At 70.8% G+C, this 57,671-nt stretch carries 23 protein-coding genes and 1 pseudogene (2 of these 24 cut by a window edge); 10 read left to right on the top strand and 14 right to left on the bottom strand.

The window, feature by feature from the left end; genetic code table 11:
• Window positions 1-1,891: the 3' portion of a hypothetical protein gene (locus NR810_RS39690; protein WP_257460253.1), read on the top strand. Its footprint begins 995 nt before the window's first position; the window shows 1,891 of its 2,886 coding nt (coding positions 996-2,886); the start codon falls outside the window, past its left edge; it ends in the stop codon at window positions 1,889-1,891.
• 3 nt (window positions 1,892-1,894) lie between these two features.
• Here the strand turns inward: NR810_RS39690 and NR810_RS39685 are convergent, their stop codons facing one another.
• Window positions 1,895-2,227: a hypothetical protein gene (locus NR810_RS39685; RefSeq protein ID WP_257460251.1), complete on the bottom strand. Its 333-nt coding sequence runs from the start codon at window positions 2,225-2,227 to the stop codon at window positions 1,895-1,897.
• Window positions 2,228-2,470: 243 nt separating this feature from the next.
• Between NR810_RS39685 and NR810_RS39680 the strand changes: the two genes are divergently transcribed.
• Both NR810_RS39680 and NR810_RS39675 read left to right on the top strand, forming a co-directional pair.
• The gene (locus NR810_RS39680; RefSeq protein WP_257460250.1) at window positions 2,471-2,749 is read left to right on the top strand and encodes a hypothetical protein; all 279 of its coding nucleotides are present in this window, start codon (window positions 2,471-2,473) and stop codon (window positions 2,747-2,749) included.
• 10 nt (window positions 2,750-2,759) lie between these two features.
• Window positions 2,760-2,837 (top strand): annotated as a pseudogene (locus NR810_RS39675) (DUF5953 family protein); the annotation flags it as partial.
• On the opposite strand, the gene NR810_RS39670 reads toward NR810_RS39675, so the two are convergent.
• A complete protein-coding gene (locus NR810_RS39670; protein WP_257460249.1) occupies window positions 2,826-3,791 on the bottom strand; it encodes an MBL fold metallo-hydrolase in 966 nt (321 codons plus the stop codon). The pseudogene NR810_RS39675 and the gene NR810_RS39670 sit on opposite strands and share 12 nt — an antisense overlap.
• A 70-nt stretch (window positions 3,792-3,861) precedes the next feature.
• Here NR810_RS39670 and NR810_RS39665 point away from each other — a divergent pair, with 70 nt between their 5' ends.
• The 4 genes from NR810_RS39665 (at window position 3,862) to NR810_RS39650 (ending at window position 8,546) form a co-directional block, all read left to right on the top strand.
• Window positions 3,862-4,794, top strand: coding sequence for a LysR family transcriptional regulator (locus NR810_RS39665; RefSeq protein WP_257460247.1), 933 nt, complete (start codon window positions 3,862-3,864; stop codon window positions 4,792-4,794).
• 156 nt (window positions 4,795-4,950) lie between these two features.
• The gene (locus NR810_RS39660; protein ID WP_257460246.1) at window positions 4,951-6,768 is read left to right on the top strand and encodes a carbohydrate-binding protein; all 1,818 of its coding nucleotides are present in this window, start codon (window positions 4,951-4,953) and stop codon (window positions 6,766-6,768) included.
• An 11-nt stretch (window positions 6,769-6,779) separates the two neighbouring features.
• Window positions 6,780-7,961, top strand: coding sequence for a lactonase family protein (locus tag NR810_RS39655; protein WP_257460245.1), 1,182 nt, complete (start codon window positions 6,780-6,782; stop codon window positions 7,959-7,961).
• Window positions 7,962-8,069: 108 nt separating this feature from the next.
• Window positions 8,070-8,546: an FBP domain-containing protein gene (locus NR810_RS39650; RefSeq protein ID WP_257460244.1), complete on the top strand. Its 477-nt coding sequence runs from the start codon at window positions 8,070-8,072 to the stop codon at window positions 8,544-8,546.
• Between the two features lie 20 nt (window positions 8,547-8,566).
• Here the strand turns inward: NR810_RS39650 and NR810_RS39645 are convergent, their stop codons facing one another.
• The 5 genes from NR810_RS39645 to NR810_RS39625 form a co-directional block, all read right to left on the bottom strand.
• Window positions 8,567-10,168: a serine/threonine-protein kinase gene (locus NR810_RS39645; protein WP_257460242.1), complete on the bottom strand. Its 1,602-nt coding sequence runs from the start codon at window positions 10,166-10,168 to the stop codon at window positions 8,567-8,569.
• Window positions 10,169-10,348: 180 nt separating this feature from the next.
• Window positions 10,349-10,939: a hypothetical protein gene (locus tag NR810_RS39640; protein WP_257460241.1), complete on the bottom strand. Its 591-nt coding sequence runs from the start codon at window positions 10,937-10,939 to the stop codon at window positions 10,349-10,351.
• Window positions 10,940-11,070: 131 nt separating this feature from the next.
• On the bottom strand, window positions 11,071-12,042 hold the full coding sequence (locus NR810_RS39635) for a tetratricopeptide repeat protein (RefSeq protein WP_257460240.1): 972 nt from the start codon (window positions 12,040-12,042) through the stop codon (window positions 11,071-11,073).
• A 179-nt stretch (window positions 12,043-12,221) separates the two neighbouring features.
• Window positions 12,222-12,911, bottom strand: coding sequence for a hypothetical protein (locus tag NR810_RS39630; protein WP_257460239.1), 690 nt, complete (start codon window positions 12,909-12,911; stop codon window positions 12,222-12,224).
• A gap of 3 nt (window positions 12,912-12,914) precedes the next feature.
• Window positions 12,915-13,073 carry a hypothetical protein gene (locus tag NR810_RS39625; RefSeq protein WP_257460237.1) on the bottom strand — a complete coding sequence of 53 codons (159 nt, stop codon included), beginning with the start codon at window positions 13,071-13,073 and terminating at the stop codon, window positions 12,915-12,917.
• Between the two features lie 101 nt (window positions 13,074-13,174).
• On the opposite strand from NR810_RS39625, the gene pip reads away from it, so the two are divergent.
• The gene (gene pip / locus NR810_RS39620; RefSeq protein WP_257460236.1) at window positions 13,175-14,134 is read left to right on the top strand and encodes a prolyl aminopeptidase; all 960 of its coding nucleotides are present in this window, start codon (window positions 13,175-13,177) and stop codon (window positions 14,132-14,134) included.
• 12 nt (window positions 14,135-14,146) lie between these two features.
• Here the strand turns inward: pip and mutL are convergent, their stop codons facing one another.
• Window positions 14,147-16,039 carry a DNA mismatch repair endonuclease MutL gene (gene mutL, locus NR810_RS39615; RefSeq protein ID WP_257460235.1) on the bottom strand — a complete coding sequence of 631 codons (1,893 nt, stop codon included), beginning with the start codon at window positions 16,037-16,039 and terminating at the stop codon, window positions 14,147-14,149.
• A gap of 101 nt (window positions 16,040-16,140) precedes the next feature.
• Between mutL and NR810_RS39610 the strand changes: the two genes are divergently transcribed.
• Together NR810_RS39610 and NR810_RS39605 are read left to right on the top strand one after the other, a co-directional pair.
• Window positions 16,141-17,103 carry an NAD-dependent epimerase/dehydratase family protein gene (locus tag NR810_RS39610; protein WP_257460234.1) on the top strand — a complete coding sequence of 321 codons (963 nt, stop codon included), beginning with the start codon at window positions 16,141-16,143 and terminating at the stop codon, window positions 17,101-17,103.
• Window positions 17,104-17,105: 2 nt separating this feature from the next.
• Window positions 17,106-18,908, top strand: coding sequence for a lysophospholipid acyltransferase family protein (locus tag NR810_RS39605; protein ID WP_257460233.1), 1,803 nt, complete (start codon window positions 17,106-17,108; stop codon window positions 18,906-18,908).
• Between the two features lie 68 nt (window positions 18,909-18,976).
• On the opposite strand, the gene NR810_RS39600 is transcribed toward NR810_RS39605, so the two are convergent.
• The 6 genes in view from NR810_RS39600 to NR810_RS39575 are tightly spaced (at most 16 nt apart) and all read right to left on the bottom strand, a layout consistent with a single transcriptional unit that may run on beyond the window.
• A complete protein-coding gene (locus tag NR810_RS39600; RefSeq protein ID WP_257460231.1) occupies window positions 18,977-23,524 on the bottom strand; it encodes a non-ribosomal peptide synthetase in 4,548 nt (1,515 codons plus the stop codon).
• Window positions 23,521-29,976 (bottom strand): type I polyketide synthase, encoded by a 6,456-nt coding sequence (locus NR810_RS39595; RefSeq protein WP_257460230.1) that lies wholly within the window; start codon window positions 29,974-29,976, stop codon window positions 23,521-23,523. The genes NR810_RS39600 and NR810_RS39595 overlap by 4 nt, the downstream gene beginning before the upstream one ends.
• Complete coding sequence (locus NR810_RS39590) at window positions 29,973-45,554, bottom strand: type I polyketide synthase (protein WP_257460229.1); 15,582 nt, start codon at window positions 45,552-45,554, stop codon at window positions 29,973-29,975. The genes NR810_RS39595 and NR810_RS39590 overlap by 4 nt, the downstream gene beginning before the upstream one ends.
• 1 nt (window position 45,555) lies before the next feature.
• Window positions 45,556-51,135, bottom strand: coding sequence for a type I polyketide synthase (locus NR810_RS39585; RefSeq protein ID WP_257460227.1), 5,580 nt, complete (start codon window positions 51,133-51,135; stop codon window positions 45,556-45,558).
• A 16-nt stretch (window positions 51,136-51,151) separates the two neighbouring features.
• Window positions 51,152-56,737, bottom strand: a complete 5,586-nt coding sequence (locus tag NR810_RS39580) for a type I polyketide synthase (protein ID WP_257460225.1) — start codon at window positions 56,735-56,737, stop codon at window positions 51,152-51,154.
• Window positions 56,734-57,671, bottom strand: the end of a protein-coding gene (locus NR810_RS39575) for a type I polyketide synthase (protein WP_257460223.1). The gene runs 6,052 nt beyond the window's last position; the window shows 938 of its 6,990 coding nt (coding positions 6,053-6,990); the start codon falls outside the window, past its right edge; the stop codon is at window positions 56,734-56,736. The genes NR810_RS39580 and NR810_RS39575 overlap by 4 nt, the downstream gene beginning before the upstream one ends.

The raw sequence follows: 57,671 nt of genomic DNA, 5'->3' as shown, positions 1-57,671 counted from the left end.
GGCCGCCGGGAACCGGGCCACGAACTATGGCCTCGCGAACGTGATGACCGGAGGCGCGCCGGAGGCCAGCCGGGAGATGCACGAGGCCTTCCGCGCGGGAGACATCTCCCTGGAGGACTTCGAGCAGGGCGTGCACCAGGTCCAGGTGCGCGGAGCCATCGTCGGGACGCTCAACGTGGCGCTGCTGGTGGCTGGCGGCTTCCTCTCGGGGCCCCTGATGGGCGCGGCCCCCACGCTGCTGAGGCAGGCGCTCGTCCTGGGCGGCCTCGGCGCGTTCAGCACGGCGGCGATGATGACGGCCGAGTCCGCCTACACCGCCTACACGCCCCTGTCCGGTGCCTACGCACAAGCGCTCTGGCGGCAACACCAGTACACCCCGGGGCAGATCGCGCGGGCCTCGGCCCTGTCCTTCGGGCTGGGCGCCGCGATGCCGCTGGCGGGGCGGCTGGTGGGCCGGCTGCTCTCGCGCGTGGACGTCCGGGCGCTGCAGACGATGGCGCGGGCGAGCGCGTCCGGGCAGGCGCTCCAACCCGTGCCGGGCCTGTCCGTGCAACAGGTGTCCCCGGGCGTGCTGCAGGTGTCCATCGCCGGAGAGGCGGGCCACATCCACGTCACCGCGGAAGGCTTCACCGTCTTCGGCCCTGCCGGCCAACACGGCACCCTCACGCCCCTGGGGAATGGGACGTGGCGGAGCGTGAGGCCCGAGTTGCTCGCGCAGCACCCCACACTGGCACCGTTCCGCGGCGGTCCCCTCCTCTCTTCCGGAGGAACGCCGCTGGGCGTGGTGACGACGGAGGATGCGTGGCTGGTGCTCTCCCAGCAACACGGTGTGGCGGGGAGGTGGGGCCGCTACGCGCTACCCGCGCAGGCCGCGTCGATCGAGGAGCTGCTCGCGGCGGGGGGGAGCCGCGTTCTCGGGCCCGCGCCGGGCACGCCGCTCGCACTGCCGCCTGGGGCACAGCCACCGGCCGCCCTGCCTTCAGGCGCCGCACCGTGGTTGCTGCCCTCGCCACCCGGGCCCCTCCCTCCACTGCTGCCCCCGTTCCCCATCTCGCCCCAGACGGAGCGGCTGCGTGCCATCGCCCAGGCGCTCACGCGCAGCCACGAGGACATCATGGACATGATCCGGATGGCTCCGAGCAGCCGCGAGGAAGAGCGCTACGCCACGCTGTTGCAGCTCCGCAACGTACACAACGCCCCCTACCCGCCAGAGTTCGCGGGCTACATGCTGGAATCCACCGTCGCCGAGAACCAGGCGGCCATTGCCACGGCGAGGGAGCAGCTCCGGGCGCTGTCTCCAGACGTGGTCGTGGGCATCGAGCGCGGCGGCGCCTTCCTCGCCGAGGCCACGACCTTCGGCGACGAGCTGCTGCGTCCCCGCCTGCGTGCCCTGCCGAGCGTGAAGGCTCCCAAGACGGCCAAGACGAAATACGACACCGCGGCGATGCGGCAGTCCTTCGAGGCCCTCATCCAGGGTGGGGCGCGTCACATCGTCGTGGTGGACGCGTACATGGGCGGGCGTACGGCCGGCGAGCTGCGTGACACCATCTACAAGCCGTTGGTGCAGCGCTACCCGGACGTACGCATCGACACCCTGTGGTTGCGAGAGGAATTCGGTTTCGAGCGATTGGGTGGCATGGGCGTGACGGTGAGACCGCCGCGCCAGATCCCCCCGGGCTCTCCGCTGGCACCACGCCTCCAGACGCTCACGGTGCCGGTGTCCTTCGTGCTCGGCGATGACATGAACATGGTGGTGGACCGCTCTCCGGCCTCGCGCGAGCCGCTGCGCATCTTCAATGACCGCGGCGAGGTGATCCAGACCATCCACCCGCGCGAGGGCGAGACGACACGAGACGCGCTGATCCGGCTGCTGAACGGGCTCGGGCCGTGAGCCTCAACGCGGCGTGTAGTCCACCATCAGCCGCAGCTCGAAGCGGGCCTCCCAGGGCTCCAGCATCCGGCGATCGAAGGTGTCCGCATCGAAGGTGATGTTGACGTAGATGCAGGGGAAGACACCACCGGTGTTCTCCCGGATGGCGTCTTCCTCGAGATCCTCGTCGATGACGTCCTCGGGCGATTCGAGGCTGCGGGCGAAGTAGCCCTTGATGCGCTTCTCCGCGACCCACTGGCGTGGCAGCTCCTGCAACCGCCCGAGCACCTCGAGGGACTGATAGGCGCTCTCCGAACCTTGGGTGGTGACGTACTCTCTGCAGGCCAGAACGGCCATGGTGGCTCCCCGCCTTCCACGTGGAAACGGAGAGAAGGTACGCCTTCGGCGCGCCGGCCGCGAGATCCTCTCGCATGCCGGGTGGGAAAGCCCGGCAGGCCCCTGCGACGTGCGATACACGCGTGGGTCGAAGCGCATTCTGCCGTTGCTGATGGTGGGTGTTCTGACCAGCGGAGCCACTCCTCGGAAGCCTGCTCCCGCGGTTGATTCATGGGCGGTCATCTCCGCATGTGGGGACTCACGATGACGTCGCTGAGCGTGACGGCCTCCAGGGGGACCCTCTGGACGTGCCGGGGGCCCACCTGCGGCGAGGAGTCCGTGGAGATGGATGCGCCCGACGGAAAGCCTCGCCTCGACCTCACGCCCAAGGCCCTGCACACGAAAGCGAACGACGGGAAGCTCACCAGCGAGCACCCCGCCTTTCATGGGAGCCTCTTCATCGGGCGCATCACGGCCTCGCCTCCGGCGGGCACCCGGGATGACCCGGATGCTCCGGCCAGGGGGAGCGCTGGAGCCCGATAGCCGCAGGGACGACAACCCCGCCCACCTGGACGCGCTTCTGCGCGCCTACGAGCGTCTCCCGGAGATCGGCGGGCGCTCAGTCCCTCGAGGCCCGCGGCTGTGCGCCAATGCACGGCGGCACCCCACCGTCGTCCGCTCCAAAGAGCTCCACGAAGGCCCGGCGATCGTGCGCGGGCAGGATGATCAGCTCCGGGTCCTGCGCGTGGAGTTGCACCAGCTTCGCCACCTCCGCCTGGGTGCGCGCGGAGTCTTCGTCGGTGAACCGCCGCATCAGCCACGATTTCCCCACGTTCCGATCGATGGATTCCCGCAGGTTGATGAGATCACCCACGTGCACGAAGCGCTGGCCCGGTGACACGTTCACGAACGTCGCCACGCTGCCCGGTGTGTGCCCGAAGGTCGGCACCACCACCACGGTGCCATCACCGAAGACGTCGAAGCGGGCCTCGTAGTTCGCGTACGGCTCCGCCGCGAAGGGAATGGGCACCATGCGGCCCTTCAAGGCCCGGGCATGCGCGGGGAGCACCACCCCACGCGGATGCTCCAGCTCCGCTTCGATGAGTTGCTTCTCCTCGGCGGCCAGCCACACCGGCACGTCCGGCAACGACGCCGCCCCGCCGGCATGATCGGCGTGCACGTGGGAGAGCAGCAGCGCCGTCGGCCGGGTCACCCCGAGCGCGGTGAGAGCCTCCTTCAAGTTCCGCCGTGGGACGTTGCGACCCGCGGTCTGCGAGAAGGTGAAGCGGCTCCAGGCGCCCAGCTCCCGCTGCTCCTCCTGCGCGTGGGGGGAGATGCCGGTGTCGAGCACGAGGTCGCCCTTCGGGTGGCGGATGACGAGCGCCGCGGAGGTGACCTCCCAGGTGGCGGCCACGGTGGAGCCGCCCGCGCCGTATCCCCCCGGCACCGTCACGCCTCCCGTGTCGACCCAGCACACCTGGATTGGCGCACCCGGGGCCGGCGGGGGCACGAAGGCGTGCGGCACCGCCGGGGGCAACGATGCGCACGCGGTGGACAGCAACGACAACACGATGAGCTTCCGCATGGGGTACCTCTCCTGAAGGTTCGACCGCAAGATGCCCGCCCGCCGCCCCATTTGCCTCCTGGATGTGGAAATGAGCGATATTCACGGTGTGAATCTCGCCACCTTCGACATGAACCTGCTCCGCGTGCTCGACGCGCTCTTCATCGAACAAAGCGTGGGGGGCGCGGCGGCGCGCTTGCGGCTCTCGCAGCCGGCCACCAGCAACGCGCTGGCGCGACTGCGCGACGCACTCGGAGACCCGCTCTTCGTGCGAGGCCGTCAGGGCATGGTGCCTACCGCCCGGGCCCGGGCCCTGCGCGGGCCGCTCACGCTCGCGCTGCGGCAGCTCCAGGAGGCCCTGGTGCCTCCCGAGGACTTCGTGCCCGAGACCGCGCGCCGCACCTTCGTGCTGGCCTCGAGCGACCACGCCCAGCTCCTCGTGCTCCCTCAGCTCGCGGCACGGCTCGCGCACTACCCCGGCGTGAAATTGCGCGTGGTGCCACTCCCGCGTGACTTCCCCACCCCAGAGCTGGAGTCCGGCGAGCTCGACCTGGTCCTCGGTGTCTTCGACCTCGCCCCGGGGGACCGCACGCCGCGAGGACTGCGGCGGCAGGTGCTGGTTCACGAGCGCTTCATGCTCGTTGGCCGCAAGCACCATCCCGCCCTGCGCGAGCCGCGGCGCCTGGATCTGTCGCTGCCACAGATGCATGTCTCCCCGCGCGGCGGCACCGAGGGGAGCTTCGAGCGCAAGACGAAGATCCGCCGCAACGTGGTGCTCTTCACCCCCCACTACCTCGTGGCGCCCTGGGTGCTGGCGAGCACCGACCTCATCGCCGCGCTGCCGGAGCGGGTGGCACGCCGCTTCGCCGAGGCCTTCCCGCTCACCGTGGTGCCGGTGGAGCTCCCTCACGAGCCGCTGCGCGTTCAGCAGCTCTGGCACCCGCATCGGCAACAGGATCCCGCGCACCGCTGGCTCCGTGAGCAGGTGCTCGCCGCCGCGCGCGCATCACCCGCCGGGTATTAGCGCAGCCTGAACTCGGCGGCCCCGCCCACATGGACGCGTTCCCGCGGGGCGCTCAGCCCTCGAGACTGACTCTGAACGCCCCCTTTCGTTCCGCCCTCGAATCGGGTACATCTTTCCCTGGAATTCGAGCAAATATCAAAATACAGGAATTCTCACATGTCGAGGCAGCTGCGTGATGGGTGCCGGGCCTTCGTCCTGGCCGTGTGTGTCAGCATTCCCGGGGTCGCGAGCGCGGAGCAGTTGCCCTACGGAGCCAATGCCTTTCCTGGCGTCATCAGGGCGTATGACTTCGACCAGGGGGGCGAAGGGATCGCCTACCACGACCTGGACGCGGTCAATACCTATCAGTATTACCGGCCTGGAGAGGCCGTGGACATCGGCGTTCGGGGCTCTGGGGACTACGAGGTCCGGGGCGCGCCGGGCGAGTGGCTCGAGTACACGATCGATGTGCCCACGGGTGGCCGCTACGAAGTCTCCCTCACCTACTCCCAGCCGAGCGGGAGCGCGCAGATCTCCCTCGGCCTCGATGGCGCGGCTCCCCTCCCCATCACGCTGCCGGCCACGGGCGGGCATGGCACCTTCCAGTCCTACAAGGTGACCACGCCCCTCGAGGTCACCCCGGGCCGTCACGTCCTGCGGTTCACGTTCGCCGGCGGGGACGTCTACCTGCGGCGGCTGTCCTCGGCCCTGCTTCCGGGGCGCTCCTTCTACTTGAGCCGCTCCGGAGCGGGGGTGAAGGACGGGTCCAGCTGGAGCCAGGCCTTCTCCGCGACGCAGCTCTCGACGGCGTTGAACCAGACGCTCGCGGCGGGAGACACGCTCTACGTCGCGGGCGGTCTCTACGAGAGCTCGACGCCGTATTCCTTCTCCCTCACCACGAGCGGAACGGAGGCGCTGCCCAAGAAGGTGGTGGGCGTGGACCTGGGCTCGGGCCTACCGGTCTTCAAGGGCCTGTGGACGCCCACGGATCCGGGCAGCAGCAACAAGAGCTACGCGTTCATCCGCTTCACGAACGCGCACCATTGGGACATCCAGGGGTTGCGCGCCGAGGGCTACTACCACGGCGTGCGGGCCGACGGCTCCTCCCACCTCCAGCTCGGTCAGCTGCACTTCACCCGCGTCCGGGAGGGCTTCGCGTTGAGCAACGTGTCCCAGGCGAAGCTGTTCCAGTCGGACGTGTCGCGCTACACCAAGCGGGGCATCCGCCTGACCGAGACCGTGTCGGAGCTGCTCGTGGAGGACTTCATCGCGGATGCCACGACAGGCGATTCCTCCTGGCCGACCGAGGCCTATCCCTTCGGTGTCTCCGTGGAGAACCCCGCCGACGCCGCCACGCCGGGCTCGCACGACCTGGTGTTCAACCGCGTCATCATGAAGAACAACACGTTCACTTCCACCTCCGGCTACCAGAACGGTGATGGCTTCTCCCTGGAGCGCACCGCCTCCAAGGTGTCCTTCTTGAATTCGGCGGCGTTCGACAACACGGATGGTGGTTGGGACGACAAGTCCCAGGCGGCCTACTACGAGAACTGCGTGGCGCTGCGCAACAAGCGCAACTTCCGTCTCTGGAACGACAACGCGCAGCCCACCGTCCTCAACAACGTGCTGGGCGCGTATGCCCAGAAGCGTGACACGTACAGCACCGCCGGCCTGTGGTCCCAGGGTTACGTGGAGGTCTACGACTCCACCTTCTTCGCCAACGAGGGCAGTGAGATCGTCCTCGAGAACAACACCACGCCCGCGGCTCGCGTGAAGCTCGTCCATTCCATCCTCTCGGACGCGGGGCCGTGCGGCGCCGTGGCCTCCAAGGAGGGCGGCACCACGCTGGAGCTGGTCGACAGCGTGGCCTGTGACGGCGCGGCGGGGACTCCGGTTCCCCTCCGTGCTCCGAGCGCGGGTTGGACGGGACAGCCCGCGGATGCCTTCAACCCCGTGAACACAACAGTCACCCAGGGTTACCGGTCCACTCCATGAACGAAAAAAACATGAAGCGCCGCGATTTCATCTACCTCTCCGCTCTGGGCACGATAGGACTGAGCCTGGCCTGCCGTGACGAGGAGACCCCAGTGGAACCCACTTCGACGCCCAAGGAACTCTGGATCTACGTCGGTACCTACACCTCGGGAGACGCTGGCAGCGAGGGCATCTACCTTTGCCGGTTGGACATGGCGACGGGCACTCTCGAGCGGGTGGGTGTCACCCGGGGCGTGCCCGAGCCGTCCTTCCTCGCCCTGGATCCGAAAGGCCGATACCTCTATGCCGTCAATGAATTGACGATATTCGACGGCAAACAGAGTGGCGCGGTGAGTGCCTTCGCCGTCGCTCCCCGGAGCCGTGAGCTGACCTTCATCAACTGGCAGCCCTCTCGGGGCGGTGCCCCCTGCTACCTGGAAGTGGATGCGACGGGCGCCTTCGTGCTGGTGGCCAACTACGTCGGCGGAAACGTCGCCGTCCTTCCCATCCAGGAGGGCGGCGGACTGGGCGCCGCCGTCGAGTTGAAGCAGCACCGGGGCTCGGGGCCCAAGCCCCAGCAGGACGGCCCGCACGCCCACCAGGCCCGGTTGGATGCCGCCAACCGGCACGTCCTGGTCTCCGACCTGGGGACGGACAAGATCATGACCTACCGGTTCGACGACAAGCTGGGCACGCTCACGCCCGGCGAGCCGTCCTCGGTCTCCAGCGCACCGGGAGCGGGACCGCGCCATCTGGACTTCCACCCCAATGGACGCCTCGCCTTCAGCATCAACGAGCTGGACTCCACCCTCACGGTCTTCTCCTATGACGGGACGCGAGGTGCGCTGACGGCGTTGCAGACCGTCTCCACCCTGCCCGATGGGCTCACCACGCCGAGCTACTGCGCGGACATCCACGTCAGCCCCGACGGCCGGTTCCTGTATGGCTCCAACCGCGGCCATGACAGCATCGCCGTGTTCGCCATCGACCCGGCCGGGACACTGACCTTCGTGGAGCACGTGACCACGAACATCCACTGGCCGCGCAACTTCGCCATCGATCCGACCGGTACGTACCTGCTGGTGGCCAATCAGAAGGGAAACTCCATCACCACCTTCCGGAGGAACGCACAGACCGGAAGGCTGACGCCCGTCGGCCAGCCCCTGGAGATCCCCGCCCCGACGTGCCTGCTGGTGGTTCCGCCCTCGGTCTGAGCCTCCACCCTGTTCCCGGCGTGAGCCACCAGGCGAGCATGGCCGTCAGAGGGTACGGCTCTGCTTCGTCATGGGCGTTCCAACCCGTGATACCTGGAGCAGATCCACATGTTCCGCATCGAGACCGAGAAAGAGCTTCTGAACGCATTCCGCTCGCGCGATCGCAAGCACGTCGAGCTGCCCAAGGGTACCCGCCTGCCCCTCTTCGTCCGCGACTACCTCGCGTGGGTGGATCCCTACGGCGTCCGCGTCTTCCTCGTGTTCACCGCTCCGGGCAGCAAGCGGCCCACCGGCATCACCTTCCGCCGCGATCAGCAGGGTGACAAGGCCCTGGCGCTCCGGGTGTGTGACTGGTGCCGCTCCTCGGGCTCGGCCGACCAGATCGGGCTGCTCACCACGGATGTCGACGCGAAGCGCCGGGTGGGCGTGAACCTCTGCCTGGATCTCCGCTGCAACGAGAAGTTGGAGGCGACGACGAACATGGCCGGTGGGAGTGTCCTCGATGAAAACAAGCAGCTCATCGAACGCATGGCCCGCTTCGCGAGCGAGGCGTTGGGCATGGAGCTCGGCTCGGAAGCGTCCTGACGCCAGAGCTCCAGCCCGCCTCACTCCTCACGGCCGCCCTGTCCCACACGCAGTGCCGGCGGCTCCACCGGGCCCTTGTTCCCCACGCGCAGGACGGCCGTGGACTCCTCGTCGCACCTGGCCTGCGGGGGGCTCGCGGTCTCGGGCACCTCGTTGGGCGGGGCCGCCGGCTCCGCCTTGAGCACCAGCGTCTCCTGGATCAGCCGGGCCAGGGCTTGTTGTCCGTGCGGATAGGGGGCGTGAGCTCCCGTCAGCCCGCAGAGCCGCTCGCGCAGCCGCTGCCCTCTCGGGGTGCGATCCTCGCTCCTCCACTGGAGCAACTCCATGATGGCGGCGTCCAGCTCCGGAGGCACGTCCGGGCGGAAGGCCGAGGGCGGCAGGAGCGACGGAGGCGGGGTGGGTTTCACCCGTTCGGAGATGTCGACTCCCTTGAAGAGGGAATGTCCCGTGAGCGCCTCGTGCAGCGTGACGCCGAGCGCGAAGAGATCCGCGCGCCCGTCGAAGGACTCGCCCCGGACCTGCTCCGGCGCCAGGTAGCCCAGCTTGCCGCGCACCCGGTTGGCCTGGGTGATGCCGACATGGGTGGCCGCCCGCGCCACCCCGAAGTCCCCCAGCTTCACCTCACCAATGCGTGACAGGAGGATGTTGGGCGGATTGACGTCCCGGTGGACCAGCCGCAGCAGCACGCCATTGCTCGAGGTGCGCCGGTGCACGTAGTCGAGCGCCTCGCCCAGCTCGGCCCCGATGTACGCCACCACCGCCGGCGGCAGCGGCCCATGGAGCTTGAGCAGCTCGCGCAGGGACATGCCCTCGATGTGCTCCATGGCCATGAAGTAGGTGTCCGCGAAGCGGCCCACGTCCAGCACCTGGATGATGTTGGGGTGGTTGAGCAGCGAGCCCAGCTCCGCCTCCCGGCGGAAGAGCGTGACGAAGTCCTCGTCCTCCGCGTAGGCCGGGAGGATGCGCTTGACGGCCACGACCTTCTCGAAGCCGCCCTCCGGGCTGTAGGTGGCGCGGAACACCTCGGCCATGCCTCCCACGCCCAGCCGCTCGTGGAGGAAGTACTTGCCCAGCAGATCCTTGGCGCGGATGGCGTGCAGGGCCTCCTCGGCCTTGCGCGTGAGGTGGCCGGCCACCAGCGCCGCCATGCCGCCCGTGATGACGTAGTAGACGGCGCGCTGCACCATGAGGGGCGGAGAGAACATCACCGGCACGGGCGGCGGCAGCCGGGGCAGGGCCACGAAGAAGTAGAGCAGCAGCATCTCGGCGGCCACGATGCAGCCCGCGAAGAGCGCCAGGCGCTTGGAGCGCAGCGCCGCGAGCACGATGAGCGTGCTCCAGAGGACGGCCGCGGGATTGGACAGCGCCTGCTCCGCATCCGCGAAGATGATGTCATAGGCGAAGAGCCACACGCCGGCGCCGGTCTCCAGGCAGACGTTGATCCAGCTGATGGCCGGGTGGAACCACCCCCGCCGCACCACCCGCGACAGCCCCCCGAAGTACACGCCGTAGAGCGCGCAGCTCCCGATGATGGCGAAGGCCCGGGGCCACCCCAGCTGCGGGCCCAGGCCCACCGCACACAAGAGGAAGAAGAAGGCCACCCCACTGTTGAACCAGGTCACGGAGGCTTCCCGGGCGGCAGCGTCCGCCCGGAGGTGCTCGGCGAGAAGCTGGGTGCCAACCGGAGCCAGGGTGTCTGAACGAGGGGGCTGGGGCATACGCCCCCCCATTCTCCGGGAGCCGGGACGGCAAGGCGAGTCCGCGACACACCCTCCCGGCGACATCCCCCCTGATGGGTGACGCTACTCCCAGGAGACGTCGTACACGAAGCGGGTGGCCCGCGGGCCGGGATCGCGCAACTCCACCCTCCCCTTGCGCTCGCAGCGGCGCAGGAACATCTCGAAAGCGCCCGCGAGCGCCTGGGCGAAGGTCCCCTCGAGCAGCAACAGGGGGGGGACGTCCTCCAGCCTCATCTCCACCCTGCCCCCCTCCGTCGACTCCCGGTGGGGCTGGTACACGAGCCGCCCGCTGTCGCGGAACGCCTGCTCCCACGCGTAGGTGGACCACTTGAGCAGCGCCTGGGGCGTCAGGCCGAAGAGCCGCACCGCGCCATCGAAGAAGGTCTGCAGCAGCGGGTAGGACGCCATGCGCTCCGACTGCTCGGAGAGGAATTGACGGAAGCCCGGAGTGCCCAGCGCCGCATGGAGCGCCTCGGTGAGCTTCATGCTCTCCTCCATCGGCACCCACCCCATCCGGGGGGTGGATTCAATGAGCGCGAGCGTCTGCTCGGGGACCCGTGGCAACACCCGGCGCTGTTTGTCGGCCGGCAGCGCCCGGGCCCCTTCGAGGATCATCCTGCAGACGAAGCCGCGGATGGCGGGCTGGAGGGACATGCCCCCTCATTGTGACACACCCTTCGCCCATTGTGATTTTCCGGAAAAGAAAAGGGCCCGGGTGTGAACCCGGGCCCTCGAAGGGGACAACCCTCACCCCGGCCCTCTCCCAGAGGGAGAGGGAGGAAGGCTCACTGCGCGGGCTGGGCCACCGGCTGCGCCGCGGGGGCAGCGGGCTGCGCCGCCGGAGCCGGAGCCGCCGCCGTGCCACCCGACATCGCCCGCCGCACCGTCGCGATACGGCCACGGAACTGCGGGATGAACTCGCTGGCCGGATGCTGCACCACGCCGTCATTGGCCATCTGCAGCGCCTTGTCCAGCTGGTTCGTCTCCTGGAAGGACTGCGCCAGCAGCAGCATCGCGTAGTCGCGGTTCTTCGCCTTCCGGTCGCCCTCGATGAAGCGCGTCAGCAGCGGCACCGCCTGGTCGTGCTTCTTCTCCATGTTGTAGGCCACGCCCAGGAAGAACGACGCGTCCATGAGCTGCTCCGCCGGAGGATTCATCGCCACGAAGCGCGACATCTCCTCGATGGTCGCCTTCATGTCGTTGCGGCGGAAGGCCGTCTTGCCCCGCTCGAACGCCGCGTCACCAATCTCACGCCGCAGCTGCGTCGCCTTGTCGTTGAGGGCATGGCGCTCCAACTGCGTCAGCTTCGAGGTGTCGAGCTTCACCAGCTCGTCCACGCCCTTGAGCCGCTCGTCACCCGGCAGGTTCGTCATCAGCCGGTACACCTCGGCCGCCGCGCGCTGGGACACCTGCACCGCCGCCACCTCCGTGCGCTGCTTGTCCAGCTGCGACGTCAGCTCGGCCACCGTCTTCTCCAGCCGCTCGCGCTCGGCGCTCGCCGTCGAGGTCTTCGCCGAGCTCACCATCACCGCGCCCGCCACGCACAATGCCGCGAAGATCGCGTACGCCACACCCGAGGAGATCCACTGCCGCTTCTGGAGATCCTCGTGACGCTTGCCAATGGCCTTCACCTCGGCGTGAAGGTTCTTGAGCAAGCTGTCCGTCTTGATCACGAGGTTGCGGGCCTCGATGACCTCCTTGCGGATCTCACTCAGTTCCTTGTTGCTTTGCTCCGGCTTCGTCTCAGCAGCAGCCATGGACATCTTCCTGTTGGGCCCGGAAATGATCTCGGCCTCTTCGCGCATCGTAGGGGCTCCCTCGGGCGGGTCTTTGATTTTTCACACCCGTCGTGTGTCGGCCCCAGGAACAGGCCCCTCACCCCGAGGAATTTCCGGTTCATCCCTCGAAGGCAGGGGGCCAGACAAGCGCCACCCTGCTAGGGAGGCGAGGTGAATGGACGATCCGGCTCCGGGGCGAACATGTACGTCACCCCCAGCGCGAACCAATTGCCGCCCGCGTTGTAGGAGGCCAGGTTCTTGAAGGCCTCCCGGGTGTTGAAGGCGCTCTGGCCGCGGGCGAAGGCCAGGCGGTACTCGGCGGTGAGTCCCCAGCGCGGGGAGAAGCGGAAGGTGGCTCCCACGGTGCCCACCCAGGCTTGCGTGAGCACTTCCTTGCGCCCCACATCCTCGGCGAACGAGTAGGCGAGCGTGGGACCGCTCTGGATGCCGATGAAGGGCACCACGCCCTCGGGCGTCAGGAAGTCCAGCAGCGTCTGCAAGCGCACCCCCACCAGCGCGCCGTAGGTGACGTTGGTGATGGTGGGGGCCCCCGTCAGCCGCAGCTGCTCGCCGGTGGCGAAGAGATCGATCCCCAGCTCGATGAACTCCGAGGCCGCGTAGGCGAAGGAGCCCGCCAGGAAGGGTCCACCCGGCGAGGAGCGGGCGGGGTTCTCGAGCCCCCGGTAGTCGGGCAGCGCGTAGAAGCTGTCGTAGAAGGTGTCGTTGGAGGTCAGCCGCCAGCCGGCCTGGACGGAGATGCGGCCCACCCCATCGAGCTGCGCGAGCTCCTCCTGGGCGGAGGCGCTCGTGGCGGCGAGGAGGACGGTGAGGAGGGTGAGACGGCGCATCGGTCAGGAGTCCTTGTTCAGGCGCAGCGCGACCTCGAGGAACGTGGTGCGGCGGCGGGACAGCGTGGCGAGCAGGCACCGCACCACGCACAAGGCCCCGAACTCCCGGCGGACCACGCCCAGGTTGGCCACCACGTCCCGCAGGGTGATCACGCCGCGCATGCGTTCTTCCTCGCGTCAGGGTGCTACAGGCAGGTCGCGCACCGTAGCAGCGTCGGTTGGAGGGTCAAATTTTCCGGCGGGCCCTGCTAGAAACGGCGCCCATGTCCCTCGTCACACCGCGCACCCTCTACCCTCCCCTCGAGCCCTACAACACCGGCCGTCTGCGCGTCTCCGCGCTGCACGAGGTGTACTTCGAGGAGTCCGGCAACCCGAAGGGCAAGCCGGTCGTCTTCGTCCACGGCGGCCCTGGCGGCGGTACGGATCCCAAGCAGCGGCGCTTCTTCGACCCGGCGGCCTACCGCATCGTCCTGTTCGATCAGCGCGGCTGTGGCAAGAGCACCCCGCACGCCTGCGTGGAGGAGAACACCCTCTGGCACCTGGTGGAGGACATGGAGACGCTGCGCAGCCACCTGGGCATCGAGCGGTGGCAGGTCTTCGGCGGCTCGTGGGGCAGCACGCTCGCGCTCGCCTACGCGCAGAAGCACCCGGAGCGCGTCACGGAGCTGGTGCTGCGCGGCATCTTCCTGCTGCGCAAGCAGGAGATTCACTGGTTCTACCAGCACGGCGCGCACGCCCTCTTCCCGGACGCCTGGGAGGACTACCTGGCCCCCATCCCTCCCGAGGAGCGGGGCGACCTGCTCCAGGCCTATCACCGCAGGCTGATGAGCGAGGACGTGAAGGTGCGGCAGGAGGCGGCGCGGGCCTGGAGCGTCTGGGAGGCCCGCACGAGCTACCTCCTCCCCAACGCGGCCACCGTCGCGCTCTTCGGCGAGGACGCGTACTCGCTCGCCTTCGCGCGCATCGAGTCCCACTACTTCGTCAACGGCGCCTTCCTGCGGAGCGAGACCCAGCTCCTGGACGACGTGCCGCGCATCCGCCACATCCCCGGGGTCATCGTGCAGGGCCGCTATGACATCCCCTGCCCCGTGCAGAGCGCCTGGGCCCTGCACAAGGCGTGGCCCGAGGCGGAGCTGAAGATCATCCCGGACGCGGGGCACTCCGCCTACGAGCCCGGCATCACCGCCGCGCTCGTGGAGGCCACGGACCGCTTCCGCCCCTGAAGCCCGAGGCCGTCAGGGTCTCGGGCCGGGCGGCCGCAACGCGCGACGCTCCAGCTCCAGCAGCGGCACCTCGAGCACCACCACGGTGCCGTGGATGCACGAGGGGTGGAAGTCCGCCGCGTCCAGCTCGCCGAGCAGCGCCCGGAGCTTGCCGTCGCTGAGCTGGCCCTCGGCGTGGCGCGCGGCATGGCAGGCAAGCACCCGGAGGGACTCGGCGAGGGCCACCGCGTCCAGCGCCGAGCCGGGCGGAGGCAGCGCGCGGGCCAGGGCCTCCAGCAGCGCCCGGGCGTCCGCGCCCACCAGCGAGGGCGGCAGCGCCTTGACCGCGAGCGTGGTGCCCCCGAAGGGCTCCACCTCCAGCCCCAACCGGGCGAGCGCCTCACGGCCCTCCACCAGTGACCGGGCCACCGGGACGGGCAGCTCCACCGTGGCGCCGAAGAGCGTGGGCACGGGGGGCTTCTCGTCCTCCAGGGCCTTCTGGAAGGTCATCAGCCGCACCCGCTCCAGGGCGGCGTGCGCGTCCAGCACCACCAGGGTGCCACCGGGCCCCTCGCAGACGTGGAAGCGCTCCCCCAGCACGCCCATGGGCCGCAGCGCGCCGAAGTAGCCCGGCGGCGGGGCCTCGTTGAGCTGGGGCTGGGCCTGGCCGAAGGCCGGCGTGCGTCCCGGTGGCAGCGGCGAGGCGGGCGCGAAGGTGGAGCCGAAGCCGGGCCCTGTCGACGAGGGCCCGGGGGCGAAGGGGAACTCCGCCGCGGGCCCGGGTCCGGGGGCGTCCTGGGTGCCGGGCAGCGGCAGCGGCGCACCCCACGTGGCCTCCTGCGCGCGGGTGAGGAAGCGCTCCACGGCCATGGCGTAGTGGGCGGCCTGCCGGGGAGGCTCGGGGGCGAGCCCATCCCCCTTGTTGCCCAGCCAGGGCGCGGCCCGGAGCGCGCGGACGATGGCGGCGTTCACCGCGTCGCCCACGCCCCGGGCATCGGCGAAGCGCACCTCCAGCTTCTGCGGGTGCACGTTCACGTCCACCGCCCGGGGCTCCATGTCGATGAACAGCACCACCACCGGCTGGCGCCCGGCGGCGAGGAACTCCTGGAAGGCGCGCTGGATGGCGCTGTTGAGGCCCCGGTCCCGGATGTAGCGGCGGTTGACGAAGGTGTAGATGCCGCGCGCGTTGGGCAGCGTGTACTCGGGCGAGGCGATGTGTCCGGTGACGGTCACGCCCAGCCGCCGCTCCTCCACGGGCACCAGGTGCGGGTGCACCCCCGGCCCCAGCGCCGCGGCGATGCGCTCGCGCGGATCTCCCGGGCTCGCCGGGCTGGTGAAGAGCTGCTGGCCCCCGTGCTCCACGAAGAAGGACACGTCCGGGTGCGCGAGCGCCAGCCGGATGACGGCCTCCTCCGCGTGCTGCAGCTCCGTGGACTCCCGGCGCATGAACTTGCGCCGCGCCGGCGTGTTGTAGAAGAGGTCCTCCACGGAGATGACCGTGCCCACCCGCGGCGGCGCCTCCTCCACCAGCGGCTCACTGCCCCCCTCCACCACCACCCGCGTGCCCACCTGGGCGTCGGGCTCGGCGGTGTGCAGCGTGAAGCGCGACACGGACGCGATGGCCGGCAGCGCCTCGCCCCGGAAGCCCTTGGTGTTGATGGTGAACAGATCGTCCAGCTGGCGCAGCTTGCTGGTGGCGTGGCGCGCCAGACACATCCGCGCGTCCTCCGGCCCCATGCCGTGCCCGTCATCCGAGATGGTGATGCGCCCGAGTCCCCCTCGCTCGAGGGCCACTCGCACGGTGTGGGAACCAGCGTCGATGGAATTCTCCACCAATTCCTTCACGACGGAGGCGGGGCGCTCGACCACCTCACCGGCGGCGATCTTGTTGATGAGGGTGTCGCTGAGAAGGGCGATACGTGCCATGAGAAGTCACATCATGCGGAGGACCCGCGAAGTTGGCCAGGAATCCTGACGCATCGCGGCTGACAACCGTGGGGGAACTGAGCTATCACGCCCTCTCCTTTATGGAAGCGACACAGGCGAGCAAGGGGGGGCTGCGCATCGCGGTGACGGGCGCGGCCGGTGACCTGGGCCGGCTGCTGCTACCGCTGCTGGAGCGCGACCCCGACGTGGAGAGCATCCTGGTCCTCGACGTGGCCAAGCCCGCCGGAGACAAGGTGGACTTCCATCGCGTGGACCTCACGCGGCACGACGCGGAGAGCGAGCTGTCCGACGCCCTCGCGGAGCTGCCCGTGGACATCTTCTACCACCTGGCCTTCCTGTACGGGCCGGTGCGGGACGGCTCGCTGGCGCACGAGCTGGAGGTCATCGGCACCATGAGCGTGCTGAGCGCGGTGGGGCGGGCCCGGGTGCCACGGCTGATCGTCCCCTCGATGACGGCGCTCTACGGGGCGCGAGGCCAGCACCCAGCCCTGCTGAGCGAGGACACTCCGCTCATGGGGTGCCCCGGCAGCCGTTTCGTCACCGACAAGGTCGAGGTGGAGAAGCAGGTGAGCGCCTTCCGCGAGCGCCACCCGGAGACGCGGGTGATCGTCCTGCGCTTCGCGCCGCTGTTCGGACCGAACATGAACAACCCGGCGACGCGGATGCTGTCGCACCGGGTGGTGCCCACGCTGCTCGGGTACGATCCGCTCTGGCAGGCGCTGCACGAGGAGGACGCGGCCCGTGCGCTGTACCAGGCCCTCAGCGCCAACGCGGAGGGCGAATTCAACATCGTGGGCCGGGGAGTGCTGCCGCTGTCGGCGCTCATCCGGGAGGCGGGCGGGCAACCGCTTCCCCTGCCGGGACCCTTCTACCGGGCGGCCCTGAAGACGATGACCTCGCTGGGGGGACCGGGGTTCCCCACGGCGCTGCTCGACTACATGCACTACGGCTGGGTCGCCGACGGCGAGCGGGCGGAAGAAGAGCTCGGCTTCATCCCCATGTTCCACGCCCGGGACGCCGTGGCGGCGATGCGGAGGAGTTGATCATGGCCAGCAAGGGAGTGCTCGGGAACGACCCGTTCCAGAGGGGCGCCGCACAGCGGCCCGCGGAGCCGAAGAAGGCCCAGGCCGAGCCGCCAGCCACGAAGAAGTCCGCGCCGCCGGCCAAGGCCGCGAAGAAGGCCCCCGCGCCAAAGGAGAAGCCCGCCGCCCGGGCCGCCGCGCCCAAGCCGGCCGCGCCGAAGTCGGCGCCCAAGCCCGCGGCGAACGCCACGCCCAGGCCAGCGGAGCAGAAGGCGGCGACGCCCAGGAGCACCACGCACAAGCCGGCGGAGCCGAAATCAGCACCCGCGTCCGCGACGGGGGCTCGCGCGAAGAAGGCCACGCCGTCCAGGGAGAAGGCCGCCCCCGAGGCCGTGCCACCCCAGGCGGAGGTGCGCACACCGCCCAAGGCGGTCAGCGCCGCCGCGGCCGAAATGGCGCTCCCGGTCGAGCCGCCGGTGCCTCCAACCCCCGAGCCAGTACGGGCGGAGGCTCGTGAGGAGGAACGGCCCACCGTCGAGGAGCCAGCGGCCGCGCGCGAGCCCGAGGCCCCCGCCGTGCCGTCCGGGTCCGAGGAATCGGAGGAGGACGAGGAGTTGCTGGAGCGAGCGGCGGAGGCACTCACGGCCGCGGAGACACTCCGGGAGTTGGAGGACGCCATCGGGGAGGCGCTGTCCACCGCCGCGGTCACCGTGCCCGGATTCGAAGACGCGGCGACGAGACCGGTGGCGGAAGTGGTGGCGGTGGAGGTGATCGACGGGAGCCGGGACGAGTACGCGCCGAGCAGCGAGGCGGAAGCCGAGGTGGAGGCCCGGATCGAGGTGGAGGTGGAGGCCGCGCTGGCCCCTGCCCTGCCCGTGGCGAGAAGCCACACGGAGGTCTTCTTCACGGACGAGTCCCCGGGAGCCGAGCCGCGCCGGTTCGGAGAGCGGTTCGCGGGGCTGATGTCGCTGGCGAAGGACGTGGCGTTCCAGGCAGTGGCGAGCGAGCGGTTCAGCAAGACGGTGAGCTCGGCGCAGGGGCTGCTGGGAGCGGCGCTGACGGGGATTGGGTTGGGGATGGGGGGCGGAACGGCCATCGACGAGTACGGGAAGGACGCGGCGCTCGGCAACGTGCTGCAGCCGGTGCTGGACTTCCTGTACGAGCGCTACTGGCGGGTGTCGGTGCAGGGGGCGAGCCACGTGCCGGCGGGGCCGGTGCTGCTGGTGGCCAACCACTCGGGGGCGCTGCCCTTCGACGGGCCGATGCTGCAACAGTCCCTGTCGCGGGAGCGGCCCGACCTGCAGGAGGCGCGCTGGCTGGCGGAGGACCAGGTCTTCCACGCGCCGATGCTGGGCACGCTGATGAACCGGCTGGGCGCGGTGCGGGCCTGCCCGGAGAACGCGCTGAGGCTGCTGGACGAATTGCGCCCGGTCATCGTCTTCCCCGAGGGCATCCAGGGGTTGGGCAAGCCGTTCGCGCAGCGCTACCAGCTCAAGCGTTTCGGCCGGGGTGGCTTCGTGAAGCTGGCGCTGCGCACGGGAGCGCCCATCGTACCGGTGGCCATCGTGGGGGCGGAGGAGACGGCACCGCTGTTCGGGAAGCTTCCGGCCAGCTTCCTGGGGCTTCCCTACCTGCCCCTGACGCCGCCGCCGCTGCCGGCCCGGTGGACCATCCGCTTCGGCGAGCCCATCGGCATGGGAGAGCTGCCACCGGAGGCCGCCGACGACATGTCCCAGGTGCAGCGGCTCACCGAGCGCACCCGCGAGTCCATCCAGGGCATGCTCCAGGCCCTGCTCAAGGAGCGCCGCTCGGTCTTCTCGGGCTGAGCGATCCCACGAAGCAGCTGAGCGGCGCCGGGACCGTCGAACCCGGCGCTCGCTCTTTGTCCCGAGAGTCACCTCGTCTCGGGTGCCTCGAGGAAGCCGCGGCGCACGAGAGACGCGAGGTAGGTCGAGATCAAGGTGGTGTCCACCTGCGGGCAGGACGTCCCTGTTCCTCTCAAGGCCTGCCGCGTGTGGTCACAACCGCAGACCACCATCCGTGGCCCTCCGACACTCCGGTCCTCGGGCGGGACCTGCTGAAGGAACATGAGCAGATCTCCCAGCTCGTTGTCGGACGCGGCCGCCGAGGCGAGCCCGGCGAGCCATTGGTCATAGGGGAGGACACGCAACCCGTAGCCAAAGGCCCGCATGAGGTTCCACATCTCGTCGGCGCGCACGAGGTGCGGATTCACGAGGTGATAGGTCTGACCGATCGACTCCGGCCGCAGGGAGAGCTCGACGATGGCGCTGCTGACGTAATCGACAGGCGTCAGGTCGAGCAAGGCATCGACGCTTGGAGCCATCCCCATCCGGACGCACCCCTTGAGGGTACGGCACACCAGATCGTCCGTGTTCCAGGCACCCGTCTGACTGTCGCCGGTGACCCTCCCCGGCCGGAGGATGGTGACCGGGAGCCCACGCCGAGAGGCCTCCCTCACGAGCTTCTCGGCAACCCACTTGCTCTGTGCATAGCCTCCCACCAGGCTCGCGGGCCCATCCAGAGGCTCATCCTCCCGGATCGGATCCTTGCGTCCCAGGGGCAACACCGAGACCGTCGAGACGTAGTGCAGCGGCTTGATGCGGGTCCGCGTCGCGAGCCGGAGGATCTCCCGCGTGCCGAGCACGTTGGCCGCCCGGAGTGACTCGTAGGGATAGATGAAATTGACGAGCGCACCATTGTGGTAGACCGCGTCAATCTCTTCCGAGAGCCGCTGGAACTCCGTCTCCGAGAGCCCCAGCAGGGGCTGGCTGATATCCCCTCGGACGGGGACGATGCGGGACGCCAGGGCCTCGCTCCACAGCGAATAGCTCTCCAGGTTCTTGCGAATCCGGTGCATCCCCTCCTGCTCCGTCGCGGCGCGCACCAGGCAGTAGATGCGTGCCTCCGTCTTGCGGCAGAGCTGCTCCAGAAGGAAGGCACCCAGGAAACCAGTGGCGCCCGTCAGAAGGAGGGTGCGCGCGGCCCCCACGACCGGCGGCGGCACCCCGCGCGGATCGATCCCTGCCTCGAGCACGGCATCCGCCTCCAGCTCCGCCAGCACATCGTGGACTGGCAGCGAGCCCGTCCTCGCGGCCTCGATGACCCGCGCCATCTCCTCCAGGGTCGGCGCCCGCAGCAGGGCGCGCAGTGGGATGTCCGCGCCGGACGCCGAGCGTGCGAGGACGAGCACCCGGTAGAGCAGGAGCGAGTGACCACCGAGCTCGAAGAAGTTGTCGTGGACGCCGACCCGCTCCACACCCAGGACCTGGCGCCAGATGGCGGCCAGCGCCTCTTCTCCGGGGGTCCGCGGTGCGACGTGCTCTTTCGCCGACCCCGAGCGCATGCGATCCGGCACCGGAAGCGCGGCGCGATCCACCTTGCCATTCGGAGTGAGTGGCATGGCGTCGAGGTTCACGAACGAAAAGGGGACCATGTACTCGGGCAGCCTGGACTTCAGGTAGTCACGCAGCTCTCCCGGAGCGGGCGCCTTCTCGCCACGCGAGACCACGTAGGCGACGAGCTGCTTGTCCTCCCCCACCTCCCCCCGCACCACCACCACGGCCTCGCGGACCCCTGGGTGCTCCATCAGCACCGCGCCGATCTCCCCGAGCTCGATGCGGAAGCCACGCAGCTTCACCTGATGATCCATCCGGCCCAGGTACTCGAGCTGCCCGTCCGGGAGCCACCGTGCCAGGTCACCCGTCCTGTACATGCGGGCCTCGGTGCCCCCACCAAAAGGAGAGTGGACGAACCGCTCCGCCGTGAGCTCCGGCCGGCCCAGGTATCCGCGCGCGACTCCGCTGCCTCCGATGTAGACCTCGCCCGGCACGCCGATGGGCATGGGCTCCCTGTCCGGATCCAACACGTACACCTGGGTGTTCCCGATGGGGCGCCCGATGGTCGGCGTCTGCCCGCGGTCCACACGAGTAAACGTCGAGTAGGTCGTGGTCTCGCTCGGACCATAGAGGTTGAACACCTCTCGCACATGGTCGAGCTGATGGATCTGATCGACCAGCGCACCCGCGAGTGCTTCACCCGCCAGGTTGACGATGGACACCGAGGGGGGCACGGCACGCGCTCGCAGGAGCGCGCCCATGGCCGATGGCACGGTGTTGATGAGCGTCACTTCCCGGGCCGCGGGCAGCTCTGGCAACTCCAGGGCGTTCTTCGCGACGATCACCTTCCCGCCACAGCAGAGGGGCGTGAAGATCTCGAAGACCGACAGGTCGAAGCAGATCGATGTCGAGGCCAGTGTCCCCGCCAGCTGACTCGGAGAGAAGACGCGCATGGCCCACACCAGGAAGGCCACGGCGTTGCGGTGCTCGATCATCACGCCCTTGGGCTTGCCGGTGGAGCCCGAGGTGTAGATGAGATAGGCGAGCGCTTCCGGTGCCGTGGTGCGCTCGGGGTTCCCGTCCGGCTCCGCACCGATGGTTGGCCAGTCCGTGTCCAGGCACACCACGCGCGCCTGGGTGGAGGGGAGCTCCGGGACGAGGCGCTGCTGCGTGAGCAGCACCGGCACCTGGGCATCCTCGAGGATCAGCGCCAGCCGCTCCTTCGGGTATGCGGGATCCAACGGGACATAGGCGCCCCCCGCCTTGAGGATGGCCAGCAGCCCGATGACGACGTCTTCCGTGCGCTCGACGCAGAGGCCGACGCGCACCTCGGACCGTACGCCGAGCCGCCGCAGATGATGGGCGAGCTGATTCGCCCGGCGATTGAGCTCGGCATAGGTGAGGGTCCTCTGCCCGCTCACCACGGCCACGGCCTGGGGAGTCCGCTCCACCTGCGCCTGCACGAGCTCGTGCATGCACACCGCCGGGACCTCGAGCTCCGGACCGTTCCACTCGACGAGGAGCTTCCCTCGCTCTTCCGCCGTCAACAGCGGCAGCTTCGATAGCGGAGCCTCGGGGTGGGCCACGATGGACTCGAGCAGCACCTGGAAGTGCCCCACCATCCGCGCCGCCGTCGAGGCGTCGAAGACCTCCTTCGAGTACTCGAGGATGCCGGTCAGGCCCTTCTCCCCCGAGGCCATGATCAGCGAGAGCTCGAACTTGGCCGTCCCCTCCACGCTGCCATCCGGCGCTCCATTCAGGAACGACCAGCTCGTCCCCGGCAGATCGAGGGCCGGCGCTGGAATGTTCTCCAGGGTGAAGCAAGCACGCACCAGCGGGTTGAGCCCACCATCGCGCGGCGCGCCGACCGACTGCACCACCTCGCTGAACGGCAGTGTCTGGTGGTCCAGCGCCTCGAGCACGGTCCTCCGGGTACGCGCCAGCCATTGCGCGAAGGTCGGCCCGCCCGACAGATCACACCGGAGCACCAGGGTGTTGGCGACGAAGCCGATGAGATCCGGCGGCACGCTCCCCCGGTTGGCGATCACCGTCCCCACACCGAAGTCGGGCTGTCCGGAGTACCGGTGCAGGAGCGCCGAGAACGCGGCGAAGAGCACCATGAACAGGCTGCACCCTTCCCGGCTGGCGAGCTCCCGCAGGGCCTCGCTGAGCGCTGGCGGCAAGGAGAAGGGAACGGTGGCACCGCGATGGCTCGTGGAGGTGGAGGCCACATGATCCACGGGGAGCTGGAGCGGAGGCAGACCCTTGAGCTTCTCCTTCCAATACGTGCGCTCACGGGCACCCGACTCTCCGGCCATCCACGCACGCTCGCGCAAGGCCGCGTCGGCGAACTGCATCGACACGGGCGGCAACGCGGCCGTCTGCCTCCTGACGAAGGCGGCGTACAGCGCCGACAACTCCCGGACGAAGACGCCGAGTGACCAGCCATCCGTGATGATGTGGTGCTTCGTCACGAAGAGGGCGAAGTCGTCGGCCCCCAGTGCCACGAGCGTGACACGCAGGAGTGGGCCCTTGGCCAGCTCGAAGGGCCGCCGGGCCAGCTCGTCCGAGAGCCGCTGGAGCTCCTCCTCGCGCTCCCGCTCCGTGAGCCCCGGCAACTCCACGAGCGTCAGCTCCACACCGGTTTCGGGGGACGCGATGACCTGCCGGGGACTCCCCTCCACCTCGGGGAACCGCGTCCGGAGCACCTCGTGCCGCCGGACGATCTCGTCCAGGCTCCGGCGCAGCGCCTGGGGGTCGAGCGCGCCGCGCACGCGGATGCCCAGATGGACATTGTACTGCGACGTACCGGGCGAGAGACGATCGAGGAACCAGAGCCGCTCCTGCCCGCTGGACAGAGGGAGGACCTCTGGCCTCGCGAGGGTCCGTCCCGCCTCGCCGCCAGCCTCCTCCCGAGAGGAGTGCTTGCGCAGGAACGCCAGGATGTCTCCCTTGTGCGCCGACAGCTCCGCGCGCAGCTCCGGGGTGAGGACGGCCTTGCCCGCCTCGACCACGAGCTTGTCTCCATCGGCCCGCAGGCGCACCCCCTTGGCCGCGAGGGTGCCCAACAAATCCCGTACACTCATAGGACAAAGACCTCTGTGTCATCCGCGGCGGCGGTCTCATCCGCCACCGGTTCGGCACCCGCACCCGCCCTCGCGAGCGTTTCGGCCAGGGTGCGATCCATGACTTCACCCAGGAGATGCTCGCAGAGCGCGGCCAGCGTCGGGTGCTTCCAGATCAACGAGACCGGCAACGACAGCCCCAACCCCGACTCCAGGCGGTTGCGCAGCTCGAGCCCCATCAGGGAGTCGAGGCCAAAGCCCTGGAGCGGCACCTGCGGATCGATGCGCGCGGAGTCCAGGCGGAGGACCCGGGCGAGCTGCTCCCGGACGAACTGCTCCAGTGCCACCCGCGCCTCCTCCTGGGTCGCCGTCCGCAGTGTCTCGAGCAGGGCCACGTCCCTCGCTCCACCAGACCCCGCGCCCGCGCCGGCCGGGACCAGCTCCGACAGCCAGGGGGAGGAGCGTGCGCGGGGATAGAACTCCACCCACTTGTGGAGCTCGAGCGGCATGACCGCCATCTGGGTCACATCGCCATCGAGCAGCCGCCCGAGGAGCGCGTTCCCCTGCGCGGGCGTCAGGCTGTCCGAGCCCCGCTGGGCGAGACGCGCTCCCCGGTTGGCCTGAGCCGCGGCCAGACCGACCTCCGAGAAGGGTCCCCAGTTGATGCTCAGTCCGGGCAGTCCGAGCGCCCGGCGATGGTGGGCGAGCGCATCGAGGAAGGCATTGGCGGCCACGTAGTTGCCCTGCCCCGGTGCTCCGAACAGGGAGGCCGCCGACGAGTACAGCACGAAGAAGTCGAGCGGCATTTCCCGCGTCAGGACATGCAGGTTCCAGCCGCCGAGGACCTTGGGGGCCATCACGCGGCGGAACCGCTCCACCGTCTGCTGCATCAGGACACCATCGTCCAGCACGCCAGCGGCGTGGAGGATGCCCCGCAGGGGAGGCCCGCCTCGCGCGATCTCCGAGAGCACCTGGGCGAGCTGTGTCCGGTCGGACACGTCGGCCCGGGCCACCCGGACGCGCGCCCCGGTGGCCTCGAGCGCCGCCACCGACGCCTGCTGCTCCGGGGTCAGGGCTGTATCGCGCCCGACGAGCACGAGGTGGCCCGCGCCCTGCTCCGCCATCCACTTCGCCACCGAGAGACCGAGCCCACCGAGTCCTCCGGTGATGAGGTACGTCCCATCGGCGCGAAGCCGGCGAGCCTCAGCCGCGGGCACCACGACGCGCGCCTTCGGATCGTTCAGGGTGAGGGTGATCGCATCCTTCGGCAACGTGAGGCCCCTCGACTCGCGCGCGTCCCGCACTTCCTGCCAGAGGCGGGCGAACCGTCCGGGCCCGCGGCGGGCGAGCGCCAGCACGTCGACCACGCACCAGGCGACGTTCGCACCACCGGCATGGGCCGACACTCCCGGCGCACGCAGATCGAGGACACGAGCCCCCTCGCCCAGCACGGACAGGCTCCGCTCGAGCCCGGCCGCGCCCGGCGCGACGACGACCAGCTCCACCCCACGTCCCCCGGTCATGTCCACGAGCCGGGTGACGAACGAGTCATCGCCCGGATCCACGATCCGCTCGACCCCGAGCTCCCGCAGGGATGCGCGCTGCTCGTCCGTCGTGGCGGTGGCGATGACCTCCGCCCCCACCCAGCTGGCCAGCTTGACCGCGGCACGCCCAGGCCCACTCCCGGCCCCGAGGATCAGCACGCGGCCTCCCCTCTCGAGCCGTCCCAGGTGGAACAGCGCGTACCAGACAGGCAGGACGGCCGCCGTGAGCACTGCGGCTTCCCCGGACGGGGACGACGGTGGACGTGCGGCGGTGCACGCGACGGGAACACTCACGTGCGAGCCCAGGCCCGACGTCACCAGGGCGATCCGCTCATCTCCCACCGCGACGTTCTCCACGCCTTCGCCGAGGGCCACGACCCGACCACTGCACCCGATGAGGCTCCCCTCCCCGTCCCACCGCTCCGGCCCGGCGCTCTCGCCGGGACGCCCCAGGGCCGCCACCTCGACCTCGAGCTCGATCTCCCCCGGCCCGGGCGGACGCCGCGCTCCGGCTCTGAGCTCCAGGTGCCCTCGTGCATCGTGCTCCACGCGGAAGGGCCGCCCTCCCGCCGGGACCACGGCCTCGCTGGGCGCCCTGCCAGGAGCGCCCCGCACGATGCGAGCGACGTGGCGTCCATCCGCGCGAAGGGAGAGCTCCTCCTCCGCGTCGGCCACGAGCAGCTCGCGCACCAGCGCCGCTCCCGCGTCACCGGGACCCATCGCGGCGGAGACGTCCACGCGCGTGCACTTCAGCTCGGGGTGCTCGTGCGCGAGTGTGCGGCCCAGGCCCCAGAGCGCGGCCTGCACCACGCCGGAGGCCGACCCGCTGGCGGAGCCATGGTGCACACCGCGCGTGACGAGCCACAGCCTGGGCGGACTCGACAGGCCCGCCCGGGAGAGCGCCTGGACGAGGTGCAGCACGCCGCCGCACGCCTTCATCGGATCCACCATCGGATCCACCTCGCGCGACTCCATCCCGGCGAGCTGGATCACCCCACGGGGAACCACGCCCCCGCCGAACGCCTCCGCCAGCACGCCGTCGATCGCGTGGGGTGACGCATCCACGACGCGGAAGACGTCTCCGCCGCGCGATCGCAGCAGGGACTCGACGGCGCCAGCGAGCTCGCTGCCGTCAGTGACGAGCAACCAGCGCCCGCTCGCCTTGGGAGCCTCGGCGAGGGCCGGCTGGACTCCGGGCTGATGCCGCCACTCGAGCGCGAAGAAGAGATCCTTCCCCGCGTGCTCCGCGGCCGGTGCCTCCAACCGCTGGATGCGCAGCCCGAGCGCCTCCACCAGCAGCCGGCCGGACGCGTCACACAGCACGAGGTCGAACTCGTACACACCCCTCCGCGCGCCCTCCCCCGGCCGCAGCCGCACGTGGCAGAAGACCTCCGTCCCTGGCTGCTCGTGAAGCCGCAGGCTGGCGAGCGCCACGGGCACGGCGGGGCCGGAGTCAGGCGTGAGATCCTCCTGGGGAACGGCCGCGGCCACCAACTGGAAGCACGCATCCAGCAGCGCGGGATGGATTCGATACGCCGAGGCCCCCGCCGCGAGCGGCTCCGGCAGGCGCACGTGCCCGAGCGCCTCCGCGCGGCCACGCCACACCTGCTGCACTCCCTGGAACGCGGGTCCGTAGGCCACCCCACGGTTTGCCAGCTCCTCGTAGTGCGCGGCCTGGGCGATCACCTCGGGGCAACGCTCCCGGATCGTGTCGAGCGGCTCGGGAGCCCGCGCCGGCTGTCCTCCCGGAAGGGGACGGATCCGCCCCATGACGTGCGCCATCCAGCCCGCCGGAGTGCCCACCTCCGTGCTCGCCTTCTGGCTCGAGAGCTGGAACGAGAGGGCTCCCCCGCCCTCGTCGCTCAGCGCCATCTGGACCACGCGCGCCTGCCCCTCCGGCAGCAGCAGCCCTTCCTTGAAGGAGGTGTCGACGAGCTCGTGCGCCGTCTCTCCGGACACCTCACGCGCCGCCGAGAGCGCCATCTCCAGATAGGCCGCGCCCGGCACCACCACCGCTCCACTCACGCGGTGATCCGCCAGGTACGACGGCTCCGTCGCGCTCAGCGCGGATTCCCAGAAGCGGGTCTCCTCGTGCACGGAGGTCGTGAACGAGGACCCCAGGAGCGGATGGCCTCCGGACCTCCCGCGCATGACCCGGACCCGCCCGGAGGGCTCCAGATCCAACCAATGCCGCTCGCGCTGCCACGGATACGTGGGGAGCGCGACCCGGCGCCGCTTGTTCGGATGCAGCCGGAGCCAGTCCACGCGGTCCACCCGGGTCGACAGCGCGCCCAGGGACGAGAGCAGGCAATGCCACTCCTCCTGCTCCCGGAGCAGGCTTGGAACCACGAGCCCCCGCCCGGACGTGTCCCCCTCCCGCAACATCGCATCCACGAAGGGCACGAGGATGGGATGGGGGCTCAGCTCGATGAACAGGACGTTTCCATCCTGGATGAGGCGCTGGACCGCATCGGCGAACAGCACGGGCTGGCGGAGGTTGCGCACCCAGTACGAGGCACCCAGCTCGCGGCCATCGATGGGTGCCCCCGTCACCGTGGAATAGAGCGGCACCGAGCTCCCGGTGGGGCGGATGGCCGCCATCCGCTCCAGCAACTCCTGCCGCAGCGGATCCATCTGCGGGCTGTGCGAGGCCACGTCCACCTTCACCCAACGGCAGAACACCTCACGCTTCTGAAGACGCTCCAGCACCTCCTTCAGCGCGGCCGGGTCTCCCGAGAGCACCGTCGACTTCGGGCTGTTGCTGACCGCGATGGCGATCCGATCCTCCGCTCCCCGGAGCTCCGCCTCCGCCTGCTCCCGGGTGAGCTCCACGACGGCCATGGCCCCCTGGCCACTGACGCGTCTGAGCAGCTTGCTGCGCTCGCAGATGATGCGCGCCGCGTCCTCCAGTGAGAGCGCCCCCGCGACGTGCGCCGCGGCGACCTCTCCCATGCTGTGCCCCACCACGGCGTGAGGCTCCAGACCGAACGAGCGCCACACCGCCGCGAGTGCCACCTGCAAGGCGAACAGCGTCGGCTGGATGACGTCGATGTCATTCCAGCGGGGCTGTTGCTCGGGGACCGTCAGGAGCTCGCGCAGGGACCAGTCCGCATGAGGGCGCATCGCCTCATGGCAACGGTCGATGGCCTCCCGGAACGTGGCGTCCTCCGCGTACAGCCTCCGTCCCATTCCGAGCCACTGCGAGCCCTGCCCCGGAAAAACGAAGACGATCTTCTGCGCCAACCCCGCGCCCCGGCGCCCCGAGGACAGGCCGTCATGGCTCTCCCCGGCGGCGAAGGCCTGGAGCTGCTCGATGAGCTCCTGCCTGGACCTCGCCGCGAGGGCGAGCCGGTGGTCGTGATGCGTGCGGCAGAGCGTCGAGGTGTAGCCGATGTCGGCGAGCGACCCCGTCTCCTCGCTCTTCAGGAACGAGCTCCACGTCTCCGCCAGGGTGGACAGCGCCCGCGGCGTCTTCGCGGACAGGACGACGAGCTGCGGCCTCCCGTCCTCGGCCGGTGCGGCGGTGCTGGTGGGGGCGGGAGCCTCCTCCACCACCACATGCGCGTTGATCCCACTCAGCCCGAAGGAGCTCACTCCTGCGATGCGCCGCCCCTCGTGGGCCGGCCAGGGGACGCGCTCGACGGGGACTCGCGCCGGAATGCGCTCCCACTCCACATGCGGGTTGGGGGTGTGGAAGTGCAGATGCGGGGGGATCTCCTTGTGCTGCAACGAGAGGATCGTCTTGATGACCCCGGCGATACCCGCGGCCGGCTCGAGGTGGCCGATGTTCGTCTTCACCGACCCGATGTAGAAGGGCCTGTCCGCCGGGCGCCCCTTGCCGAGCACGGCGCCGAGCGCCCGGAGCTCGATCGGATCCCCGAGTGGCGTGCCGGTACCATGGGCCTCGATGTAACCCACGAGGGCCGGGGCGATGCGCGCGTTGTCGAGCGCCCGCTGGATGACCGCCTGTTGCGCCGGCCCGTTGGGGACGGTCAGTCCTCCGCTGGCACCGTCATGGTTGACGGCGGAGCCGCGGATCAACGCGAGGATCGAATCGCCATCGCGCTGCGCATCCGAGAGCCGCTTGAGCACGAGGACGCCACAGCCCTCACCGCGCACGTATCCATCCGCGGAGGCATCGAACGTCTTGCACCGGCAATCGCTCGCGAGCGCCTGCATGCTGCACAGGCAGATCGTCGTCTCCGGAGAGAGGATCAGGTTGACCCCGCCCACCAGCGCCAGGTTGGACTCACCCGCCCGGAGGCTCTCGCTGGCCAGGTGGATGGCGACCAGTGAGGACGAGCAGGCGGTGTCGACCGGCATGCACGGCCCCTGCAACCCGAGCACGTAGGAGAGGCGGCCCGGAACGAAGCTGTACCCGTTGCCCGTCGCCGTGTACCCGTCGAGGAGGGTCGGGTCGTTCTCCTTCAGCAGGCGCGCCATGTAGTCGCTGGACATCACGCCCATGAAGACGCCCGTCTTGCTGCCCACGAGCCGCTCGGGCGTCAGGCCCGCGTTCTCCAGCGCCTCCCACGCGACCTCGAGGACGAGCCGCTGCTGCGGATCCAGGCTCGCCGCCTCCCGGGGAGAGATGCCGAAGAACCCGGCATCGAAGCGCTCCACGTCGTCGAGGAAGCCACCCTTGATTCCGTACATCTTGCCGGGGACACCCCGGCGGGAATCGTAATGGCCGGGCACGTCCCAGCGGGACTCGGGCACCTCGCGCATCGCATCCACGCCGTCGCGCAGCAGCTTCCAGTACGACGGACCATCGTTGGCGCCGCCCGGGAAACGGCACCCCATCCCGATGACGGCGATCGGCTCGGTGCGGGCACGCTCCACCGCCTCGAGACGTGTCTGCAACTTCTCCACGAGCAACGCGGCGCGCTGCAGCGCGGAGGGCTCGGCTGGCTTTTCCTGCTTGCTCATGATCCTTCTTCCATCAGGGCCGAGAGCTTCGCCTCCAGGGAGGCGGCGAGCTCTTCCTGCGACAGTTCCATGATGCGCTCGAGGAGCGCCGAGTCCTGGGCCTCCCCTTGCGCGCTTCCATCCGTCTGCGTCTCCAGGCCGAGGACCTCGTCGTGCAGGTAGCTCGCGAGCGCCTCGGCCGTCGGGTAGTCGAAGACCAGGGTCGACGGCAGCGACGCCCCCACGGTGTTCTGCAGGCGGTTGCGGAGCTCGAGCGCCATCAGCGAGTCCATGCCCACCTCGAACAACCGCTGCCGGGGTTCCAGCGGGGACGACGCATCCAGGCCGAGCACCCGCACCGCCTCGCCCTGCACGTGCTCCAGCAGCAGCGACAGGCGCTGGCGTGGCTCCGCCTTCTCGAGCCGGCGCCGGAGCTCGGAAGACGCGTGCTCGCCCTCGGGCCCGGCCACCACCCGGCCGTAGAGCTCCGCGAGCAGGGTCGGCGCCGCGCCCCGCGGGAACTGCTCGAGGTAGCGCGACCAGTGGACCCGCATGAGGGTGACTTGCGGCTGCCCGTGGCCGAGCACCCGGCCGAATGCCCGCAGCGCCACGTCCGGCGTGAAGGCCTCGATGCCCTGCGCCTGGAAGCGGGACGCGAGCTGCGCGGCCATGCCGACCTCTGCCCAGGGGCCCCAGTTGATGCTCAACGCCGGCAGCCCCAGGGTGTGCCGGTGATGCGCCAGCGCGTCCAGGAAGGCATTGGCCGCCGCGTAGCTGCCCTGCCCCTGCGAGCCGAGCAGTGTCGCCGCCGACGAGAACAGCACGAAGAAGTCGAGCTCCTCGCCCCGGGTCAACTCATGCAGGTGCCACGCGCCGTCCACCTTGGGTGCGAGCACCCGGGCGAAGCGCTCCCAGTCCTGCTGCAGGAGGACGCCGTCGTCCAGGACACCCGCCGCATGGACCACGCCGCGCAAGGGGGCCAGCTTCCCCGCTTCCCCGAGCGTCCGGCGGACGTCTTCCCGCTTCGACACATCCGCCTGGAGGACGAGGATCCTCGCTCCGGCGGCCTCCAGGGCGCGGAGGGACTCCTGAGCCTCCGGTCTGGGCCCGCCGCGCCCGATGAGCACGAGGTTGCGCGCGCCCTGATCCACCATCCACCGCGCGAGCGAGAGGCCCAGCCCACCGAGTCCACCCGTGATCAGGTAGCTCGCGTCCGGCAGCAACCGTGGCGCATCCCGCTGCTCGTCACGCGCCGCGCGCATCCTCGCGACGTGGCGCTGGCCCTCGCGGATCACCACCTGCCGCTCGCCATCCGAGGCGCTGAGCTCACGCCAGATCGCCAGTGCATCCTGCTCGGAGGCAGCGGGATCGAGGTCGATGAGCGCACCACACCGGTCGGGATGCTCCTGCGAGAAGACGACGCCCAGACCCCAGAGCGGGACCTGCTCCAGCGCGAGCGGCCTCGAGCCGGACGAGAGGGCGCGGGCTCCGCGGGTCACCAGCCAGAGGCGAGCGGCGGAGGAAGAGCCCACCAGTGCCTTGACCAGATGCAGCGCGCTGCCACAACCCAACAGGTGCGCCGCGTGCAGCGACTCCACATCCTCTCCGCGTGGCCCGCGCAGCCCCCAGAGGTGGACGACGCCACCGAGCGATTCGCCCGGTGGCACCGCCTCCTCGAGCAGCCGCGCGTAGTCCTCGGCGCGCCGGGCGTCGAGGGTGAAGCGATCCGCGTCGTGGCGGACGAACGCCTCTCCCGGGTGGACCAGCACGGGGCGGCAACCACTCCACCGGAGCCGTTCCGCGAGTGCCTCCGCGGTGCCCTCCGTGTCCGCGAACACGATCCAGCGGCCGAGCCCGGGCACTCCGTCGGGCAGGGGCTGACGCTTCCAACCGAGCTCGTGGAGCGTATCGCGCTGGCCATGGCGCAGCACCGCCATCAGCGCCTCGCGCGGGGCGCGCTTGTGCTTCAGGCCCTCGATCTCGATGAGCACCCGCCCCTCGGCGTCGACCACGTACACGTCGCCGGTGATCACCTCACCCACGGTGTCCTCGGCGTCCCGCCGCACGGCGTACGCCCACACGGGGCCGCTCGGCCGCTCGTGGAAGCGGAAGCGCTCCACCGAGATCGGCACGTAGACGGTGCTCAACTGCGCGTCGTCGCGGATGAGATCCGTGCCCATCGCCTGTAGGAAGGAGTCGACGAGGCCCGGGTGGATGTACAGCCCCCGGTCATCCCGCTCCGACAGCGGGCGCATCTGGCAGAGCGCCTCGCGCCCGCCACTCCAGATGCGCTCGATCCACCGGAACGCGTGGCCGAGGTGGAACCCGATGTCCCAGTTCCGCTCGTAGATGCCGGAATCCACGTGGCGCGAGCAGCGCGCCTCGATCTCCTGCCGCGACAGGGGCGCCGGACGCGCGGGCCCCTCTCCGCCCACCTGCAGCGAGCCCGTGCCATTCAGCAGCCAGCCCTCGGTCTCCTCGTCGGCGGACGCGGAGAGGCTGTAGAGCTCGAAGTCGTACCGGCCCTGTCCCTTGGGCGCGAGGACGAGCTGGACGAGCTGCTCCTCATCGTCCGCGAGCACGATGGGCTGCGAGAAGAGGCACTTCTCGATGGTGTACGGCCCCACGCCGAGCGATTGGGCGGCGGTCGCGAGGATGCGCGCGATGTGGCACGAGCCGGGCACGACGATCGTCCCGTAGAGCCGGTGCTCATCGAGGAAGGGCAACGACTGCGCGCTGTAGCGGCCCTCGAAGACGATCGCCTTGTTCAAGGGCGAGCGCACACGCTGTCCGACGAGCGCCTGTGCGCTCGTGACGGGCGAGGCCGGGCGGGACGCCTTGGGCGTCTCCAGCCAGTGCCGCTGGTGCTGCCACGGATAGGTCGGAAGCGCGACGCGCGACCGGGGGCTTTCACCATCCACCGCGGCCCAATCCACCGCCACGCCCTGGGTGTAGAGCGCCCCCAGGCTGGAGAGGATCTGCGGCTGCTCGGGAAGACCCTTGCGCAGCGAGGGCAGCCAGGTGCCCGCGTCATCCCCGAGCCCCTTGAGCGCCATGCCGGTGAGCGTCGGGTGCGGACCGACCTCCACGAACACGGTGCCGCCGAGCGCCCGGAGCGCCTTCAGCCCGTCGTGGAAGCGCACCGCCTCGCGCACGTGGCGGCGGAAGTACGCGGCGTCGAGCACGGCGCCGTCCTCGAGAATCCGGCCCGTGACATTGGAGGCCAGGTGGATGCGAGGCGCGCGGAAGGAGATCTTCCCGGCCGCGCGCTCGAAGGCATCCAGCATGGGCTCCATGAGCGGCGAGTGGAACGCGTGCGACACGGTGAGCCGCCGGGTCTTGATGCCCCTGGCCTGCAACGAGGCGGCGATGGTCTCCACCGCCTCGCGCTCGCCGGAGAGCACGGTGTCCGCCGGCCCGTTGACCGCCGCGATCGAGACCCGATCCGCGTACGGAGCCAGTGCCTCCGCGGCCTGCTCCTCGCTCGCGGAGACGGCCATCATCTCGCCATCGCGCGGCAGCGCCTGCATGAGCCGCGCGCGCTCGGTGATGAGCCCGAGGGCCTCCTCGAGCTCCATCACCCCCGCCACGCAGGCGGCGACGTACTCGCCGACGCTGTGTCCCAGCACGGCCCAGGGCTCGACCCCCCAGGAGCGCCACAGCTCCGCCAGGGCGTACTCCAGCGCGAAGAGGGCCGGCTGCGTGTACTCGGTCTCGTCGATCCGCGAGCCCGCCCCGTGCATCACCGACAGGAGGGACTCACCCCACCTGCCCCCGAGCAGCGCGTTGCACCGATCCAGGGCCGCCCGGAAGACGGGCTCGGTCTCGTACAGCTCCCGGCCCATGCCCGCGTACTGCGCGCCCTGGCCCGTGAACACGAAGACGACCTTGGGGGCCTCGCCCTCGGCGCGGTCCTGGACCAGCCGGGGGACCTCCTCCCCGCGTGCGAACGCCAGCAGCCGCTCCCGGGCCTGCTCCGTCGACCCCGCGACGAGCGCGAGCCGGTGCGGGAACGAGGTGCGCTGCGTGTTCGCCGCGTGGCACACATCCGCGAGCGCCAGCGCCGGGTTCGCGGCGAGGTGCTCACCGACCCGCGTCGCGAGCTGCGTGAGCGCGCCCTTCGTCTTCGCCGAGAGCGCGAGCACGCGCGGGCGGCTCTCGGGCTGGGCCGCCGCGACAGGCTCGGGCCGGGGCGCCTCCTCCACGATGACGTGCGCGTTGGTGCCGCTCAGGCCGAAGGCGCTGATGCCGGCGATCCGCGGGCGCGAGCGCTCGGGCCACGGAGTGGGCCGCGTCGGGATGTCCAGCGGGAAGCCGTCCAGCTCGATGTGCGGGTTGAGGCGCTCGAGGTGCAGGTGCGGCGGAACCACCCCGTGCCGCTGGGAGAGGACGACCTTGATGAGACCGGCGATGCCCGCCGCCGCCTCCAGGTGGCCGATGCTGGTCTTCACCGAGCCGATGAGCAGCCGCTGCTCGGGCGTGCGTCCCTCACCGAGCACCCTGGCCAGCGCCCGGACCTCGATGGGATCGCCGAGCGACGTGCCCGTTCCGTGCGCCTCGATGTAGTCCACGTCCGCGGGCTTGACGCCGGCGCTGGCCAGGGCGGCGCGGACGACCTGCTGCTGGGCCTCGCCGTTGGGAACCGTGAGCGCGCTGCTCGGACCATCGTGGTTGACGGCCGAGCCGCGGATGACGGCGAGGATGTCATCTCCATCCCGCTTCGCATCGGACAGGCGCTTGAGGACCACGATGCCGCAACCCTCGCTGCGCACGTAGCCGTCCGCGGAGGCATCGAAGGTCTTGCACCGTCCATCCCGGGACAGGGCCCGGAGCTGCGCGAGGTAGATGGTCGAGTGCGGAGCCAGCGTCAGGTTGACGCCACCGGCGAGCGCCAGGTTGCTCTCGCCGGAGCGCAGGCTCTGGCAGGCCAGGTGCACGGCCACCAGCGACGAGGAGCATGCGGTGTTCAAGCTCATCGTCGGACCCTGGAGCCGGAGCACATAGGCCAGGCGGCCGGCGGCGAAGCTCGAGTCGTTGCCCGTGGCGATATAGGCGTCACCCGGGGCCGAGGCACTCCCCACCCCGTGGAGCATCGCGTACTCGTTGCTGCCGATTCCGATGAACACGCCGGTGCGGGTGTTGGCCACGCGCGCCGGGGCGATCCCCGCGTGCTCCAGCGACTCCCAGGCCACCTCCAGCAGCAGACGCTGCTGCGGGTCCATGTTCGCCGCCTCGCGAGGGGCGATCCCGAAGAACTGGGCGTCGAACTGATCGACTCCATCCAGGAAGCCACCCCACCGGGTGTAGGTCTTCCCCGGAACGCCCGGCTGTGGGTCGTAGTAGTCGTCGAGCTTCCAGCGCGAAGCGGGCACCTCCCGGATGGCGTCCACGCCGCCCTCCAGCAGCCGCCAGAAGGACTCGGGACCCGAGGCCTGTGGCACCCGGCAGCCAATGCCGATGATCGCGATCGGCTCGTTCGAGCTGCTCGTGGCGCGCGCGGCCTCCTCCTTCACCTCCACGTCCAGCCGGAGCACGTCCTGCAGGATGTGGGAAGCGAGTGCCAGCACGGAGGGACGATCGAAGGCGATCGTGGACGCGAGCTGGACACCGAGCCGGGCCGCCAGCCGCCGCCGCAGCTCCAGGGCGGTGATCGAGTCCATGCCCGTCTCGAAGAAGCCCTGCTCCAGCTTGACCGAGGCGCTCGACGGGAAGCCAAGCACCCGGGCCACCTCCTCACGGACCCAGGAGATCACCAGCTCCTTGCGGCGCGCGGGCGAGGCGTTGCGCAACTGCGCCAGCTCCTCGCTTCCGGCGGCCTGCTCCACCGGGCGCGGCTCGGAAGCCGAAGGCGCCGGAGCCTGGCCGAGTGCCTCCAGCAGGGGCCTGCGCGACCGCGACTCGTAGACGGACTTGAAGAGGCTCCAGTCGACCGGCGCGACGCTGCGCTGGGTCACGTCCATGGCGAGCAGTGCCTCGAGCACCTGGAGCCCGCCCTCCACGGTGACACCCCGGAGGCCCATGCGCTCGAACCAGCGCAACCCCTCCTCGGCGACCATGCCCTCGGCGGCCCAGGGCCCCCAGTTGATGCTCAGCGCATGCTGCCCCCGCGCGCGGCGGTAGTGGGCGAGCGCGTCGAGGAACTGGTTGCCCGCGGCGTAGTGCGCCATCCGGGCCGAGCCCCACACGGCCGAGCCAGACGAGAAGTAGACGGTGAAGTCCAGCTCCAGCTCGCGCGTGAGCTGGTGGAGCACCCAACCCCCGAGCACCTTCGGACGCAGGATGGAGGCGAGCGCCGTCTCGTCCATCGTCTCGAGCGGCACGAGCGTGGAGACGCCAGCGGCGTGGATGATGCCCTTCAGCGGAGCCGGGCCTCGATGGATCGACTCGAGGACCTCCGCCATACGAGCCGGGTCACCCACGTCCGCGCTGAGGGCGAGCACGGTGGCCCCCTGGGCCTCCATCGCCTCGATCGCGGCGAGCTGCCGGCCGACATCCCCCTCGCGGGGAAGCTCCGGCCACGTGGCGCGATCGGGCAGGCTCCGCCGGCCCAGCAGCACCAGGTGCCGCGCGCCCTTGGAGACCATCCACCTGGCCACATGCAGCCCCAGCCCACCCAGACCACCGGTGATGAGGTACGTCGCGTCGGCGCGCAGCGTGACGGGCGCGAGCGCGGGCGCCGGAGGCGCGGAGACGAGACGCGCGATGTACCGGGCCCCACCGCGGAAGGCGACCTGATCCTCCCCATCGGAGCCGGACAGCTCGCGCCACAGCGCCTCCACCTCACCCGCCGGAGCGCTCGGATCCAGATCCACCAGCCCGCCCCAGGCCGCCGGGTGCTCGAGGGCGATGACCCGCCCCAGGCCCCACATGGGCGCGTGCAGGGGTGAAGCGCATGCGACTCCGCCCACCGGCTGGCTGCCACGAGTGCACAGCCACAGCCGGGCACCGTTCGCGGAGCCACCCCTCACCAGGGCCTGCATGAGGCGCACCGCTGAGTGGACTCCCAGTTGCTGCGCGGACTCGACCTCCGCGAGCGAGGGCTCCGAGGAGGACGGAGCGTCCGCACCCCACAGGTGCACGACGGCTCGAACCGGACCGACCTCCTGGAGCAGGCGCTCGAAGTGCTCGGGGCGTCGCGGATCGATCGACCGCACCCGCTGGCCCTGCACCGACTCCTCATCCCCGGGGATGATCAACCAGCACGGCTCGCCCCGCTGCTCGAGCAGCGCGGCCAGCGCGGCGCCAGTGCCTTCGCGATGGCCGAGGATGAGCCACGCCCCGGCCTCCTGCCGCGCACGCGGAGCAACCGCCCCGCGCTCACGCGCCTGCCACGTGAGGTCGTAGACCCAATCGTCCGGCCGGGTGGTGCCCGAAGCCTGAGCACCACTGCTCGCGGCGATCGAAGCGGGGGCCTTCGGCACGGAGTCGCCGAGGTCGATCCAGTACCGGGAGCGCTGCCACGGATACAGAGGCAGCGAGACCAGGCTCCCTCCCGAGGGGAAGAGCCGGGCCCAGTCCACGGAGAAGCCCTTCACGTGGAGCCCACCCAGGGCGCCGAGCATCACCGTGTGGCCATCCCGCCCCTTGCGCAGGGAGGGCACCGCGGCGCCCCCCAGCTCGCGGCGCGCGAGTGCCTGGGAGACGTACCGGCTGAGCGCCGGCTGCGGCCCGAGCTCCACGAAGAGCCGGTGGCCCTCGTCGAGCAGGGTGTCCACGGCGTCGGAGAAACGCACCGCCTCACGGATGTTGCTCGCCCAATAGGCCGCGTCGAGCGCCTGGCCATCGATGGCCCGGCCGCTGACGGTCGAGATCATGGTGATGGAGCCAGGCCGCGTCTCGAGACGTCCCAACACCTCGACCAGCTCGGGCTGGAGCGGTGCCATCTGCTGACTGTGGAACGCGTAGTTGACGCCAAGGTCCCGCGTGGAGATGCCACGCGCGCGCAGGGCTTCGAGCACCTCACCGAGAGCCGCCGGCTCGCCGGAGAGGACCACGGAGCGGGCATCATTGATGGCCCCGATGGACAGCCGATCCGCGTAACGCTCGAGCTCGTGCCGGGCCTCCTCGGGCGAGAGCTCGACCGCGGCCATGCGGCCCTTTCCAGTGGCCCGCTGCATCAGGCGGCTCCGATGCGCCACCAGGCGCGCCGCCTCGGGCAGACTCAGCGCCCCGGAGATGTGCGCGGCGGCGATCTCGCCCACGCTGTGACCCACGACGGCGGCCGGGACGACACCGAGCGCGCGCCAGGCCGCCGCGAGCGCGACCTGGATCGCGAAGATGGCGGGCTGCGCCACCTCCGTCTCGTCCAGCCTCGACGCGGGGCCTTCCGCCTCGAGCGCCTCGATGATCGAGAACCCGGTGTGCTGGGCGAGGAGCATGTCGCACTCGCGCAGCGCGGCGGCGAAGGGCTCGCTCCGCGCGAGCAGATCCCGCCCCATGCCCTGCCACTGCGAGCCCTGGCCACCGAAGACGAAGACCACCTTGTCCCGCCGGCCCTCGGCGACACCCGTGGAGAGGTACGGCGGCGCCGAGCCCTCGAGGAAGGCCTGGAGCTGCTCGCCCCATTCCCGCTTGGAGCGTCCGGCCACGGCGAGACGGTGCTCGTGGTGATTGCGCCGGAGCGAGGCGGTGTAGGCGATGTCCTCGAACGCGAGGCTCTCGTTCCCCGGTCCGGCCAGGAGCGCATGGTACGAGCGCGCGAGTGCCCGCAGCGCGCCCTCGCTCCGCGCGGACAGGGCGAGGAGTTGGGCCGCGGTCTCGGCGGCCGGCTGCGCACGCGACGGCGTGGGCGGCTCCTCGAGGATGATGTGCGCGTTGGTCCCGCTGATGCCGAAGGAGCTCACGGCCGCGTACCGGCGCCGCTGGGAGGCGGGCCACGGCTGAAGCCGCGTCGGGATGACGAACGGCGTGTCCTCGAGCGAGATGCGGGGGTTGAGCGCCTGGAAGTGCAGGTGCTTCGGGATGGCCTCGTGCCGCAGGGCGAGGAGGACCTTGATGAGGCCCGCCATGCCGGCCGCGGCCTCCAGGTGCCCGATGTTCGTCTTGGCGGAGCCGAGGAAGCAGGGGGAGCCGTCCTCGCGCCGGACGCCATAGGTCTCCCGCAGGGCCTCGACCTCGATCGGATCCCCGAGCGGCGTGCCGGTGCCGTGGGCTTCGACGTAGCCGATGTCGCGGGGCGACAGACGGGCCGCCGCCAGGGCCTCGCGGATCAGCGCCTGCTGGGACAGCACGTTGGGGGCCGTCAGTCCGGTGGAGCCACCGTCCTGGTTCACGGCCGAGGCGCGGATCACCCCGAGGATGTTGTCCCCCTGGGCCAGCGCATCGGAGAGCCGCTTGAGCACGACGACGCCGCAGCCCTCGCCGCGGACGAAGCCATTGGCCCTCGAATCGAAGGTCCGGCAGCGCCCGTCCGGAGACAGCGCCAGGAGCTTGGAGAGCCAGGAGCTCGGACGCGGAGAGAGGAGCAGGTTGACGCCACCCACGAGCGCCGCGTCGCACTCGCGGTTGCGCAGGCTCTGGCTGGCCAGGTGCAACGCCACGAGCGAGGACGAGCAGGCCGTGTCCACGGACATGGCCGGGCCGCGCAGATCCAGCAGGTACGAGAGCCGCCCGGCGATCACGCTGTTGGAGCAGCCGATGACCGAGTAGACGTCTCCCTCGACGCCACGCTCCGCCTGCAGCATGGCGTAGTCGTAGCCGCACACGCCGACGAAGACGCCCGTCCGGGTGCCCGCCAGACGCGACCTCGGCAGGCCGGCATCATCGAGCGCCTCCCAGGCGACCTCGAGCAGCAGGCGCTGCTGCGGATCCATGGCCACGGCCTCGCGAGGGGCGATCCCGAAGAACTCCGGATCGAAGCCATCCACGCGATCGAGGAAGCCGCCCCAGCGCGTGCCCTTGTGCTCCGCGGCGTCCGTGCTGCTCCGCCAGCGATCGGCGGGGACCTCGCGGACGGCATCCACCCCTTCGGACAGCAGCCGCCAGTACGCCTCCGGCTCGTTGGCGCCACCCGGGAAGCGGCAGCCGATGCCGACGATGGCGAGGGGCTCGAGTCCCTCGGCTGCCGAGTCCCGCGCCTTCGTCACCTTTGGCGAGGACCGGGTCTCGCTCTTCGCCGGGCGGGCCACGGAGCGCGCCTCGGCCTCGAGCAGGGGCTCCAGCTTGCCGAACAGGTGCGTCGTCAGCGCCTCCACCGTGGGGTAGGCGTAGATGAGCGTCGCGGACAACGTGAGCTTCAGCCCCGACTCGATGCGGTTGCGCAGCTCCAGGCCCGTCAGGCTGTCCATCCCCTGCTCGCCGAAGGGCAGATCGGGCTCGATGCGATCCGGCTCCATGCGGAGGATGCGTCCGAGCTGCTCGCGCAGGTAGGCCTCCAGGAGCCCGCGCCGCTGATCCGGCTCCGCCGCCGCGAGCAGCTCGCGCGCACTGCCCTTGGGCGAGGGGGTGCCCCCCACCCGCTCCTGCATCAGCACGGAGAGGAAGGGCGCCTGTGCCGCGCTCAGATAGAACTCGCGCCACTGCCGCAGGTCGAGCGGCACCACGACCGCCTGCGCGACCTCCCGCACCAGGAGACGGCCGAGCGCCTCGAGTGCCTGCGCTGGCGGCATGTTGCCCACGCCCCGGAGGGCCAGGCGCTCACCGCGATTCGTCGCCGCGGCGGCGAGCCCCACGTCGGCCCACGGTCCCCAGTTGACGCTCAACGCGGGGAGTCCCGCCGCGCGCCGGTGATGCGCGAGCGCGTCCATGAAGGCGTTGGCCGCCGCGTAGTTGCCCTGGCCCGGCGAGCCCAGCACCGACGCCGCCGAGGAGAACATCACGAAGAAGTCGAGCGGGCGGCCCTGCGTCCGCACATGCAGGTTCCACGCGCCCTGGACCTTCGGCGCCAGCACCGTGCGCAGCCGCGGCTCATCCAGTTGCGTCAGCACGCCATCGGCGATGACGCCGGCCGCGTGGACGATGCCGCGCAGCGGTCGAGGCTCCGCGTCGATCGACTCGAGCAGGCGCACCACGTCGGCGTCGCTCGTGACGTCCGCACGGTGGACGCGCACCCCGGCACCGCTCGCCCGGAGCTCCTCCAACACCCGCTCCGCCTCCGCGGAGGGAACGCCACGCCCGGTGAGCACCAGGTGCCGGGCGCCCCTCTGGACGAGCCACTTCGCCACCTCCAGCCCCAGCCCACCCAGGCCGCCGGTGATGAGGTAGGTATCATCCGCCGTGAGCTCGAGAGGCTTCGACGCCTCCCGCCCGGACGTCCCACGTCCCAGCCGCGCGACATGGCGCGCCGCCCCACGCAGGGCGATCCGATCTTCCGCTCCGTCGGCCAGGAGCTCCTCGGAGAGGGAGGCGAGCTCCTCGGGTGAGGGCAGCGCGCTCAAGTCCACGTGCGCGCAGCGCAGCTCGGGGTGCTCATGGGTGATCACCGCCGCGAGGCCCACGAGGGGCGCGGCGGCCGGGGAGCCGGGCCGCTCGCCCTGGGCGAGCACCTGGACACCCGACGTCACCAACCACAGCCGCGGCGCATCGCGCCATCCGCGCTGCGCCCACGCCTGCAGCAGGTACACCACGCTGGTGCAGCTCAGGGACAACGCGTGTTCGAGCGACTCGGGCTCCTTCGCGTCGGACGCATCGAGCCCGTAGAGGTGCACCATGCCCCTGCACGGCGACTGCTCGCTGAAAGCCTCCCGGAGGAGCGTCTGGAAGTCCTCGAGCCTGGCGGGATTGATGCGGTAGCGATCCTCCCCGAGCCGCTCGTAGGAGGACCCCGCCTCCACCACGACACAGCCCCCGGAGCGCTCCGCGAGCGCGGCGGTCAGCGACTGGCCGATGCCCCGCGCATCCGCGAAGACGAGCCAACGGCCCTCCCTCCGCGAACTCCCCTCCTCGGTCCGAGCCGAGCGCTGCTGCGGCTGCCACTGGACGGAGTAGATCCAACGGCCCACCTCGTCGGCCGGCGCGCTGGCGGCGCTGATCTTCTTGCACACCAGCCGCCGCACCTCGGCCACCACCCCACCCTGCTCGTCCAGGAGCGTGACATCACACTCGACCACGCTCGAGCCCGCGGAGGCGCCATCGACGATCCGGACATGGCTCCAGAGCCCGGCCTCCGGACGCGCCAGGACCCGCAGCCGCGAGAGCGCCACGGGCACGTAGACGCCCCCCTCGCCATCGAGTCCCTCGAGCGCCGCCGCCAGGACCTGGAAGCAGCCGTCGAGCAGCGCCGGGTGCAGGTCGTAGCGCTCCACCTCCGCCGTCAGCTCGTCGTCGAGCCGCACGCGGCCGAGCGCCTCTCCCTTCACCCGATACAGCTCCCGCACCACGCGGAAGCTCGGGCCGTACTCCAGACCGATCTCCCGGAGGGTCTGGTAGTGCGCCTCGACAGAGGCCTGCTCGCCGCAGCGCGCGCGGAGCTCCTCGAGCCCGGCCGGAGCCGCGTCCTCCACGACGGACGCATCACCGTGCCGCAGGGTGCCCTCGGCATGGAGCGTCCAGGTCAACCCGGAGGACGTTCCCTCGCGCACGACCGGTGCGCTGAAGAGCCGGAACGCGCTCGCTCCCGGGCGCTCCGTCGAGAGCCACAGCTGAAGGACCCGCTCCTCGTCCTCGGGGAACGACAGGAGCGCGCTGAAGCTCACATCCTCGAGGAAGGCCGGGCCCCCGAGCGCCTGCCTCGCCGCGCTCAGCGCCATGTCGACCATGGCCGCCGCGGGCAGCGCGGGCACACCCTGGACGCGGTGCTCCGCGAGCAGGGGGACGTGCTTCGGCCCCAGTTGCACCTGCCAGAGGCGCGCGACATCCCCCTGCGCGGACAGGTCGATGCGCTCGCCGACGAGCGGATGTCCGGAGGTGGTCCGCAGCGAGCGCGCACCCCGGGAGGCGGGCTCCAGCCAGAAGCGCTCACGCTGCCAGGGATACGTGGGCAGCGGCACGAGCTGGCCCTTGCCCGGATACACCCGGTTCCACGCGACGCGGTGGCCCGAGGCATAGAGGGCGCCGAGCGAGGCAAGCATCGTGTGCCGCTCTTCCTCTCCACGCCGGAGGGACGCGAGCACCGTCCCCTCCCTGCTCACCGCGTTCATCGTCTGCTCGACGGCAGGGAGCAGGACGGGGTGAGGGCTCACCTCGACGAAGGTGTCGTACTCACCCGCGAGGAGCCGCTGCGCCGCCGCCGCGAAGCGCACCGGGAGGCGGAGGTTGTTCCCCCAGTGGGCGGCGTCCAGCTTCGCCCCATCGAGGAACTCCCCCGTCACGGTGGAGCAGAGGGGAATCTCCGCCGGGCGGGGCTTGATGCGCGCGATCCGTCCTTCCAGCTCCCGGCTGATCACCTCCACCAGCGGGGTGTGTGACGGCACATCCATCTTCACCCAGCGGCAGAACACACCGCGCTGCTCGAGCGCCGCGACCGCCTCCTTGACCGCCTCCGGCTCTCCCGACAACACCTGCGAGCGGGGAGCATTCAAGCCGCCGAGCCAGATCCTTCCGCTCCAGGGACGGATGGCATCCTCGGCCTCCTCCACCGAGAGCTCGACCATGGCCATCGTGGCACCCCGTCCCCCCAGGGTGCGCATGAGCTTGCTGCGATGGCAGATGATGAAGGCGGCGTCCTCGAGGCTCAGCGCCCCGGCCACGTGCGCCGCGACCACCTCGCCCATGCTGTGTCCCATCACGGCATCGGGCTCGATTCCCCACGAGCGCCACAGGGCCGTGAGGGCCACCTCGACCGCGAAGAGCACCGGCTGGTTGATGTCGATCTCGCCCAGACGCGAGCGCGACTCCTCCACGGCGATCTCGTCGAGCACGCTCCAGCCCAGATGGGGCCGCAACACCTGGTCCACCTTGACGAGCGCGTCGCGGAACACCGGCTCGCTCTCCATCAGCGCCCGGCCCATCCCGGCCCGCTGCGCGCCCTGCCCCGGGTAGACGAAGACGATCTTCCGGCGCACGCCGAACGCCTTGCGGCCCGCCCAGGCGTCACCCGGCAGCTCTCCTCGCGCGAACGCCCGCAGCCGCTCCGCGGTGCGCTCGCGAGAGTCCGCCAGCACCGCGAGGCGGTGGGGATGGTGCGTGCGATGAGCGGACGCGGTGTAGCAGACGTCGGAGAGGCTCGCGCCCCCGTCACGGCCCAGGCGCTCCGCGTAGCGTTCCGCGAGGGCCTGGAGCGCTTCGCGGCTGCGCGCGGACAGGGGCAGCAGCTCCGGGCGCAGCGGCAGCGAGGGCCTCACCGCGGGCTGGGGTGCCTCCTCGAGGATGACATGGGCGTTGGTGCCACTGATTCCGAACGAGCTGACACCCGCGCGGCGCGGCTGCCCGGAGGCCTGCCAGGGCGTGAGCCGGGTGGGGATGGTGAGCGCACTGCCCTCGAGCTGGATGCGAGGGTTGAGCTGCTTGAGGTGCAGGTGCGGCGGGATGTGCTGGTGGCGCATCGCGAGGACGACCTTCATGAGCCCCGCCACGCCCGCGGCGGCCTCCAGGTGTCCCACGTTGGTCTTCACCGAGCCGATGCCGCACACCCCACCGTCCGGGCGCGGGACGCCGTAGGTCTCGCGCAGCGCCTCCGCTTCGATCGGATCGCCGAGCGAGGTGCCGGTGCCGTGCGCCTCCACGTAGCTCACCTGCTCCGCCTTCAGCCCGGCGTTCTCCAGGGCCTGACGGATGAGCGCCTGCTGCGAGAGCACGTTGGGAGCGGTCAGCCCCGTCGACTTGCCGTCCTGGTTGATCGCCGAGCCGCGGATCGTCGCCAGGATGTGATCACCGTCCGCGAGCGCATCGGAGAGCCGCTTGAGGATGACGACGCCACACCCTTCGCCGCGGGTGAAGCCATTGGCGGAGGCATCGAAGGCCTTGCTGCGGCCATCGGGCGACAGGGCCTGCAGCTTGGACACGAGCAGCACGGACTGCGGCGAGAGGATCAGGTTCACGCCGCCAGCGAGCGCCATGTTGCACTCGCGGGCCCTCAGGCTCTGGCAGGCCAGGTGGAGCGCGACGAGCGAGGACGAGCAGGCCGTGTCCACCACCAGGCTCGGCCCCTGCAGGTTGAAGAGATAGGACAGCCGGCCGGAGAGGACGCTCGTGGCGATGCCCGTGGCGCTGAACGCGTCTCCCGTCTCCGGACGATCCACCTGCATGCAGTGGTAGTCGTCATTGCAGGCACCGATGAAGACGCCGCCGCGGCTGCCCGAGAGCTTGTCCACGTCCAGGCCGGCATCCTCGAGCGCCTCCCACGCCACCTCGAGCAGCAGGCGCTGCTGGGGATCCATCCGCACCGCCTCGCGGGGGGAGATCCCGAAGAAGCCCGGGTCGAAGGCATCCACCGCGTCCAGGTAACCCCCCCATCGCATGGCCCCATCACCGATGCCGGCGGCCTCCTCCTGCGGCCAGCGATCGAGCGGGATCTCCCGCACGGCATCGACACCGTCGTGGAGCAACCGCCAGAAGGCCTCCACGTTCTCCGCCTGGGGGAAGCGGCACGCCATTCCCACGATGGCGATGGGCTCCTTCGCGGCTCCCTCCACGGCGTTCAGCCGGGCCTGCATCTTCTCCAACGCCACCAGCATGCGCTTGGCGGGAGACAGCTCGCTGGACTCGTCGTTGCGGTTTGCCATGTCAGATCTCTTCATTCAGCGCGGCGAGCTTCTCCGCGAGGAGCGCCTCGGCCTCTTCGTCCGAGAGCTGCTTGACGTTGTTGACGATCTCGGCCTCGAGCGCCGCCGCCTCGTCCTGGGGCTGCTCGGCCTTGTTCGCGATGGGAAGTTGCAGCCGCTCGGCCAGGTGCTCGACGAGCGCCGCCACGGTCGGGTAGCGCCACACCAGCGTCGCCGGGAGCCGCTCCCCCAGGCTGGCCTCGAGCCGGTTGCGGATCTCCAGGCTCATCAGGGAGTCCAACCCCAGGTTGCCGAGCGGCTCCTGGAGATCGATCCGCGAGGGAGCCAGCCGGAGCACGTGGCCGACCTGCTCGCACAGGTGGGCCTCGAGCAGCCGCGCCCGCTCCATCCGCTCCGCCGCCCGGAGCGTCTCCATGAAAGCGCCCCGCTCCGCCGGGCGCTCCCCGCTGGTGGCCTGCTCGCGAGCAATCCGTGACAGGAACGGCGACTGCGCCGCCGTGAGGTAGAACTCGCGCCACTGCCGCAGATCGAAGCGCATGACCGCCACACGCGCGTGGGGGCTCCCCAGCACCCGGCCCAGTGCCTCGAGGGCCTGCACCGGCTGCATGCTGTCCACGCCACGCTGGGCGATGCGCTCGCCGCGGTGGGCCGCCGCGGCCGCCAGGCCCACCCCGGCCCAGGAGCCCCAGTCGATGCTCAACGCGGGCAATCCGAGGCCCCGCCGGTAGGACGCCAGCGAGTCGAGGAAGACATTGGCCGCCGCGTAGTTGGCCTGTCCCGGCGAGCCCAGGAGCGAGCCAGCCGCCGCGAAGAGCACGAAGAAGTCGAGCGGCGCCGCCGCCGTCAGCTCATGCAGGTTCCACGCGCCATGGACCTTGGGCGCCATCACCGCGCGCAGGCGCTCGGAGGTGAGGTTCACGATCACGCCGTCATCGAGGACCGCCGCCGCGTGGAAGACACCTCGGAGCGGAGGCATCCCAGCCGCCAGCTCCGAGAGAACCCGCTCGAGCTCCGGCCGCGCCGCCACGTCGGCCTTGCACACCCGGACCTCGGCACCGGCCGCACGCAGCGCATCGAGGGTCCGCTGCGCCTCCGCGGATGGATCTCCCCGGCCCAGCAAGGCGAGGTGGCGGGCGCCGCGCTCGACCAACCACTCCGCGAGCTTCAGGCCCAGGCCACCGAGTCCTCCCGTGATGAGGTAGGTGCCATCGGAGCGAAGCTCCGCCAGTGGGGCCGTGCCGCGCTCCATGCGCGACAACCGCGCCACGAACCTCGCCGGGCCCCGGAGCGCGACCTGTTCCTCCGGCGTCGACGAGAGCAGCTCGTCGGCGAGCACGCGCGCCTGGGCCTCGTCGAGGGCTCCGAGATCCACGTTGCAGCACCGGAGCTCGGAATGCTCCAGCGAGAGGACCCGTCCGAGTCCCCAGAGCGGGGCCTGCTCGACGTGGATCGCACGCTCCTCGGGCTTGACCGCGTGGACCCCCTCCGTCACCAGCCACAGCCTGGGCATGTCACGGAAGCCCGAGGCCACCAGGGCCTGCGTGAGGTGGAGCGCGCTCCCGACCCCCAGCGACCGTGCCCGCTCCAAGGCCTCCGGCCCCTCCTCGGGCCGAGGCGCGTCGAGGCTGAAGAGATGCACGACGCCGCGGCACGCCGGCTTCCCGGGGCCGAACTCGGCTTCGAGAATCCGCGTGAACCCCTCCGTCCGCGACGGATCGACCACGTAGTGGCCCGGCTCGACGAGGCGCGACGTCTCCCCGTGGGAAACCAGGACACAGGACCCGCCACGCTCGCGCAGCACCGCCTGCAGCGTCCTGCCGAAGCCCTGACGGTCCGCGAGCACGAGCCATGCCCCTTGCGCGGACTCCGTGGAGGGCGCGGCTTCCACGCGCGGCTCCTCCTGCCAGTCGACCAGGTACATCCACCGGTCGATCTCGTCCGCGGAGCGCCGCCGCACCGCATCCAGGCGCCGGCACATCAGGCCCCTGGCCTCCATCAGGACGCGGCCGTCCCCATCGAGCAGGGTCACGTCCGCTTCGACCGTGCCCGCCCCGCTGCTCGTGCCGGACCGGACGAGCGCGTGTCCCCACAGCGCACGGCCCGGGCGCCCGTGAACGCGGAGGCTCTCGACCGCCATCGGAACGAACGTCTCGCCCCGCCGCTCGCCCAATCCCGCCCCGTTGATGACCTGGAAGCAGGCATCCAGCAGCGCCGGGTGGAGCTGATGGACCCCCATCTCCGAGGCCACCGGGGACGGCAGCTCGAGGCGAGCGATCGCCTCCCCCGGCGCCTTCCACAGCTCCTTCAACACGCGGAAGCTCGGACCGAAGTCGACGCCTCGCTCCTGCATGAACTGGTAGTGCGTCTCGCCGTCCATGCGCTCCGTGCACCGCCCCCGCGCCTCCTCGAGCGCGAAGGTTTCCGCCCCGGCGCATTCACGGATCCGCCCCTCGGCGTGCAGCGTCCAGGCCCCACGCGCCTCCGCCGGCCGGCTGAAGACCCGAAAGCGCGGCGCTCCGGTCTCGTCCGGCGCGAAGCTCATCTGCACCGCGAGGGCCTCCTCGCGAGGCAGCACCATCATCTCCTGGAAGATCACGTCCTCGAGCGCACGGCTCGCCGGGCCCAGCGCCTCCGCCGCCCCCGCCAGCGCCATCTCGAGATAGGCGGCGCCGGGGAGGACCACCTCACCGTGCACGCAATGGTCCTCGAGGTACGCCGGGCTGTCCGCGGAGAGCTCCGTCTGCCACAGGTGCGAGCCCTCCTGCCCCGCCAGCACCAGGTGGGTGCCCAGCAACGGGTGGTGTCCGGCCTCCCGGGCCCGGCGCGCACGCGCTGGCGCCTCGACCCAGAAGCGCTCGCCCTGCCACGGGTAGGTGGGCAGCGCCACCCGCCGGCCGCGCACCGGGTGCTGACGCTGGAGGTCCACCTCGTGCCCCAGGGCGTACAGCGCCCCCAGCGAGGAGAGCATCGAGCCCCGCTCGTCCTCCTCACGCCGGAGCGACGGCAGCACCGCGCCCTCGCGCCCGAGGTGCCGCAGATGCTGCTCGACGGCGGGCAGGAGGATGGGGTGTGGGCTCAGCTCGATGAAGATGTCATGACCCTCGACCGCGAGCCGCTCGATCGCCTTCGAGAACAACACCGGCTCCCGCAGGTTGTCGACCCAGTAGCTGGCGTCGAACGCCGCGCCATCCGTCATCGCCCCCGTCACCGTCGAGCAGATGGGGACGCGAGCCGCGCGCGGCGCGATGCCCTGGAGGGCCGCGAGCAGTTCCGGCCGCAGCGGGTCCATCTGCGGGCTGTGCGACGCGACGTCCACCTTCACGAAGCGGCAGAAGACGTCCCGCTGCTTGAGGTGGCCGGAGATCTCCTCGAGCGCCGCGGGCTCGCCCGAGAGGACGGTGGACCGCACGCTGTTGCTCACCGCGACGGAGACACGAGCCTCGAAGCCCCGCAGGGCCTGCTTCGCCTCCTCCATCGTCAGGTCCACCAGGAGCATGGAGCCCTGGCCACTCACGCCGCGCAGCAGCCGGCTGCGGCGGCAGATGACCCTCGCGGCGTCCTCCAGGCTCAGCGTGCCGGCCACGTGCGCCGCGGCGACCTCGCCCATGCTGTGCCCCACCACCGCGTCCGGCTCGATGCCCCACGAGCGCCACAGCTCCGCCAGCGCCACCTCCATGGCGAAGAGCACGGGCTGGATGACATCGATCTCATGGAGACGGCCGCGGCCCTCATCGGCCGCGAGCTGCTCGAGGACGCTGAAGCCCGCGCAGGTCCGGATGGCCTCGTCGCAACGCTCCAGCGCGGTACGGAACGCAGGCTCCTCCACGAGGAGTTTCCGGCCCATGCCCAACCACTGAGAGCCCTGGCCGGGGAACACGAAGACCACGCGACGGCGAGCCGACCCCGACTTGCGGCCGATGGTGGCCCCCGGGACTGGCTCTCCGCGCGAGAACGCCTCCAGCGTCTCCACGAGCCCGGCATGCGTGCGGCCCACGAGCGCGAGGCGGTGATCATGATGGGTGCGCGACAGGGCCGCCGTGGCACAGGCCTCGCGAAGCGCCACGTCCGGATGCTCCGCGAACCAGCGCGCGTAACTCCCGGCCATCGCCCGGAGCGCTTCCGGCCCACGCGCCGAGAGCACGAGGAGCTCCGCGCCCCGTGCGGGCAGCGGAGGTTGAGGAGCCTGCACGGGCGGCTCCTGCAGGATGACGTGTGCGTTGGTGCCGCTGATGCCGAACGCGCTCACTCCCGCCAGGCGCGGCTGCTCGCCTCGCGGCCACGCGCGGGGCTCGGTCGGAATGGCCACCGGCACGCCTTCGAGAACGATGTCCGGGTTGAGGCGCTTGAAGTGCAGGTTCGGAGGAATCGCCTCATGGCGCAGCGCGAGCGCCGTCTTCAGCACGCCCGTGAGCCCCGCCGTCGCCTCCAGGTGCCCGACGTTCGTCTTGACCGACCCCACCACGAGCGGGGCCTCCGCGCTCCTCCCCGCCCCCAGCACGCGGGCCAGCGCCTGCAGCTCGATGGGATCACCCAGCGAGGTCCCCGTCCCGTGTGCCTCGACGAAGGAGATCCGCGAGGGATTGAGCCCACCGCTCGCCAGCGCCTGTTCGATGACCCGCTCCTGCGCCGGGCCGTTGGGCACCATCAGACCACTGCTGGCGCCATCCTGGTTCACCGCCGAGCCGACGATGAGCGAGAGGATCTCGTCCCCCTGGGCCAGCGCATCCGACAACCGCTTGAGCACGAGGACGACGCAGCCCTCGGAGCGCACGAAGCCATTGGCGGAGGCATCGAAGGTCTTGCAGCGCCCATCGGGTGCGAGCCCCCGGCTGCTGGAGAGAGCGATCGTCGCGTCCGGCGTCAGCATGAGGTTGACGCCAGCGGAGAGCGCCATGTCGCACTCGCGGTTGCGCAGGCTCTGACAGGCGATGTGGAGCGCCACCAGAGACGACGAGCAGGCCGTATCGATGGACATGCACGGCCCCTGGAGGCCGAGCGTGTAGGAGAGCCGGCCAGCGGCCGCGTTCAGTGACGTGCCCGTCACATGGTAGATGTCGGTGGCCCCCGCGAGCTGCCGCGCCTGGAGCTGCGCGTAGTCGCTCCCGATGATGCCCAGGAACACGCCCGTCCGGCTTCCGGAGAGCTGATCCGGCGGCTGCCCCGCGCGCTCGAGCGCCTCCCACGCCACCTCGAGCAGCAGCCGCTGCTGGGGATCCATGCGCGAGGCCTCCCGAGGGGAGATCCCGAAGAACGCGGCGTCGAAGCGATCCACGCCGTCGATGAATCCTCCCCAGCGCGCGTACGTACGGCCCGGCTTGCTGGGGTCGGGATCGAACAGCGCCTCGGCGTCCCACCGATCGCGCGGCACCTCGGTGATGGCGTCCACGCCCTCGTACAGCAGGCGCCAGAACTCATCAGGCGTCCGCGCACCGCCCGGTACGCGGCAGGCCGTACCCACGATGGCGATGGGCTCCGAACGCGTGCGCTTGAGCGCCTCGCTCTCCGAATGCAGCTCGAGCGCCAACAGCATGAGCCTCTTGGGAGGGAGGCTCGCGATCTTCTCGTAGAATTCCTTGCTCATCGCAGTCGTGCCCGATTCAGCTCAGCTTCTGTGCAATCAACCGCTCGACCTCTTCGTCGGACAGCCCCGCCACCTGCGACAGGCGCTCGGCGAGATCGCCGATCTCCGCCTGAGCGGTCTGCGGCCGTGACTCCTGGGCCGCCGCGGCGGTGGGCAGTGGGATCTCCACCGCGGTGACACTCCCGGCCAGGCGCTTCGCCAGCGCGAGCACGGTGGGGTGATCGAACGCGAGGCTCGCGGGCAGCTCCTTGTCGAGGCCCCGCTGCAGCGCGTTGCGCAGCTCCACGGACATCAGCGAGGTCATGCCCATCTGGAAGAACCCCCGCTCCGCGGGCGGCAGCTCGGAGGATGGGAACCCGAGGATCCGCCCCACCTCGGCCTGGATGCGCTGCACCAGCGTGTCGAACCGGCGGGCCGGAGGCAGCGACTCGAGCTCCGCGAGCCACCGCGCCCGCGAGGACGCCGCGCCCGGCGTTGGCGAGGACTCGCCCACCTGCCGCAGGAAGGGCCGGCGGCGCCGGGCCTCCCAGAGCGGCTTCAACGCCGACCAGTTCACGGATGCGACGGTCTTGTGGCTCACCCCCGCCCGCAGCACCTGGCCCATCGCGTCGAGCGCCCGCTCCGACGACATGGGATTCATTCCGAAACGCGCGAAGTCCCGCTCGCCCTCGGCACGCTCCCCGCCAATCTGGTCCCACGTCCCCCAGTGGATGGTAGTGGCGGGCAGCCCCAGGGCCCGGCGGTGATGCGCGAGCGCCTCGAGGAACTGGTTGCCCGCGGCGTAGTGCGCCAGACCCGAAGCGCCCCACTGGGTCGACGTCGACGAGAACATCACGAAGAAGTCGAGACCCAGCTCACGCGTCAGCTCGTGCAGCACCCAGGAGCCGAGCACCTTCGGGCGCAGCATCGCCGCCATGGCCGCCTGGTCCATGTCCTCCAGGCGGCACTCCGTCAGGAGCGCGGCGGCGTGGATCACCCCTCGCAACGGGGGAAGCGTCGCGGCCACCTCGCGCAGGAGCTCCGCCATCCTCGCGCGATCCGCCACGTCGGCGGCCAGCGTGGTGACGGACGCGCCGAGTGCGCGGAGCGACTCGATTCCCTCGCGGCGCCGCGCCGAGGCCGCATCCCCCACGTCGGAGATGCCACTCCGGCCCAGCAGCACGAGGTGCCGCGCCCCCCGCTCCACCAGCCACCGCGCCACCTTCAGGCCCAGCCCTCCCAGGCCGCCGGTGACGAGGTAGGCCGCGTCCGGACGCAGGCGCAGCGGCTCCACTGGCGCATCCACCCGCCCGCGAACGAGGCGGGGCACGAGCGTGCGCTTCTCGCGGAACGCGAGCTGATCCTCACCATCCCCGCCGAAAGCGGAGATCTCGCGGAGCACCGCGGCGCTCTCATCGGGAGTGCTCCCCGGCTCCAGGTCGATGAGGCCGCCCCACACGTCGGGCTGCTCAAGGGACACGACCCGGCCCAGGCCCCAGAGCGGCGCCTGCGCCAACGACACGCGCTCGGTCCCCGAACCGGTGACCTGGGCGCCACGGGTCACCACCCAGAGCCGCGCGCGCCCGGGTGAGCCCATGAGTGCCTTCACCAGATGCAGCGCGGCCCCGGAGGACTCCGGTGTGACCCCCTGCTCGTCGAGCATCGCATCGAGGCCCCACAGGTAGACGGCGCGGCCCTCGTGTCCTGGAGGCAGTGCCGGCAGCTCGCGCAGCAGGCGCTCCATGTCCTCGGGCCGCTTCGGGTCCACCACGAAGCGCCGCGCGTCCAGCCGCTGGAAGGACGTCCCCGCCGTCACGGTGACGCACGGGTGGCCCTGACGGCCAATCGCCTCCACGAGCGCCGTGCCCCATCCGCTCCGGTCGAGGAACACGATCCAATCCGCGGGCCCCGGTTGGGCCGCTCCGACGGGCCGGGCCTCCCAGGCCACGTCATGGAACCAGTCCTGCGAGCGGGCCTCGCCCAGCACCTCGAGGAGCCGCTCGGCCGCGACACGCCGCAGCCGCACCCCGCGCGCCGCGGCCACCTTGCGGCCTTCTCCATCCAGCAACTCCAGCGTGCCCACCCGCTCGTCCGGGCTGGCCGCGGGCGCGAGCGACACATGGGCCCACTTCACGTCGGCACGGCCCGGAACACACTCGATCGCCTCGATGCTCAGGGGCATGAACAGCGCGGCCCCCTCCGCCTCCGCCGCGATCGCGAGCGCCAGGGTCTGTAGCCCCGCGTCCAGCAGGGCCGGGTGGAGCTGGTAGCGCACCGACTCCTGGACGAGCTCCGGCCCGAGCGCGACGAGCCCGAGCGCCTCTCCCGGCCGCCTCCAGACCTCGCCGAGCGTCCGCAGCGGAGCCTCGTACTGGACGTTGCGACGCTCGAGCTCCTCGTAGATGGCTGGCCCCGATACCTGCTGCGCGCAGCGCGAGCGCACCGCATCGATGACCACCGGAGTGCCCGAAGGCGCGCTCACGGTCCGCAACTGGCCCCGGCAATGCCTCACCCACCCCGCCTTGCCCGCCGCGCCACCCGCCGAGCGGCTGTGGATCTGGAACATGTGCCGGCCACCGGAAGCCGGCGAGACGTGCACCTGCACGACGCGCCGCTCCGTCTCCGGCAACACCAGCGCGCGCTCGAACTCCACGTCCGAAAGCTCGCGAGGCCCGGTCCCCAGGGCCTCGGCCGCGGCGCTCAGCCCGAGCTCGGCCAGGGCCGAGGCTGGAACCACGGCGACGCCTCCCAACCGGTGCGCGCCGAGCCACGGCAGCGAGGTACTGCCCAGCTCCAGCTCGAAGATCTCACCGTCGATTCCATGCGCCACGCTCACCGGCCGGCCACGCAGGGACGTCACGTGCTCGGCGGCGGGCAGGACGGGCGACACCACTGCGTCGATCCAGAACCGCTTGTGCTGCCAGGGATACGTCGGCAGCGGGACCATGCGCCCGCCCTCCGGGAAGAGCCGGGTCCACTCCACGGGCCAGGCCGCGCTGTACAGCGCGCCGAAAGACTCCAGCATCACCGCCCGCTCGGACTCCTCGCGCCGCAGGGACGGGAGCGTCAGGCCCTCACGGTCCGCGTGCTGCAGGCACCGCTCGACGGCGGGCAGCAGGATCGGGTGCGGGCTCATCTCCATGAAGACCGTATGTCCGCCCTGGACGAGCTCGAGCACGGCCGTGGAGAACAGCACCGGATCGCGCAGGTTGCGGACCCAGTACGCGGCATCGAAGCCGGAGCCATCACAGACGGAGGCGGTGACGGTCGAGACGATGGGCACGGAGGAGGGCTTCGGCCGAACCGAGGAGAGCGCGGCGAGCAGCTCGGCGCGCAGCGGATCGACCTGCGGGCTATGCGACGCCACGTCGACCTTCACCCACCGGCAGAACACATTGCGGGCCTCGAGCGAGCCACGGATCTCCTCGAGCGCCGCGGCATCTCCGGACAGCACCGTCGACGTCGGGCTGTTGCTCACCGCGATCGCGACACGCTCCTCGCGCCCCACGAGGGCCTTCTTCGCCTCCGCGAGGGACAGCTCCGTCGCCAGCATCGCGCCCTGGCCACTGATGCGCTTGAGCAGCCGGCTCCTGAGGCAGATGACGGCCGCCGCATCCTCCAGGCTGAGCGCGCCCGCCACGTGCGCCGCGGCCACCTCGCCCATGCTGTGTCCCACCACCGCGTCGGGCTCGATCCCCCACGAGCGCCAGAGCGCCGAGAGCGCCACGGCCATGGCGAACAGGACCGGCTGCACGACGTCGATCTCCTGGAGCCGCGACGACTCGGACGGCGCCCGGAGCACGTCGAGCAGCCGCCACGACACATGGGGCCGCATGGCCTCGTCGATGCGCTCGAGGGCCTCACGGAAGACCGGCTCCTGCTCGAGGAGCTGCCGCCCCATGCCGAGCCACTGCGAGCCCTGGCCCGGGAACACGAAGACCACCTTGCGCCGCTCGTCCGTGCCCTTCCGGGCCGGAGCGGGTCCTCCGGTCGCGAGCTCCCGGAGCTTCCCGGCGATGACGGCCGGGGACTCTCCCGAGACGGCCAGGCGGTACTCATGGTGCGTCCGCCGGAGCGCCGCCGTGTAGCAGACATCCCGGAGCGACACTTCCGGCGACGACACGAGGTACTCCGCGTACTTCCGGGCCAGATCCTGGAGCGCGGAGGGAGAGCGTGCCGACAGCGGCAGCAGGTGCGCACCGGACGCGTGGGCGGCCGGCGCCGCCTGAGCCGCGGGGGGCTCCTCGAGAATCACGTGCGCGTTCGTCCCGCTGATGCCGAACGAGCTGACCGCGCCACGGCGCTTCCTGTCCTCCCTCGCCGGCCAGGGGTGGAGTGCCGTCGGGAGGGTGATGGGTGCGTCGCCGAGATCGATCCGCGGGTTGAGCCGCTGGAAGTGCGCGAGCGGAGGGACGGCCTGGTGCCTCAGGGAGAGGACCATCTTGATGACGCCCGCGATTCCCGCAGCCGACTCGAGGTGGCCGATGTTGGTCTTCGCCGCACCCACGACGAGCGGATGCTGCGCGGAGCGCCCGCTGCCGTAGACCTCCTGGAGCGCCTCCATCTCGATGGGATCCCCCAAAGAGGTTCCGGTCCCATGCGCCTCGACACAGTCGATGTCGGAAGGCTCCAGGCCCGCGCTGTGCAGCGCCTGGCGGATGAGCGCCTTCTGGGCAAGCACGTTGGGCGCGGTCAGCCCCGCCGACTTGCCGTCCTGGTTGACGGCCGAGCCCCGCACGAGCGCGAGGATGGGGTCCCCCGCCGCGATCGCATCCGACAGGCGCTTGAGGACGACGACGCCGCAGCCCTCGCCACGCACGAAGCCGTTGGCGCGCGCATCGAAGGTCTTGCAGCGCCCATCCGGCGCGAGCGCCTGGGCCCGCGACACCCTGCTCGAGGAATGCGGCGAGAGGATGAGGTTGACGCCGCACGCCAGCGCCATCGAGCACTCCTGGTTGCGAAGGCTCTGGGTGGCCAGGTGCAGCGCCACCAGCGACGACGAGCACGCGGTGTCCACGACGAGGCAGGGTCCCTGGAAGTCCAGGAGGTACGACAGGCGCCCCGACACCACGCAGTTGAGCGACCCCGTCACGCTGCTCGCGTCCCGGGCCGAGGGGTTGCCCATCTGCAGCAGCGCGTAGTCATCGCTGTACAGCCCCACGAACACGCCGGTGCGGCTGCCCGCGAGCCGCGTCATGTCCTGCCCGGCGCGCTCCAGCGCCTCCCACGCCACCTCGAGCAGGATGCGCTGCTGCGGATCCATCCGGTGCGCCTCGCGCGGCGAGATCCCGAAGAAGTCCGCGTCGAACCGGTCCACCTGATCGATGAAGGAGCCCCACCGCGCCCCCAGCTTCTCCAGGGCCTCGGGATCCAGCCGGGCCATGTCCTCACGGGTCCACCGCGAGGGAGGCACCTCGGTGACGGCATCCACGCCGTTGCACAGGAGGTTCCAGTACGACTCCGGATCCGTCCCACCGCCGGGGAAGCGACACCCCATCCCGATGATGGCCACCGGCTCCGAACGCGCGCCCTCCACGGCATCGAGCCGGGACTTGAGGTCCATCGCGAGGAGCGCCAACCGCTTGGGGGAGTACTGCGCGATCTTTTCGGCGAAGCTCGTCATTTGCCCTGCGCCATCCTCTGAGCGAACAGTCGCTCGACTTCTTCTTCCGACATCTCGTCAATCTCACTGCCCGGCCCGGCGCTCGGCGCGGCCGGTGGAGGAGCCGCCGCGGCCCGGGGCTCCTCGTCCTTGTCCTCGAAGGGGAGCCCCAGCTTCTCCGCCAGGTAGGGGGTGAGCGCGGCGAGCGTCGGGTAGGTCCAGACCAGCGTCGCGCTGAGCTTCAGCCCCAGCTCCGCCTCCAGGCGGTTGCGGATCTCCATGCTCATCAGCGAGTCGAGGCCGAGGCTCCCCAGCGGGGTGCGTGGCTCGATGCGCGACGGCGCCATCCTCAGCACTCCGCCGATCTGCTCGCGCAGGAGCTGTTCGAGCAGGGCACGGCGCTCGGAGCCACGGACGGCCTCGAGCCGCTCGCGGATCCGGCTCCGCCCCGGCTCCACGGCGGACCTGCCGGCGCGCTCCTGGGACAGGCGCGTGAAGAAAGGCGACTGCGCCGCGGCCAGGTAGAACCCCAGCCACTGCCTCGGCTCGAGCGCCATCACGCCCACCTGCGGACGGGCCTGCCCCAGCAACATGCCGAGCGCCGTGAGGGCCTTGTCCGGCGGTATTCCACGCAGGCCACGTGCCTCGAGGCGTTCTCCGCGGTTGGCTTGCGCCGCCGCGAGGCCGACGTTCGTCCAGGTGCCCCAGTTGATACTCAGCGCGGGCAGGCCCTCCGCCCGGCGGGCATGGGCCAGCGCATCCATGAACGCGTTGGCCGCGGAGTAGTTCGCCTGACCCGGGGTGCCCAGCAGGGAGGTCGCGCTGGAGAAGAGCACGAAGTGCTCCAGCGGCAGATGACGCGTCTGGGCATGGAGGTTCCAGGTGCCCTGGACCTTGGGCGCCATCACCGACGCGAAGCGCTCCTCCGTGAGGTTGAGCAGCAGACCGTCCTCGA

It is taken from the genome of Archangium lipolyticum (assembly GCF_024623785.1).
GTDB classification, from domain to species: domain Bacteria; phylum Myxococcota; class Myxococcia; order Myxococcales; family Myxococcaceae; genus Archangium; species Archangium lipolyticum.
The sequence above is the reverse complement of the archived record's forward strand: the minus strand, read 5'-3'. Positions and strand labels throughout refer to the sequence as shown.

Bases quoted from the DNA above. Each gene is read 5' to 3' on its own strand.
- NR810_RS39685 (WP_257460251.1), bottom strand. From the start codon at position 2,227: ATGGCCGTTCTGGCCTGCAGAGAGTACGTCACCACCCAAGGTTCGGAG.
- NR810_RS39680 (WP_257460250.1), top strand. From the start codon at position 2,471: ATGACGTCGCTGAGCGTGACGGCCTCCAGGGGGACCCTCTGGACGTGC.
- NR810_RS39670 (WP_257460249.1), bottom strand. From the start codon at position 3,791: ATGCGGAAGCTCATCGTGTTGTCGTTGCTGTCCACCGCGTGCGCATCG.
- NR810_RS39665 (WP_257460247.1), top strand. From the start codon at position 3,862: ATGAGCGATATTCACGGTGTGAATCTCGCCACCTTCGACATGAACCTG.
- NR810_RS39660 (WP_257460246.1), top strand. From the start codon at position 4,951: ATGTCGAGGCAGCTGCGTGATGGGTGCCGGGCCTTCGTCCTGGCCGTG.
- NR810_RS39655 (WP_257460245.1), top strand. From the start codon at position 6,780: ATGAAGCGCCGCGATTTCATCTACCTCTCCGCTCTGGGCACGATAGGA.
- NR810_RS39650 (WP_257460244.1), top strand. From the start codon at position 8,070: ATGTTCCGCATCGAGACCGAGAAAGAGCTTCTGAACGCATTCCGCTCG.
- NR810_RS39640 (WP_257460241.1), bottom strand. From the start codon at position 10,939: ATGTCCCTCCAGCCCGCCATCCGCGGCTTCGTCTGCAGGATGATCCTC.
- NR810_RS39635 (WP_257460240.1), bottom strand. From the start codon at position 12,042: ATGGCTGCTGCTGAGACGAAGCCGGAGCAAAGCAACAAGGAACTGAGT.
- NR810_RS39630 (WP_257460239.1), bottom strand. From the start codon at position 12,911: ATGCGCCGTCTCACCCTCCTCACCGTCCTCCTCGCCGCCACGAGCGCC.
- NR810_RS39625 (WP_257460237.1), bottom strand. From the start codon at position 13,073: ATGCGCGGCGTGATCACCCTGCGGGACGTGGTGGCCAACCTGGGCGTG.
- pip (WP_257460236.1), top strand. From the start codon at position 13,175: ATGTCCCTCGTCACACCGCGCACCCTCTACCCTCCCCTCGAGCCCTAC.
- mutL (WP_257460235.1), bottom strand. From the start codon at position 16,039: ATGGCACGTATCGCCCTTCTCAGCGACACCCTCATCAACAAGATCGCC.
- NR810_RS39610 (WP_257460234.1), top strand. From the start codon at position 16,141: ATGGAAGCGACACAGGCGAGCAAGGGGGGGCTGCGCATCGCGGTGACG.
- NR810_RS39605 (WP_257460233.1), top strand. From the start codon at position 17,106: ATGGCCAGCAAGGGAGTGCTCGGGAACGACCCGTTCCAGAGGGGCGCC.
- NR810_RS39600 (WP_257460231.1), bottom strand. From the start codon at position 23,524: ATGAGTGTACGGGATTTGTTGGGCACCCTCGCGGCCAAGGGGGTGCGC.
- NR810_RS39595 (WP_257460230.1), bottom strand. From the start codon at position 29,976: ATGAGCAAGCAGGAAAAGCCAGCCGAGCCCTCCGCGCTGCAGCGCGCC.
- NR810_RS39590 (WP_257460229.1), bottom strand. From the start codon at position 45,554: ATGGCAAACCGCAACGACGAGTCCAGCGAGCTGTCTCCCGCCAAGCGC.
- NR810_RS39585 (WP_257460227.1), bottom strand. From the start codon at position 51,135: ATGAGCAAGGAATTCTACGAGAAGATCGCGAGCCTCCCTCCCAAGAGG.
- NR810_RS39580 (WP_257460225.1), bottom strand. From the start codon at position 56,737: ATGACGAGCTTCGCCGAAAAGATCGCGCAGTACTCCCCCAAGCGGTTG.